At 70.5% G+C, this 57,671-nt stretch carries 49 protein-coding genes (2 of these 49 only partly in view); 22 read left to right on the forward strand and 27 right to left on the reverse strand.

Translation table 11 applies throughout. The annotated features are described in order from the left end of the window. A protein-coding gene (locus IEY87_RS46640) for a zinc ribbon domain-containing protein (protein WP_189138792.1) crosses the window boundary here: on the forward strand, positions 1–1,721 show its 3' portion. 346 nt of this gene lie to the left of the window's left edge; 1,721 of the gene's 2,067 nt are visible here — the last part of the coding sequence; the start codon falls outside the window, past its left edge; it ends in the stop codon at positions 1,719–1,721. A gap of 50 nt (positions 1,722–1,771) precedes the next feature. On the opposite strand, the gene IEY87_RS12950 is transcribed toward IEY87_RS46640, so the two are convergent. Further along, positions 1,772–2,794 carry an SIS domain-containing protein gene (locus IEY87_RS12950; protein ID WP_189138941.1) on the reverse strand — a complete coding sequence of 341 codons (1,023 nt, stop codon included), beginning with the start codon at positions 2,792–2,794 and terminating at the stop codon, positions 1,772–1,774. Positions 2,795–2,926: 132 nt separating this feature from the next. Between IEY87_RS12950 and IEY87_RS12955 the strand changes: the two genes are divergently transcribed. The 4 genes from IEY87_RS12955 to IEY87_RS12970 all read left to right on the forward strand — a co-directional run bounded on the left by IEY87_RS12955 (position 2,927) and on the right by IEY87_RS12970 (position 7,095). Continuing rightward, positions 2,927–3,667 (forward strand): GntR family transcriptional regulator, encoded by a 741-nt coding sequence (locus IEY87_RS12955; RefSeq protein ID WP_189138793.1) that lies wholly within the window; start codon positions 2,927–2,929, stop codon positions 3,665–3,667. A 24-nt stretch (positions 3,668–3,691) separates the two neighbouring features. Then, on the forward strand, positions 3,692–5,014 hold the full coding sequence (locus IEY87_RS12960) for a PTS transporter subunit EIIC (RefSeq protein WP_225276973.1): 1,323 nt from the start codon (positions 3,692–3,694) through the stop codon (positions 5,012–5,014). A gap of 126 nt (positions 5,015–5,140) precedes the next feature. Then, a complete protein-coding gene (locus tag IEY87_RS12965) occupies positions 5,141–6,421 on the forward strand; it encodes a PTS transporter subunit EIIC (RefSeq protein ID WP_189138794.1) in 1,281 nt (426 codons plus the stop codon). A gap of 239 nt (positions 6,422–6,660) precedes the next feature. Further along, entirely contained in the window at positions 6,661–7,095 is a 435-nt protein-coding gene (locus tag IEY87_RS12970; RefSeq protein ID WP_225276974.1) for an Rv3235 family protein, read from the forward strand. A gap of 82 nt (positions 7,096–7,177) precedes the next feature. Here IEY87_RS12970 and secA read toward each other — a convergent pair whose 3' ends face one another. Further along, complete coding sequence (secA, locus tag IEY87_RS12975; protein WP_189138795.1) at positions 7,178–9,967, reverse strand: preprotein translocase subunit SecA; 2,790 nt, start codon at positions 9,965–9,967, stop codon at positions 7,178–7,180. Positions 9,968–10,193: 226 nt separating this feature from the next. Here secA and IEY87_RS12980 point away from each other — a divergent pair, with 226 nt between their 5' ends. Next, positions 10,194–10,454, forward strand: a complete 261-nt coding sequence (locus tag IEY87_RS12980; RefSeq protein WP_189138796.1) for an HGxxPAAW family protein — start codon at positions 10,194–10,196, stop codon at positions 10,452–10,454. 130 nt (positions 10,455–10,584) lie between these two features. After that, positions 10,585–11,832 (forward strand): winged helix-turn-helix domain-containing protein, encoded by a 1,248-nt coding sequence (locus tag IEY87_RS12985; RefSeq protein ID WP_225276975.1) that lies wholly within the window; start codon positions 10,585–10,587, stop codon positions 11,830–11,832. Between the two features lie 378 nt (positions 11,833–12,210). Here the strand turns inward: IEY87_RS12985 and IEY87_RS12990 are convergent, their stop codons facing one another. The 6 genes from IEY87_RS12990 to mtrA all read right to left on the reverse strand — a co-directional run bounded on the left by IEY87_RS12990 (position 12,211) and on the right by mtrA (position 19,345). Next, entirely contained in the window at positions 12,211–12,858 is a 648-nt protein-coding gene (locus tag IEY87_RS12990) for a response regulator (RefSeq protein WP_225276997.1), read from the reverse strand. A 220-nt stretch (positions 12,859–13,078) separates the two neighbouring features. Next, positions 13,079–13,747 (reverse strand): ribosome hibernation-promoting factor, HPF/YfiA family, encoded by a 669-nt coding sequence (gene hpf, locus IEY87_RS12995; RefSeq protein WP_189138799.1) that lies wholly within the window; start codon positions 13,745–13,747, stop codon positions 13,079–13,081. A 612-nt stretch (positions 13,748–14,359) separates the two neighbouring features. Further along, positions 14,360–15,049: a ComF family protein gene (locus tag IEY87_RS13000; protein WP_189138800.1), complete on the reverse strand. Its 690-nt coding sequence runs from the start codon at positions 15,047–15,049 to the stop codon at positions 14,360–14,362. A gap of 117 nt (positions 15,050–15,166) precedes the next feature. Next, positions 15,167–16,927, reverse strand: a complete 1,761-nt coding sequence (locus IEY87_RS13005; RefSeq protein WP_189138801.1) for an LpqB family beta-propeller domain-containing protein — start codon at positions 16,925–16,927, stop codon at positions 15,167–15,169. After that, positions 16,914–18,650, reverse strand: coding sequence for an MtrAB system histidine kinase MtrB (mtrB, locus tag IEY87_RS13010; RefSeq protein ID WP_189138802.1), 1,737 nt, complete (start codon positions 18,648–18,650; stop codon positions 16,914–16,916). Before mtrB ends, IEY87_RS13005 begins: the two co-directional genes overlap by 14 nt. Positions 18,651–18,667: 17 nt before the next feature. Next, positions 18,668–19,345 (reverse strand): MtrAB system response regulator MtrA, encoded by a 678-nt coding sequence (mtrA, locus tag IEY87_RS13015; protein WP_189138803.1) that lies wholly within the window; start codon positions 19,343–19,345, stop codon positions 18,668–18,670. A 257-nt stretch (positions 19,346–19,602) separates the two neighbouring features. Between mtrA and IEY87_RS13020 the strand changes: the two genes are divergently transcribed. The 5 genes from IEY87_RS13020 to IEY87_RS13040 are packed head-to-tail and all read left to right on the forward strand — an operon-like array spanning position 19,603 to position 24,954. Then, complete coding sequence (locus IEY87_RS13020; protein WP_189138804.1) at positions 19,603–20,832, forward strand: DUF7847 domain-containing protein; 1,230 nt, start codon at positions 19,603–19,605, stop codon at positions 20,830–20,832. Next, complete coding sequence (locus IEY87_RS13025; protein WP_225276977.1) at positions 20,808–21,446, forward strand: DUF4129 domain-containing protein; 639 nt, start codon at positions 20,808–20,810, stop codon at positions 21,444–21,446. The genes IEY87_RS13020 and IEY87_RS13025 overlap by 25 nt, the downstream gene beginning before the upstream one ends. Next, a complete protein-coding gene (locus IEY87_RS13030) occupies positions 21,443–22,597 on the forward strand; it encodes a DUF4350 domain-containing protein (RefSeq protein WP_189138805.1) in 1,155 nt (384 codons plus the stop codon). The genes IEY87_RS13025 and IEY87_RS13030 overlap by 4 nt, the downstream gene beginning before the upstream one ends. Beyond that, a complete protein-coding gene (locus IEY87_RS13035; RefSeq protein WP_189138806.1) occupies positions 22,587–23,567 on the forward strand; it encodes an AAA family ATPase in 981 nt (326 codons plus the stop codon). Before IEY87_RS13030 ends, IEY87_RS13035 begins: the two co-directional genes overlap by 11 nt. A gap of 10 nt (positions 23,568–23,577) precedes the next feature. Then, positions 23,578–24,954 carry a DUF58 domain-containing protein gene (locus tag IEY87_RS13040; protein WP_189138807.1) on the forward strand — a complete coding sequence of 459 codons (1,377 nt, stop codon included), beginning with the start codon at positions 23,578–23,580 and terminating at the stop codon, positions 24,952–24,954. A gap of 76 nt (positions 24,955–25,030) precedes the next feature. Here the strand turns inward: IEY87_RS13040 and IEY87_RS13045 are convergent, their stop codons facing one another. Then, entirely contained in the window at positions 25,031–26,023 is a 993-nt protein-coding gene (locus tag IEY87_RS13045; protein ID WP_189138808.1) for a stage II sporulation protein M, read from the reverse strand. Between the two features lie 51 nt (positions 26,024–26,074). Here IEY87_RS13045 and IEY87_RS46645 point away from each other — a divergent pair, with 51 nt between their 5' ends. Next, positions 26,075–27,121, forward strand: a complete 1,047-nt coding sequence (locus IEY87_RS46645) for an RDD family protein (RefSeq protein WP_189138809.1) — start codon at positions 26,075–26,077, stop codon at positions 27,119–27,121. Between the two features lie 33 nt (positions 27,122–27,154). Here the strand turns inward: IEY87_RS46645 and IEY87_RS13055 are convergent, their stop codons facing one another. Beyond that, a complete protein-coding gene (locus IEY87_RS13055; RefSeq protein ID WP_189138810.1) occupies positions 27,155–28,495 on the reverse strand; it encodes an LVIVD repeat-containing protein in 1,341 nt (446 codons plus the stop codon). 70 nt (positions 28,496–28,565) lie between these two features. Further along, complete coding sequence (locus IEY87_RS13060) at positions 28,566–29,951, reverse strand: LVIVD repeat-containing protein (protein ID WP_189138811.1); 1,386 nt, start codon at positions 29,949–29,951, stop codon at positions 28,566–28,568. 210 nt (positions 29,952–30,161) lie between these two features. Between IEY87_RS13060 and IEY87_RS13065 the strand changes: the two genes are divergently transcribed. After that, positions 30,162–30,797, forward strand: coding sequence for a DUF305 domain-containing protein (locus IEY87_RS13065; RefSeq protein ID WP_189138812.1), 636 nt, complete (start codon positions 30,162–30,164; stop codon positions 30,795–30,797). A 73-nt stretch (positions 30,798–30,870) separates the two neighbouring features. Here the strand turns inward: IEY87_RS13065 and IEY87_RS13070 are convergent, their stop codons facing one another. Both IEY87_RS13070 and ahcY read right to left on the reverse strand, forming a co-directional pair. Next, positions 30,871–32,106 (reverse strand): adenosylhomocysteinase, encoded by a 1,236-nt coding sequence (locus IEY87_RS13070; RefSeq protein ID WP_189138813.1) that lies wholly within the window; start codon positions 32,104–32,106, stop codon positions 30,871–30,873. A gap of 219 nt (positions 32,107–32,325) precedes the next feature. After that, on the reverse strand, positions 32,326–33,753 hold the full coding sequence (gene ahcY / locus IEY87_RS13075) for an adenosylhomocysteinase (RefSeq protein ID WP_189138814.1): 1,428 nt from the start codon (positions 33,751–33,753) through the stop codon (positions 32,326–32,328). 101 nt (positions 33,754–33,854) lie between these two features. Here ahcY and IEY87_RS13080 point away from each other — a divergent pair, with 101 nt between their 5' ends. Next, positions 33,855–34,229 (forward strand): MerR family transcriptional regulator, encoded by a 375-nt coding sequence (locus IEY87_RS13080; protein WP_189138815.1) that lies wholly within the window; start codon positions 33,855–33,857, stop codon positions 34,227–34,229. A gap of 122 nt (positions 34,230–34,351) precedes the next feature. Here the strand turns inward: IEY87_RS13080 and IEY87_RS13085 are convergent, their stop codons facing one another. Genes IEY87_RS13085 through IEY87_RS13105 form a run of 5 tightly spaced genes read right to left on the reverse strand, consistent with a single transcriptional unit; the run spans position 34,352 to position 38,351 of the window. Next, a complete protein-coding gene (locus tag IEY87_RS13085; RefSeq protein WP_189138816.1) occupies positions 34,352–35,275 on the reverse strand; it encodes a cation diffusion facilitator family transporter in 924 nt (307 codons plus the stop codon). 49 nt (positions 35,276–35,324) lie between these two features. Continuing rightward, positions 35,325–36,431, reverse strand: coding sequence for an SIS domain-containing protein (locus IEY87_RS13090; RefSeq protein WP_189138817.1), 1,107 nt, complete (start codon positions 36,429–36,431; stop codon positions 35,325–35,327). Next, a complete protein-coding gene (locus IEY87_RS13095) occupies positions 36,428–36,595 on the reverse strand; it encodes a Trm112 family protein (protein WP_189138818.1) in 168 nt (55 codons plus the stop codon). Before IEY87_RS13095 ends, IEY87_RS13090 begins: the two co-directional genes overlap by 4 nt. After that, positions 36,592–37,941, reverse strand: a complete 1,350-nt coding sequence (locus IEY87_RS13100) for a phosphomannomutase/phosphoglucomutase (protein ID WP_189138819.1) — start codon at positions 37,939–37,941, stop codon at positions 36,592–36,594. Before IEY87_RS13100 ends, IEY87_RS13095 begins: the two co-directional genes overlap by 4 nt. A gap of 41 nt (positions 37,942–37,982) precedes the next feature. Further along, complete coding sequence (locus tag IEY87_RS13105) at positions 37,983–38,351, reverse strand: DUF3499 domain-containing protein (protein ID WP_189138820.1); 369 nt, start codon at positions 38,349–38,351, stop codon at positions 37,983–37,985. Between the two features lie 136 nt (positions 38,352–38,487). Between IEY87_RS13105 and IEY87_RS13110 the strand changes: the two genes are divergently transcribed. Beyond that, a complete protein-coding gene (locus IEY87_RS13110; RefSeq protein ID WP_189138821.1) occupies positions 38,488–38,928 on the forward strand; it encodes a metallopeptidase family protein in 441 nt (146 codons plus the stop codon). A 126-nt stretch (positions 38,929–39,054) separates the two neighbouring features. Here IEY87_RS13110 and IEY87_RS13115 read toward each other — a convergent pair whose 3' ends face one another. Continuing rightward, positions 39,055–39,315, reverse strand: a complete 261-nt coding sequence (locus IEY87_RS13115) for a WhiB family transcriptional regulator (RefSeq protein WP_049564653.1) — start codon at positions 39,313–39,315, stop codon at positions 39,055–39,057. A 319-nt stretch (positions 39,316–39,634) separates the two neighbouring features. Continuing rightward, positions 39,635–42,145, reverse strand: coding sequence for a hypothetical protein (locus IEY87_RS13120; RefSeq protein ID WP_189138822.1), 2,511 nt, complete (start codon positions 42,143–42,145; stop codon positions 39,635–39,637). 195 nt (positions 42,146–42,340) lie between these two features. Here IEY87_RS13120 and cofD point away from each other — a divergent pair, with 195 nt between their 5' ends. From cofD to IEY87_RS13135, 3 genes are all read left to right on the forward strand, one after another. Further along, the gene (cofD, locus tag IEY87_RS13125) at positions 42,341–43,279 is read left to right on the forward strand and encodes a 2-phospho-L-lactate transferase (RefSeq protein WP_189138823.1); all 939 of its coding nucleotides are present in this window, start codon (positions 42,341–42,343) and stop codon (positions 43,277–43,279) included. Positions 43,280–43,316: 37 nt separating this feature from the next. Then, positions 43,317–44,591, forward strand: coding sequence for a coenzyme F420-0:L-glutamate ligase (locus IEY87_RS13130; protein ID WP_189138824.1), 1,275 nt, complete (start codon positions 43,317–43,319; stop codon positions 44,589–44,591). A gap of 104 nt (positions 44,592–44,695) precedes the next feature. Then, positions 44,696–45,412: a lytic polysaccharide monooxygenase gene (locus tag IEY87_RS13135; protein ID WP_189138825.1), complete on the forward strand. Its 717-nt coding sequence runs from the start codon at positions 44,696–44,698 to the stop codon at positions 45,410–45,412. A gap of 68 nt (positions 45,413–45,480) precedes the next feature. Here IEY87_RS13135 and IEY87_RS13140 read toward each other — a convergent pair whose 3' ends face one another. The 7 genes from IEY87_RS13140 to IEY87_RS13170 form a co-directional block, all read right to left on the reverse strand. Next, positions 45,481–47,151, reverse strand: coding sequence for a substrate-binding and VWA domain-containing protein (locus IEY87_RS13140; protein WP_189138826.1), 1,671 nt, complete (start codon positions 47,149–47,151; stop codon positions 45,481–45,483). A 177-nt stretch (positions 47,152–47,328) separates the two neighbouring features. Further along, entirely contained in the window at positions 47,329–49,890 is a 2,562-nt protein-coding gene (locus tag IEY87_RS13145) for a bifunctional FO biosynthesis protein CofGH (protein WP_189138827.1), read from the reverse strand. Between the two features lie 49 nt (positions 49,891–49,939). Continuing rightward, positions 49,940–50,836: a DNA-3-methyladenine glycosylase family protein gene (locus IEY87_RS13150; RefSeq protein ID WP_189138828.1), complete on the reverse strand. Its 897-nt coding sequence runs from the start codon at positions 50,834–50,836 to the stop codon at positions 49,940–49,942. A gap of 96 nt (positions 50,837–50,932) precedes the next feature. After that, positions 50,933–52,012, reverse strand: a complete 1,080-nt coding sequence (gene manB / locus IEY87_RS13155) for a mannose-1-phosphate guanylyltransferase (RefSeq protein ID WP_225276978.1) — start codon at positions 52,010–52,012, stop codon at positions 50,933–50,935. A 32-nt stretch (positions 52,013–52,044) separates the two neighbouring features. After that, positions 52,045–53,112, reverse strand: coding sequence for a glycosyltransferase family 4 protein (locus IEY87_RS13160; protein ID WP_225276979.1), 1,068 nt, complete (start codon positions 53,110–53,112; stop codon positions 52,045–52,047). Between the two features lie 144 nt (positions 53,113–53,256). Further along, the gene (locus IEY87_RS13165; protein ID WP_225276980.1) at positions 53,257–54,288 is read right to left on the reverse strand and encodes a lysylphosphatidylglycerol synthase transmembrane domain-containing protein; all 1,032 of its coding nucleotides are present in this window, start codon (positions 54,286–54,288) and stop codon (positions 53,257–53,259) included. After that, the gene (locus IEY87_RS13170) at positions 54,285–55,112 is read right to left on the reverse strand and encodes a class I SAM-dependent methyltransferase (RefSeq protein ID WP_189138831.1); all 828 of its coding nucleotides are present in this window, start codon (positions 55,110–55,112) and stop codon (positions 54,285–54,287) included. The genes IEY87_RS13165 and IEY87_RS13170 overlap by 4 nt, the downstream gene beginning before the upstream one ends. A 459-nt stretch (positions 55,113–55,571) precedes the next feature. Between IEY87_RS13170 and IEY87_RS13175 the strand changes: the two genes are divergently transcribed. The 3 genes from IEY87_RS13175 to IEY87_RS13185 all read left to right on the forward strand — a co-directional run. Beyond that, positions 55,572–56,756, forward strand: a complete 1,185-nt coding sequence (locus IEY87_RS13175) for an RNA-guided endonuclease InsQ/TnpB family protein (RefSeq protein WP_189138832.1) — start codon at positions 55,572–55,574, stop codon at positions 56,754–56,756. After that, entirely contained in the window at positions 56,725–57,435 is a 711-nt protein-coding gene (locus tag IEY87_RS13180; RefSeq protein WP_189138833.1) for a hypothetical protein, read from the forward strand. Before IEY87_RS13175 ends, IEY87_RS13180 begins: the two co-directional genes overlap by 32 nt. A 151-nt stretch (positions 57,436–57,586) precedes the next feature. Then, positions 57,587–57,671: the 5' portion of a lysylphosphatidylglycerol synthase domain-containing protein gene (locus IEY87_RS13185; RefSeq protein WP_189138834.1), read on the forward strand. Its footprint extends 875 nt past the window's final position; the window shows 85 of its 960 coding nt (coding positions 1–85); the start codon lies at positions 57,587–57,589; the stop codon falls past the right edge of the window.

The following is a 57,671-nucleotide window of genomic DNA, read 5'->3' on the forward strand; positions in this document are numbered from 1 at the left end:
GCCGGGCGGTACTGGCGGCGATCACCGCGACTTGGCCCGCCGACCCCGGCCGCCGTACCGACGCCGACTGGAGCGCGGTGCGTGCCGCGCTGAACACGGCGGTGGGGGGTGGGGTGTCGACCGCGCTGATCCGTAACCGGACCCGGCAATTCCGCACCTACCTCGACGAACACGGCCTCTCACCCGCCGGCCAGAACGGTCAGGCCAGTGTGGTGGATGTGGTGGAGGTGGAGGGGCCGCCGGTGATGGCGGCACAGGTACTCCTGGCCGCCGCCGACCGGCAACTCATCACCCTGGAACGCGCCAGCGGCACCGGCGCGCGGCTGCGTGTCCAGCTCCCACTGTGCGCACGACCGGCCACCCGCCGCGACTGGGCGTGGCACATACTGCCAGTCCCCTTGCCCCCGCAGGTGCCGGCCGACGCGAGCCTGCGCAGCCCGACCCTGCGGGTGGTGGACGGCCAGGTACGCGTCGACCTGCCCTTCACAATGGCCGTACCGTACGCCCCGGCGACCGGTCACACCGTCGCGATCGGGTTCGACTGGGGGATCAACACCCTGCTCGTGGGCACGGTCGGGCGGCTGCACGACGGCCGGGTGGAGGGTGACGGCCGGCCGCTGATCTATGACACCACCACCATCAGCGCCAAGCTGCACCGGCTGCGCGGGCATCGTGAGGCGCTGGCCGCCAAACGCGACCACTACGCCACCCTCCAAGCCGGACTCACCCCAAGCGACGCCGCCCGCCACCCCGCCCGTGATGCGGCCCGCTACCGCGAGGTGGCCGCGCTGCATGAGCGGGCCGACCGGGAGCACGCACGGGTGTGCGCGCGGATCCGCCACCTGAACAACGCCCTGTCCTGGAGCGCCGCCCGCTGGGCCGTCGACCAAGCCACCGCGCTGGGGGCGTCGGTCATCTACCTCGAAGACCTCGCCACCCTCGAAGCACGCGGACACCGACGCGGCAACGCCGCCCTGTCCGGCCAAGTCCGGGGACGAGTCGTGCACGCCATCCGCCATCTGGCCGCCAAAACCGGGCTCGCGGTGGTGACGGTGCCCGCACGCGGCACCAGCAAGTACTGCCCTCGCTGCGGGACCGGCACCTCACCTCTCCACCACACGCCAGCCCCCGACCGGCTCACCCAGCGCGGCTGGAAATGGGCGCACTGCCCCCACTGCGGCCTGTCGTGCGACCGCGACCAAGCCGCCGCTGAGCGGATCGTCTCCCGCGGCCTGCTCGCCCAACACCACACCCACACCGACCGCGCCACCGGCACCCGCACCATCCGCACCATCGTCGAGGGCAACCTCGCCCGCGCCCGACGTCCGCGTAAGCCGACCAGGGCCGCCAGACGCGCCCGCCACACCCGCACCGACCTCCACCCACGCCCCCAAACCCGACAGGACCGGACCAAGACCGGCCCCACCCCCAAACGACCCACCCGCCAGCGGCCCACCCCCGAGCGGCCTGCTGAGCTATCCACCACGAAGACTGTCAGCCAGGTGCCCGACCGGCGTCTGGTGCCCGCCCCCACCCTCGCGGTGGGACAGCGTCCGGCGGGCCAAGCACCCCAGGCGAACGGCCCAACGGCCGTCCGCACAGGACTTGTACGCGATTCTCACCAACGGACCGGCTTCCACCACGTGAAAGCCACCCCCGTACTCGCACTAGCCGAGTACGGGAGCGGCAGACACCAGGCTACGCCGGCCCGAAACGCCTGAATCCCTCAGGAAATCACAGAGAATCGCAGACGCTAAACGACGCTGCGTGATCAGTCGGTCTGGGTCACTTTGTTGAGCCCGCGCGGCGCGTCGGGGTCGATGCCGAGCCTCCTGGCCAGCGCCTCGGTGAGCAGCTGCGCGGGCACGATGAGCCCCATCGGCGCCACCCACTCGGGCAGGTCCGGGCCGTTGAGCGCCGCCGTGCCCGCCCGCGCCAGGCCGTCGCCGCCGCCGATGGTGAACGCCTGCGCGCCCGCCGCGACGACCCGCTCGGCGAGCGCGACCGTGCCCTGCAGCGTCGGGCTGTTCTCCGCCGCCACGAGCAGCGCCGGGGTGTCGGCGTCGACCACGGCGATCGGGCCGTGCAGCAGGTCGGCGTACGACAGGCCCATGGCGTGCAGGTAGCAGGCCTCCTTGAGCTTGAGCGCGGTCTCCAGCGCGCTGGAGAAGGCCAGCCCGCGGCCCGACACCACCACGCCGTGCTTGTCGGCCAGGCCCTCCACGACCGCCTCCAGGTCGCCCGGCTCGGCGACCAGCTTCTCCACCGCCTCCGGCACCCGGAGCAGGTCGTCCTGGTCCACCTCGGCGCCGAGCCCCAGCGCCAGGACCGCCAGCGCGGCCAGCTGCGTGGTGTAGGTCTTGGTGGCCGGGACGGCCTTCTCCTCGCCCGCGACCGTGCACAGCGCCAGGTCCGCGACCTGCGCGAGCGGGCTGTCCGCGCCGCCGTTGGTGACGCCCACCGTCCTGGCCCCGCAGTCACGCGCCCAGGCCAGCGTCTCCACGATCTCTTCGGTACGTCCGGACTGGGAAATGGCGACGGCCAGCACGCCGTCCAGGTCGAGCTTGCGCTTGTAGGTGGTCGCGATGGACGGCGCGGCCAGGGCGGACAGCCGCCCGGCGTGCGACTCGACCAGATAACGGCCGTAGACTGCGGCGTTGTCGGACGTGCCGCGTGCGATGAACAGCAGTTGGCGAGTCTGCCGGCCCAGCGCCCGCACCTCGTCGATCCGGGGAAGCAGGGAGTCCAGTGTGGCCCGCAGCGCCTGCGGCTGCTCGGCGATCTCGCTGCGCATCTTGGTCATCTGGTGCTCATCCCTTGCAGTATGCCGATCGGGCTTGACCCTGTTTTGCGATATGTGGTCTAGTCCGGACTAGACCAGTACGAACCATAACCCATCGTCCAATCCAGATCGAGGGGAGGATCCGTGGCGCACATCGATCCGGACAGCCCGGTGCCCAAGTACTTCCAGCTCCGCGAGATCCTGCTCGATCTCATCGACAGCGACGAGCTCAGCATCGGCGCGGCCATCCCGTCCGAGCGTGAGCTCTGCCAGCGCTTCGCCCTGTCCCGGATGACCGTGCGGCAGGCCGTCGACCACCTGGTGTCCGAAGGCCGGCTGCACCGCGTGCCGGGCAAGGGCACCTTCGTCGCCAGACCCAAGATCGAGCTGGCGCTGCAGCTCACCTCCTTCTCCGACGACATGCGGGCCCGCGGCATGGCGCCCGGCTCGCGCGACCTCGACCGGCGGACCATGCGCGCCAGCGCCCACCTGGCCAAGGAGCTCGGCATCCAGCCGGGCGAGGACGTTCACTTCATCGAGCGCCTGCGCACCGCCGACGGCGAGCCACTGTCGATCGAACGCGCGCACATCCCGGTCAAGCTGGCCCCCGACCTGGCCGAGCACAACCTGTCCGGCAGGTCGCTGTACGAGCTGCTGGAGAGCCGCTACGGGCTCGTCATGGACGCGGGCGAGCTGACCATCGACGGCGGCATCGCCGACCCGAGCGACGCCGACCTGCTCAAACTCCCTCGCGGCGGAGCCGTGCTGCTGCTGCAGCGCAGATCCTTCTCCGGTGGCGTCTGCGCCGAGCTCGGCGTGTCCACCTACCGCGCCGACCGCTACCAGTTGCGCACCATTCTGGAAATGCCCGCAAGACGGGGTTGAGGGCCAGACCCGGAGGAACGCCCGGTGAACGAGACCACCGCCGCCCGGCCTTCGCCGTTCTCACGCCTGATGAACGTGCTCCAGCGGCTCGGCCGCTCGCTCATGCTGCCCATCGCCGCCCTCCCCGCGGCCGCGCTGCTGCTGCGCTTCGGCCAGCCCGACATGCTCGGCTCCAACGGCGCCGCACCCGGCGGGCTCGCCGACGTGTCCGGCCTGGCCTGGATGAACCAGGTCGCCGAGGTGCTGGCCGCCGCCGGAGCCGCGCTGTTCGAGAACTTACCCCTGCTCTTCGCCGTGGGCGTGGCCATCGGCTTCGCCCGTAAGTCCGACGGCACCACCGCGCTCGCCGCCGTCGTCGGCTATCTGGTCTTCGACCGGGTGACCAAGGTGATGTTCTTCGGCTCGGCCATCCGGGAGACGGTCGTCATCAAGGAGGCCCAGGCCCAGGGCATCATCGAGATCATCAACTACGGCATGCAGAACCCCACCAAGGTGCTCGGCGGCATCATGATGGGACTCGTCACCGCCTTGCTGTGGCAGCGCTTCTACCGGATCAAGCTGCCCTCCTGGCTGGCGTTCTTCGGCGGGCGCCGGTTCGTCCCCATCGTCACCTCCTTCGCGGCGCTCGTCCTCGGCGTGCTCATCGGCTGGATCTGGCCCACGCTCGGCGAGTGGATCGGGCAGGCGGGCGAGGTCCTCACCACGCTCGGCCCGCTCGGCACCGGCCTGTACGGCCTGATCAACCGGCTGCTCATCCCCCTCGGCCTGCACCACTTCGTCAACTCCATCGTCTGGCATGTGGTGCCGCAGTGCGAGGTCGGCGGCCGGGTGCTGGGCGGCGACTGGAACTGCTACTTCGGCGGCGCCCCGGTGTCCGGCCAGTTCATGGCCGGTTTCTTCCCCATCATGATGTTCGCGCTGCCGGCCGCCGCGCTGGCCATGTGGCGGGCGGCTCCCGCGCATCGGCGCGCCACCGTGGGCGGCATCATGCTGTCGGCGGCGCTGGCCTCGCTCGTCACCGGCATCACCGAGCCGATCGAGTTCGCGTTCATCTTCGTGGCGCCCCTGCTGCTGGTCGTGCACGCTGTGCTCACCGGGCTGGCGATGGCGCTCACCACGCTGATCGGCGGCCAGCTCGGCTTCGGCTTCTCCGCGGGCCTGCTCGACATGCTGCTCAACGCCGGCAAATCGAACACCCAGAACTTACCCGGCATCCTGCTCATCGGCCTGGTCTACGCGGTCGTCTACTACGTGGTGTTCAGCTTCCTGATCCGCAGAATGAACATCATGACCCCCGGCCGCGAGCCCGAAGCCGACGTCGACTCCGGCGAGCCCCGCGACCCCTAGCCCGTCCCCACAGCCCCTGCCCTTGACCCATCGTCGACTTCGGTGAGCCACGGGCCCTTGGGCCGTTTTCCGTCGCCCGGGCCGTGGTAGGAACCCGACCGACCCCCGTGAGCTGCGGGGGGTTTCATGACCGGCAAGGGCGCCTCGGCCTTCGCGGTGTTGCAGCGCGTCGGCCGCTCGCTCATGATGCCCATCGCCGTTCTGCCCGCGGCCGGGCTGCTGTTCCGCTTCGGCCAGCCGGACATGCTCGGCGCGGACGGGCTCGGCGGCGCCTGGCCGTGGCTGCTGCCGGTCGCCCAGGTGCTGGCCGCGGCGGGTGGCGCTCTCTTCGACAACCTGCCGGTCCTGTTCGCCATCGGCGTCGCGATCGGCTTCGCCCGCAAGGCCGACGGCTCCACCGCCCTGGCCGCCCTGACCGGCTACCTCGTCTTCGACCGCGTCTCCAAGACCCTGTTCTTCGAGGCGGGCGGCGGGGCCGTCTACGACCGGGTGGCCGTCGTCACCGTTCGGGACGGCGCCCAGGCCGCCACCCTCGACCTGGGCGCCCAGAACCCCACCGGCGTCCTCGGCGGCATCATCATCGGGATCACGGCCGCCGTGCTTTGGGAGCGCTTCTACCGCATCAAGCTGCCCTCCTGGCTGGCCTTCTTCGGTGGCCGCCGCTTCGTCCCCATCATCACCGCCGTCGCCGCGCTGCTGCTCGGCGTCCTGTTCGGGCTGCTGTGGCGGCCCGTCGCCGACTGGCTCGCCATCGCGGGCGACTGGCTGTCGGTCCACGGCACCGTGGGCGCGGGCATCTACGGGGTGGCCAACCGGCTGCTCATCCCCCTCGGCCTGCACCACGTGCTCAACACCATCGTCTGGTTCACCCTCCCCGAGTGCCGCGCCGGCGTGGACGAGGCCATCAGGAACGCCGCCGGGGACCTGAACTGCTACTTCGCCGGAGAGCAGGGCGCCGGCATCTTCATGACCGGCTTCTTCCCCGTCATGATGTTCGGCCTGCTCGGGGCCGCCGTCGCCATGTGGCGTGCCGCCCCGCCCGGCCGCCGCGCGGCGGTCGGCGGCATCATGCTGTCGGCCGGGCTCACCTCGTTCGTCACCGGCATCACCGAGCCGCTGGAGTTCGCGTTCATCTTCGTCGCCCCGGCGCTGTTCGCCGTGCACGCGGTCCTCACGGGCGTGTCGATGGCCCTCATGGCCGAGCTCGGCGCCCGCCTCGGCTTCACCTTCTCCGGCGGCGCCATCGACCTGCTCATCAACGCGGGCAAGTCCAACACGCACCGTCTGGACCTGATCATCATCACCGGGCTGATCTACGCGGTGCTGTACTACGCCATCTTCTCCTTCCTGATCCGCCGCCTCGACCTGCCCACCCCCGGCCGCGAACGCGACCCCCAGGAGACCTGACCGCTGACCGCGTTTGTGTCAGCCCCAAACAATTTAGGGCGGTGACCTGCGCGAACGTTCTCCGCCCGGAAACGGCGCGCGAGGTGGTCCGGTCCACTCCAGCTCTCAGTGATCTTCTACGCCAGGAGCCGCAAATCAGGGCGGCCACCGGCGGAAGTTGGCGGCCGACGTATCTGGGGCCCGGTCCGGAAACTCCTTGTACTGATCGCTCATTCGTCGTGACATCTGGAGGACCCCCCATGTCATCGTCGCTTTCCCGCCTCGGTCTCAACCGCGCCCCCGCCTCGCCGTACGACAGGGCGGAGAACGACGTCGATGGATCACTGGCGCTGGATTCTCGGCCCCTGATGTGGGGGCCGCCGGGGGCCATGCCCGACGAACGCAAGCTGCGCCACCTCGGGCAGGCGCTGGCCGAGGTGCTGGCCGGCCGGCGGCCGCCGGAGACCGTCGCCGACCGGCTCACCGAGCGGGCCTACCGGGAGCTGGTGAAAGCCGGCCGGATGATCGACAGTCGCCGGCCGCCCTTCGCCGGGGCCCCGCACATCAAGCAACCCCGCGACGGGGCCATCGAGATGTGCCTGCTGGTGCACGGTGACCCCCGCAGCCACGTGCTGGCGATCCGCCTCGAACGACGCGGGGTCCAATGGCTCTGTACGGACTTCGAGACGGCCTGACCGCCCCTCGGCCGTGCCGTGGCTCCCAGCAGCACGCGAACGGCCCCCGCGCCAACCGGAGCGGGGGCCGCGACGCGTGCGATCAGACGGCGTTCTTCGGGTCACCGTGGCAGCGCTTGTACTTCTTGCCCGAGCCACAGGGGCACGGCGCGTTGCGCTCGACGTTGCCGTAGGCGGCACGCTGGGCCGAGTTGGCGACCCTGGTGTGCTCGACGTCGCCCTGCTCACCCGGCGCGGTGTATTCGAGCTCGGCCGGACGCTCGGGGCCGCGCAGACCGCGGGCGATGATGGAGCGGGTCTCCGACATCATCGGATCCTCCGCCTCTTCGACGATCGGATTCTGCTGCACCTCGACCTCGAGGTTGAACAGGTAGCCGACCGAGTCCTCCTTGATGCCCTCGAGCATCGCGGCGAACATCTCGAAGCCCTCACGCTGGTATTCGATCTGCGGGTCCTTCTGCGCGTAGGCCCGCATGCCGATGCCCTCGCGCAGATAGTCCATCTCGTAGAGGTGCTCGCGCCACTTACGGTCGAGGACCGACAGGATGACCCGGCGCTCCAGGTCGCGGGTCGCCTCGGCGCCCCACTCCTCCTCACGCCTGGCGTAGGCCTCCAGCGCGTCCTGCTTGACCCGCTCGGTGATGATGTCGGCGGTGAGCTCCTCGCGACCGCCGACCTCCTCGACGAGGTCCTCGAGCCGGAGCGTGATCGGGTAGAGCCCGGAGAAGGCCTTCCACAGCTTCTCCAGGTCCCACTCCTCGGCGAAGCCCTCGGCGGTGGCGCCCGCGACGTAGCCGACGATGACGTCACCGACGAAGCCGCGCACCTGCTCGTGCAGGTCGGCGCCCTCCAGCACGCGCAGGCGCTCGGCGTAGATCACCTTGCGCTGGCGGTTCATCACCTCGTCGTACTTCAGAACTTCCTTGCGGATCTCGAAGTTCTGGACCTCGACCTGGTGCTGGGCGGAGGCGATGGCCTTGGAGACGATGCCCGACTCGATGGGCTGGTCGTCCGGGATGCTCAGCCGCGTCATGATCATCTCGACCCTGGCCGAGTTGAACAGGCGCATCAGGTCGTCGCCGAGCGAGAGGTAGAAACGCGACTCGCCGGGGTCGCCCTGACGGCCGGAGCGGCCGCGGAGCTGGTTGTCGATGCGGCGCGACTCGTGGCGCTCGGTGCCGAGGACGTACAGGCCGCCGATCTCGGTGACCTCGTCGTGCTCGTTCTTGACCGCGGCCTTGGCCTTCTCCAGCGCCTCGGGCCAGGCCTTCTCGTACTCCTCCGGAGTCTCGAGCGGGTCCAGGCCGCGCTGGCGCAGCTCGTGGTCGGCGCGGAACTCGACGTTGCCGCCCAGCATGATGTCGGTGCCACGACCGGCCATGTTGGTGGCGACGGTGACGGCGCCCTTGCGGCCGGCCTCGGCGACGATCGAGGCCTCACGCGCGTTGTTCTTCGCGTTGAGCACCTCGTGCGGGACGCCCCGGCGCTTGAGCGCCTTGGACAGCCGCTCCGACTTCTCCACCGAGGTGGTGCCGACGAGGACGGGCTGGCCGAGCTCGTGACGCTGCTTGATGTCGTCGACGACCGCGTTGAACTTGGCGTCCTCCGTCTTGTACACGACGTCGGGCTGGTCCTTGCGGACCATCGGCCGGTTGGTCGGGATGGGCACCACACCGAGCTTGTACGTCTGCTGGAACTCGGCGGCCTCGGTGACGGCCGTGCCGGTCATGCCGGACAGCTTCTCGTAGAGGCGGAAGTAGTTCTGCAGGGTGATCGTGGCGAGAGTTTGGTTCTCGTCCTTGATCTTCACGCCCTCTTTGGCCTCGATGGCCTGGTGCATGCCCTCGTTGTAGCGCCGGCCGTGCAGGATGCGGCCGGTGAACTCGTCGACGATGAGGACTTCGCCGTCGGTGACGATGTAGTCCTTGTCCTTCTTGAACAGCTCCTTGGCCTTCAGAGCGTTGTTCAGGAAGCCGACCAGGTGGGTGTGCTCGGGCTTGTAGAGGTTGTCGATGCCGAGCCAGTCCTCGACCTTCTCGACCCCGGTCTCCAGGATGCCGACGATGCGCTTCTTCTCGTCGACGATGTAGTCGCCGGTGCTCTCCTCGCCAGGGTTCTTCGCCTCGACGCCCCTGCGGAGGCGAGGGACGATCTTGGCGAACTCTTGGTACCACTTCCCGGACTGCTCACCCGGGCCGGAGATGATCAGCGGCGTGCGGGCCTCGTCGATGAGGATGGAGTCGACCTCGTCGACGATCGCGAAGTTGTGGCCGCGCTGCACGCACTCGTCGAGCGTCCAGGCCATGTTGTCGCGAAGGTAGTCGAAGCCGAACTCGTTGTTGGTGCCGTAGGTGACGTCCGCTTCGTACTGCTTGCGGCGCTCGTCGGGCTGCTGGCCCGACAGGATCATGCCGACCTCGAGGCCGAGGAAGCGGTAGATGCGGCCCATGTTCTCGGCGCCTACCTTGACCAGGTAGTCGTTGACGGTGATGACGTGCACGCCCTTGCCGGACATCGCGTTGAGATATGCCGGGAGCACACAGGTCAGGGTCTTGCCCTCACCGGTCTTCATCTCCGAGATGTTGCCGAGGTGAAGATTGGCGCCGCCCATGATCTGCACGTCGTAGGGCCGCTGACCGAGCACGCGGCGGGCCGCCTCGCGCACGGTCGCGAACGCCTCGGGAAGCAGATCGTCGAGCGACTCACCATCGGCCACACGCTGCTTGAATTCGTCCGTCATGGCGCGCAACTCCGCGTCGGACAGGCTCGTGAAGTCGTCCTCGATGGAGTTGACCTGGTCTGCGATCCGCTTGAGCTTGCGCAGGATCTTGCCCTCGCCGGCACGTAGGATCTTGTCGAGAATGGCTGCCACTTTATGTAAAGCTCCTCGCAGGTCTACCCCGGCGGCGCCGCCAGGAGGAGAGGCCGAGACAAAACTTCCCCGCATGCCATCGTAGGCGGTTCTGCAGCCAGACACAGCCACCGTGACGACAAGGGCGTGGGACGCGTCTGGGAGAATGACTAAAGGCAGAGGTTATGCCGGTTGACAGCTGGCTCGCACTGATAAGCGGGATGTCCGGCGAAGGAAGGGATTTGACATGGTTGAGGGTCAGAAGACGGAACAAACTGAGCATCTCGGCAGCCACGGCGGCCGCGCGTCTTCGTGGCTCGCGGTGACGGTGATGCTGGTCGGGACCGTCATCGGCGGCTTCGGGCTCACCGCCGCCAACTGGACCATCGTCTGGATCGGCGTCGGTGTCTTCGTGGTGGGAGGGATCCTCGCCCTGGTCTTCGACATCTTCACGGACGTCGTCATCGACGCGCCCCGCGTGGGCATGCGCGCAGAAGACCACCGCTGACCCGACCGACGCCCCAGGTCGGGGCATCCCCCAAAATGCCCCGACCCCCGGTCCAGCACCACCCTTCCCCAGCCCTTGCCCCGACCGGCGAGGACCCGTTCTTGTCGGTGGGCGCCGTTAGCATTCCGGCATGCTTCGCCGTACGGAATCCCAGATGGATCTGACAGCCGACGAGGCGCGCAGGCTCATTCTGCGCGCCCAGGGATTCGTCGGCGCGGACGCGCGCCGGGGCGGCGTGCCCACGATGCTCCGCAGATTGGGCGCGGTGCAGCTCGACACGATCTCGGTGCTCGCCCGCTCGCACGAGCTGGTCGCCTACGCCCGCCTCGGCGCGGTGGGCAGGCCGACCATCGAGCGCGCCTACTGGGACTCCCCCGCCCAGAGCTTCGAATACTGGTGCCACGCGGCCTGCATCCTGCCCATCGAGCACTGGCCCCTCTACGAGTTCAGGCGGCGCGCCTACCGCGAGCGCCGCCAGCGCTGGCACAAGGTGCCCGACAACGTCGACAAGCTGCTGCAGCAGGTCCGCGACTCCGGCCCGCTCACCACCTCGGACGTGGGCGGCGCCAAGAACGGCGGCCCGTGGTGGGACTGGTCGGACTCCAAGATCGGGTTGGAGTGGCTGCTGGACATCGGCGAAGTGGTCTGCTCCCGCCGCGTCGGCTGGCGCCGGACCTACGACCTGGCCGAGCGCGTGGTCCCCGCCGACCTCTTGGCCCAGGACCTCACCGACGAGGAGTGCGTCGCACGGCTGGCGGCCATCGCAGGCCGTTCCCTGGGCGTGACCACGAGATCCGACCTGATCGACTTCCTCCGCCTCCAGGGCCGCTTCACGGCCCTCCTCGACGAGGCCCTCCTCAGCGGCGCCGCCGGCCTGGTCCCCGTCCGAGTCTCAGGCTGGCCCAACCCCCGGCGCACTTCCGCGCCCACCGCCGGCTCGGGGTCCTTCGGCGCGGGCCCCGCCAACGCGTGGGCCGACCCCGCCGCCCTGGAGTCGGAGCCTCGCGGCCGCCACCGCACCACACTCATCTCGCCGTTCGACTCGCTGATCTGGCACCGCGGTCGCACCGAGCGCATCTTCGGCTTCAACTACCAGCTTGAGCTGTACGTCCCCAAGCACAAGCGAGTGCACGGCTACTTCACCATGCCCGTGCTGGCCGGTGGCCGCCTGATCGGCCGCATCGACCCCGCCCGTGAAGGCACCACCCTGGTGGCCAGACAGCTCAGCCTCGAACCAGGATTAACCAGCACCAAATGGGTGGACGCCCTGCGCGACGCGCTGTGGAGCGCCGCCGAGTGGGTGGGCTGCGACTCGGTCCGAGTCGACCGCACCGACCCACCGGAGCTGGCGAAACTCCTGAGCGAGCCGCCCGCTTAACCCCGAGCGGCCCAAGACCCTTGCCACCGAGGCCGCAGGGCAAAGGGCGGCCTCAGTGGAAGGTGACCCCGGCACCTGAGACGCGTGCCGCCGCCGCTCGTTAGAAATCCGTGCCGCCACTCGCGAGCCACCGCTCGCTGGAGGGCGGTGCAGCCGCTCGTAAGAAATCCGTTGCCGCCACTCGCGAGCCGCCGCTCGCTGGAGGGCGGTGCAGCCGCTCGTAAGAAATCCGTTGCCGCCACTCGCGTGCCGCCACTCGCTGGGGGGCGGTGCAGCCGCTCGCCGGAGGCCCGTGCCGCCCCTCGGCGAAGGCCCGTGCCGTCGCGCTTGGGGAGGGCGGCGGCTTTGCTTCGGGTCAGGGGGTTTCAAGCACGCGGGTCAGGTGATTTCCAGCATGCGTTCGCGTACTGCGTAGACGACGGCTTCCATGCGTGAATGCAGTTGCAGTTTGTCCAGGATGTTGCGGACGTGGTTCTTGACGGTGTTCTCGGAGATGAACAACTGTTTGGCGATCTCGCGGTTGTTCATGCCCTTGGCCACCAGGCGCAGGACTTCCATCTCGCGCTCCGTCAGCCTCGGGACCGGGAGCTGGGGGGGACGTTCGCTCTCCTTGCGGCTCATGTTGGCGAACTCGCTGATGAGCTTGGCCGCCATGGCCGGGTTGATTAACGACTGCCCTTCGTGCACGCCGCGAACCGCCGCCGGAACGTCGTTGATCTGCACGTCCTTGAGGAGGTAGCCGGTGGCGCCGGCCTTGATGGCCTCGAAGAGGTCTTCCTCCTCGTCACTCACCGTCAGCATGATGATCCTGGTGCTGGGGACGGACGCCTTGATGCCCTTGGTCGCCTCGATGCCGTCCTGCCTGGGCATCCGTACGTCCATCAAAGCCACGTCGGGCATGAGGCGGTCGGCCAGTTCGACCGCCTCCTGCCCGTCGCTCGCTTCACCGACCACTTCGATATCGGGCTCTGCGGCCAACGCCAGCGCCAGGCTCCGCCTGATCAGCTCATGATCGTCAACGATCATCACGCGGATCGGCTCGCCACCTGCTGGGCGCGCGTCGACGGAATCCGTCACGAAGCCTCCCTGGGCCTCGCGGCCGCCGTGCTATCGCTTCGCTCGCTCACCTTCGCCTGACTGAGCTCGCTCACGTCTCCTCCTCGTCGGGGGCCAGAGCCGTTGAACCGCAATGATGGCACGTGTGCCGCGGTGGTCGGGTGGTCGAGAAGATCTTTTTGGCGGACGATCAGGGCTCTACGAGCCGCAATACGCCATAGTTATAGCCGCGCCGGTTGTACACCACACATGGCTGGCCACTCTCCTTGTCGCGGAACAGATAGAAGTCGTGTCCGACCAGCTCCATCTCGAGGAGGGCCTGGTCGATGGTCATGGGTTCCGCTCGGTGACACTTCTCCCGGACGATGAGCGGGCCCTCGCCCTCCATCTCGATGGGAACGATGTCGTCGTCGTAGGGCTCGGTGTCCGGCAGCTGGTCCTCATCGTCGGACGCTGCCTGCGCGGGGGTGGCGGTCGCCTGCTGCGGGGGCGGGGCCTGGGCCAGGTCGGGCATCGCGGTGATCTCCGCCATGGACGGCTGGCCATGGTTGCCGTGGTGGACCTTGCGCCGGTCGGCGAGTCTGCGCAGGCGCCCTTCCAGCTTGTCGAGGGCCAGGTCCAGGGCGGCGAAGCGGTCGTCGGCGGAGGCCTCGGCGCGAATGGCGGGTCCTCGAGAGTGAATGGTGAGCTCGACGCGCTCACGTTGGTCGGCGAGGCGCGGGTTGCGCTCCTTCGACACCTCCACATCGACTCGGATGAGTTTGTTGTCCAGACGCTCGATCCTGGCCAGCTTGGTCGTCACTTGGTCGCGGAACCGATCACTCACTCCGGTGTGCCGGCCCTTGACGATGATGTCCATGCAACAGCCCCCCTTCGTCTAACGACTGAGAAAGAGCGCCCGACGACGTGCCTGCCGGGCGGGGTCTTCTGTCTGCCTTCCTGTCACCGTTACCCTCTTCCGACGTTTAGTCACCGGGAACTCGGGTGGCACCCGCCCGGCCGACCTGGTCTTCGACCCCACATCCGCCTGCTGAGAGTCTCGCGGCTCTGTTGCCACTACTGCCCTTCTCTCCTGACGAGGGACATCTGGACCCTCGGGGAGGCAGGACTTACCCCTAAGCCGCACCGTGATCGGTCGACAAAGAGTCGCCTTACGTGGACCGTTTTGCCTGCGACTGGCATCGGCTAGCAGAGCCGGGAGCCCCGGCTCTGCGCAACCACGGACCCGAACGGGTGCCATGTTCAGACGCTATCCGGATCGGCGGCGAATGTCAGCCAGAGGATTACCCAAAGGATCACTTTCTGTGATTTTGTCCGGCCGCCGCGGCGATGCGGAATCCCCGGACGGCCGGGGTCGCATCACGTACGCCCGCGCGGCAACGGACCGCTGAACTGCGCCCCTGGCGAGAGCGGCTCATGTCCGTGGGCGGCGCACCGCGGACCGCAGAATTGGATCTTTCTTTACAGACTGTCACCGTAATCGGCACCGCTCTTTTCGGCGTGTCGCGGCGAGGGTTACGGCCAGGGGAACCACCGTCCCCGCCGCCCGCAGCGCTCTGGCGGCCTCGGCCAGGGTGCGGCCGGTGGTGACGACGTCATCCAGAAGCAGCACAGACGCCCCTGGCGGCTCTCCGGCGCCGTCCCGTACCCGGAGAGAGGAGGCGAGGTTCGCGGCCCGCTGCGTCGAACTCAGGCCCGCCTGGTCCGCCACCTCTCGCACCTGCCGCAGCACCGGCCACACCCGCGCTTCCACCCCGCAGACCCTCAGCCGTCGTACGGCCGGCGCCGCCAGCCCGCCCACCGGGTCGTGCCCCCTCCCCCGGACGGACCGCCGCGCGCTCGGCACCGGCACCACGGCGAACGGCCCCCGCACCCGCCCCGCCCGTACGGCGAAGGCCACGGTGAAGGCCAGCACCTCCGCCAGCACCGACCCCAGCGCCGTCTCCCCACGCTCCTTGTAGGCGACCACCGCCTTGCGCAACGCCCCTGTGTACGGCGCGGCGGACCAGCATTCGGGCAACCCCGGCGGACAGGGCGACGGCATCCGGCGCCCCGGGGCGGCGGCGACGCGCCCCAGGCAGCCGTCGCACAGCCGCGCACCGGCGCTGCCGCAGCCCACGCAGGACTGCGGTGCCAGCAGGGTCAACAGAGTGTCCAGCACAGCCCCAGCATGCCGTCCCACCCCGACGACGACCGGCGGGCCGACCGGCCCCGAACCAGGACAAGCCGCCCGATCCGCCCACATCGACATGGTCCGGCACGGCCCCGAGCAGGTGCTTCAGCCCAGAGGGAAGAGAGGGCCGTCGACGGCGGTCGCCGGCTTGGGGATCCAGGTCTGCTTGTCGCGGGCGAACTCCAGGATCTCCTTGCCGTCCTCCGTGGTGGCAAGAATGATCTCGCCCACGGCGGCCAGGCTCGTCAGGAGCTTGCTGGTGGTCGGGAGCTGGGTGGTCTCGCCGTCGCTGACGTTGATCTCCTTGACCACCTGGCCCGCCTTGGTCTGGACGAGCACCAGCAGGTGGTCGCCGTCCCCCCAGGCGATGTCGAGGATCTTGTCGTCCCGCTCGGCCATGGTGAGCAGGTGGAAGTTGCTCAACATGGCGCCGGCGCCGCCGCCGTTCAGGGCGCCGACCTGGACCTGGCCGGTGCCGATCCGGACGGCGACCCGTACGCCGTCTCTGGCCATCCGCAGCGAGGTGACGTCCATGCCCTGCAGGGCGGGGGCGGCGACGTGCTCGGGGCCTCTGCTGACGGCCGGGTGGGAGCGGAGCACCTGCCCGTTGTGCCGGTCGAAGGTCCACAGGGTGCCGTCGCGGTGCCAGGAGGGGTCGGTCAGCTCCGTACCGGGGATCGACTCCTGCCAGCGGGCCTCGGCGGCGTGCCTGGTCACCCAGATGCCGCCGGCGGCGGATCGGGCGGCGACGCGGTCGCGGTCCTTGGCGATGGCGAAGCCGGAGTGGTCACCGCCGGGCTGGCCGGCCGGGCCGACGAGCGGCTCGCCCTCGCCGTCACCGCGCATCATCTGGACGGCGCCATGGCTGGTGTAGAAGACCTGGTTGTCCTCGCTGCCGAGCCATTTCTCGGGCAGGCTGGGCTCGATGACGAGCGGGCCGGTCACGGAGAACGGCTCGCCGTCGATCTGCACCTCAAGGGTGCGCCCGCTGGCCAGCTTGTTGTAGCTCAGACTGGCTCTGAGCTGGGCCTTCAGGCCTTCGAGGAAGGTGTCGGCGGTGAACGGGCCGGCGAGGTTGATGACGACGCGGTCCTCACTGGACCTGATGGACCTGACCCGCGCCTTGACCGGGAACTCGTTGCCGACGGCGCCCTCCAGCGCGCTGGTCGGGCCCTCGATGAGGCGTTCGACGACGGTCTGGGCGAAGCTCTCCGTCGGTTTGACGCGCAGCCGGACCCGGTCGGCCACGAGCCGGTCCGGTTCGCGGTCGCCCGCGGAGGTGCCGTTCAGGTAGTAGAGGTTCGTCGGCCGGTAGGCGCGCCGCACGTCGGCGTCGGTCAGCAGCAGGCCCTGCGGGAGGAGGTTGACGCGGAAGGCGCCGGCGGCGTCCTTCACCAGGGTGATCGCCCTGGTGACCTTGCCGTCCTCGGCGGGGGCGACGGGAACGTACGTGTCGTCCTCGTTGATCTGGGCGATCTTCGTGCCGAGGATCGTGACGATCGTCTCCTTCTTCTCCTTGTTCTCGACGATGTCGTCGAACCGGAAGGCGTTGTCGATCACGGTCACGGCGCCGTCGGGCTTCCAGACCCGGCGGGCCTCCTCGGTCAGATACTTCGGCAGGATGCTGGGGTCGTCGCCGTAGGCGGCCATGGCGGCCTGCAGGCCCTCCACGACCTGCTGCGCGCTCCACTCCTTCTTGGGCTCGACGGCCACCATGCGCTGGAACGGCACGGTCACCGAGTCGCCGCTGCCCGCCTCGTCCACCGGGAACGGTCCGCCCACCGGGATCACCGCGCAGCCCGATCCGCTCAGCACCGCGGCGAGCGCGCAGGCGAGGGCGGCGGCGAGCCGTCTAGTCGACGTCATGGCCACCCCCGTCGCCGACGGCGGGCAGCAGCACCGGCGTCATCTGGTGGCCCCGCCAGGTGCGGCGCATCTCGATCTCGGGCGGCACCAGCGACAGCGGCGAGCCCTTCAGGTCGACCCCGGCACGCCTGGGCAGCGTCAGCCGGAACTGCGAGCCCTCCCCCGGCTGGCCCCACGCCTGCAGCCAGCCGCCGTGCAGCGAGGCGTCCTCGCGGGAGATGGCCAGGCCGAGCCCGGTGCCGCCGATGGTCCGGGCCCGCGACGGGTCGGCGCGCCAGAACCGGTCGAACACCAGGTTCTCCTCGCCGCCCTTCAGGCCGATGCCATGGTCGCGCACGGCCACGGCGACGGCGTCCCTGTCGGCGCCGACGGTCACCACGATGTCGCGGCCCTCGCCGTGCTCGATGGCGTTGAACAGCAGGTTGCGCAGGATGCGCTCCACCCGGCGATTGTCGATCTCGGCCAGGCACGGCTCGTTCGGCAGCCGGAGCTCGAAGCGGGTGCTGTGCCGCTCGGCCAGCGCCTCGGAGTCGGCGATGGCGCGCAGCACCACGTCGCGGACGTCGACGGAGTCGAGGTCGAGGTCGGCGGCGCCGGCGTCGTAGCGGCTGATCTCCAGCAGGTCGGCGAGCATCGACTCGAAGCGTTCGAGCTGGGCCTGCATGAGCTCCGCGGAGCGCGAGGCCATCGGATCGAAGTCCTCGCGGGCGTCGTACAGCAGGTCGGCGGCCATCCGGACGGTGGTCAGCGGGGTGCGCAGCTCGTGAGAGACGTCGGAGACGAACTGCCGCTGGACCTGGGAGAGCTCTTCGAGCTGGTGGATCTTGAGCGCCAGGTTGACGGCCATCTCGTTGAACGAGGTCGCCAGGCGGGCCAGGTCGTCCTCGCCGCGCACCTTGAGCCGCTCGTCGAGCTTGCCGGCGGCCAGCCGCTCGGCGGCCTGCCTGGCCAGCCGCACCGGGCTGACGACCTGGCGGGTGACCAGGTAGGCGATGGCGGCGAGCAGGAGGACGAGGCCGAAGCCGACCACCACGATGGCCAGCCGGACGTTCGAGAGCATCTGCTCTTCGTCGCTGATCGGGAAGAAGTGGTAGACCTCGTAGCCGTCGGAGAGGTTGACCATGGCGCCGATCACCAGCGTCTGCGTCGGCTGGGCCTCGCCGGCGAAGCGGATCGGCTGGGTGGAGCGCTGCGGGCGGTCGATGAACTTCTCGGCCTGCCGCCTGAGCATCTGCTGCAGCGCGGGGGGTACGTCGCGGGGCGTGACCTTGCCCGAGGCGCGGGACTGGCCGGGCTCGGCCCGGTTGAGGATCAGCACCTCGTAGCGCGTCTTGGAGCCGTCGCCGCCGGTGCCGATGATGGCGTCCATCACCTCGTCGAGCGGGTTGGCCGGCACGTTCTTGGCGTCGGCGGGCTTGGCCTGGTCGTCCTGCTCACGGGTGAGCGCGTCGGCGATCCGCAGCCGGTCGGCGGAGGCGTCGCTGGCGGCCGACTGCTGGCGGCCTTCGATGACCGAGTTGTTGATCTGGTCCGACAGGAAGGCGCCCAGCACGACCACGACGATCACCGAGATCACCAGGGTGCTGGTGACGACCTGGAGCTGGAGCGAGCGCCGCCAGACGCGCCGCACCCTGCCCACGAGACGCCGGGCTCGCCGTCGGACTCCGCCGAGTATCTGGCGGAGTGTCCGGCGGCGCGGGCGCCTCGTCGTGGTCGGGGGCATGGCAGGGAGGGGGCAGGCTACGCGGGGCCGGCTTTGTAGCCGACGCCGCGGACCGTCACCACGATCTCGGGGTGCTCGGGGTCCTTCTCGATCTTGGCCCTGAGCCGCTGCACGTGCACGTTGACCAGGCGGGTGTCGGCCGCGTGGCGGTAGCCCCAGACCTGCTCCAGCAGGACCTCGCGGGTGAACACCTGGCGCGGCTTGCGGGCCAGCGCGACGAGCAGGTCGAACTCCAGCGGCGTGAGGTTGATCGTCTCCTCATCCCGCTTGACCGAGTGGCCCGCCACGTCGATGGTGATGTCACCGATCTGCAGGATCTCCGGGGTGGGCTCGTCGGTACGGCGCAGCCGCGCGCGCACCCTGGCGACCAGCTCCTTCGGCTTGAACGGCTTGACGATGTAGTCATCGGCGCCGGACTCCAGCCCCAGCACGATGTCGATCGTGTCGCTCTTGGCGGTGAGCATGACGATGGGCACGCCCGACTCGGCCCTGATCCGGCGGGCGACATCGATGCCGTCGGCCCCCGGCAGCATCAGGTCGAGCAGGACGAGATCCGGGCGCGTGTCCCGGAAAGCGTCCAGCGCTTTGTCGCCATCGCTGACAAAGGATGGTTCGAAACCTTCGCCGCGGAGCACGATGCCCAACATCTCAGCAAGAGCGGCATCGTCGTCGACGACCAGCACTCGACCTTTCATGGCCCCTCATTCGTTCTACGCATTCTGGGACATACCAGCACGATCGCTGAAGGTTACCCTCGCTCGGCACCTATGTGGGAACCAAGCGGAATTTCGGGCTCCCCACGACGATCGCAATATCAGTCTGCGGTAACGAAGCGACTTTCGGCCATCCCTGCGCAAGATCCGTCGCGTCAATCACCGGGGAATGCCGCCGGAAGGACCGGCGAATCGCCCTGACGACACCACTGACCCTCCCAGCGTGCCAGGATTGGGATATGTCAGACGGTCACGGCCCTTCACCCGAGCCGCCATCAGGCTGGGCCTCGGAGCAGCCTCCGCCTTACGGCGCGCCTCAGGCCTCTCCGTGGACCGCCCCGGCCGGCGGGCAGCAGCCCCCGTCCGGGCAGCAGCCGTACGAACCCGGTCCCCCGCCGCAGCCCTACGGGCAGATGCCGTACCCGGGCCATGGCTACGCGCCGCAACCACAGCCGCTGCGGCCGGGGATCATCCCGCTGCGCCCGCTGCGGCTCGGCGACATCTTCGACGGCACGATCAAGCTGGTCCGCTCCAACCCCAAGGCCGTGCTGGGCCTGTCGGCGATCGCCGCCCTGCTCGCCGCCATCCCGCTCGCCGTCGGGCAGGCGTTCGTGTTCGGCAGCATGGGCAGCGTCCTCGCCGATCCCACCCTGGCGCAGGGCGGCGACCCGGCCGTCCTCGACAGCTTCATCGGCCAGTACGGCGGCACCTTCGCCTCCTACGCCATCAGTTTCGTCGTGGTGACGCTGCTGACCGGCGTGCTGACCCGCATTCTCGGCCGCGCCGTCTTCGGCGGCAAGATGACCGCCGGGGAGGCCTGGCAGGCGTCCAAGGGCCGCATGCCCGCGCTGTTCGGCGTGGTGGGGCTGATGGCCCTGGTCATGCTGGCACCGGTGGCCGTGATCGCCGCCGTCGTCGCGGTGCTCGTCTCCACCGGCCTGACCGGGTCCTCCGACAGCGTGGGCGGGCTGGTGGCGCTCTTCCTGGCGGTGATGATCCTCTATATCGCCTACGTGCTGTTCTTCAGGACGCGTTTCGCGTTCGCGCCCGCGGCCGTGGTGCTGGAGGGCAGAGGGCCGATCGACGCCCTGCGCCGCTCGTGGCGCCTGGTGACGGGTGACTTCTGGCGGGTCCTCGGCATCCTGATGCTCACCGCGCTGGTGGTCGGGATGGTGGCGGCCGTGCTCCAGGTCCCCTTCGTCTTCGGCGGCACCATCATCGGGCTGATCGGCGGCGGGAGCACCGCGACGGTCGTGGTGGGCGCGATCCTGGTCGCCATCGGCGGCACGCTCGGCGCGATGATCACCTACCCCTTCGAGGCCGGGGTAGCCGGGCTGCTCTACGCCGACCGCCGGATGCGCGCGGAGGCGTTCGACCTCGTGCTGCAGACGGCCGCCATCGAGCAGCAGCGTCAGGGCTGGGTGCACGCCTCGGCTGACGAGCTGTGGCACCCTTCCGACAGGCCGTGACCCCGATCGGCAGGGGGGACGGCGCCGACCGGGCGGCGCGCGAGCTCCTCGATCCTCAGTACGCCCACGAGGCCCTCCTCGACCGGCTCTACCGCTACTTCAACCAGTTCCTCGGCGACCTGATGGACGGGGTGGCGGGCGGCGGCACGGCCGGCGGGATCATCGCCGCGGTGATCATCGTGCTGATCCTCGTCGCCGTCGCGACGCTGGTCGGCTGGCAGTTGCGCAAGACCGGCCGCCGCAACGCGATGACCGCGGGCGCCCTGTTCGGCGCGCGGGCGACGACCGCCGCCGAGCACCGGCAGCGGGCCGAACAGCTGGCGGACGAGGGCCACTGGTCGGAGGCCGTCCAGGAGCGGCTGCGCGCCATCGCCCGGGACCTGGAGGAGCGCGCGCTGGTGGACGGTATGCCCGGCCGCACCGCCGACGAGCTGGCCGCCGAGGCGGGGGCGGCGCTGCCCGGCTTCGCGGCGGAGCTCACGGCCGCGGCCCGGTCCTTCGACGACGTGACCTACGGCGGCGTCGCGGGCACCCGCGACGCCTACGAGACCATGACCGCCCTCGACGAGCGACTGCGCCTGGCCAGGCCGGCGCCCATGGGAGGCCCGGCATGACCCCGCCGGAGAGCGCTTCCTCCACGGCGCCCACCGTGCGCGCCAGGTGGCGGGGCGTGCGGTGGATCGTGCTGCTGGGCCTCGTCGTCGTGCTGGTCGCCGTCGGGACCGTGCTGTTCGGGCCGGACCAGGGCGAGGCCCGCCCGCTCGACCCCGCCGACACCTCGCTCAAAGGCTCGAAGGCGCTCGCCGAGCTGCTCAGGGGCCAGGGCGTCCAGGTGGACCGGGTCGACTCGGTCGAGGAGGCGGCCGCCAAAGGCCCCGGCCGGCTGCTGCTGATCACCAGCACCCTCTACTTCAACGACCACGACCTGGCCGAGATCCAGGGCGACCGGGTCCTCGTCCACAGCTTCGGCAGCCTCGACGCGCTCGCGCCCGGTGTCGAGACCGAGCCGGACCCCGCGCGCCAGCGCTCACGCGAGCCGGAGTGCGCGCTCCCCGCGGCCACGGCGGCGGGCAGCGCCTTCCTCGGCGGCGCGGCGTTCACCGGGCCCAGCGGCTCGGTCGGCTGTTACCCGGCGGGCGACGGCTGGACGCTGCTCAGCTACCCGAACGCGGGCGGCACCACCACGGTCCTCGGCAGCGCCGACTTCATGTCCAACCAGCGCCTGTCCGAGGACGGCAACGCCGCGCTCGCCCTGAACCTGCTGTCCACCGGCAAGCCCGTCACCTGGCTGGTACGACCGGACGAGCCGCCGGTGGGCCGGTTGCCCGGTGAGGCGGGCCGGTCGGTGTACGACCTGATGCCGGCCGGCATTCCGTGGGCGGTGCTCATGGCCGGCCTGAGCGTGGTGCTGGTGGCGTTCTGGCGGGGCAGGCGGCTCGGGCCGGTCGTGGTCGAGAAGCTGCCGGTCGTGGTGCGGGCGGCGGAGACGGTGGAGGGCCGGGGGCAGCTCTACCGGGCCAGACGGGCCAGGGCCAGGGCCGCCGACTCGCTCAGGGCGGGCACGATCGACCGGCTGACGCCACGGCTCGGGCTCTACTCCGGCGCCGACCGGCACCAGATCGTGGCGGCGCTGGCCGTACGGACCGGCGAGGATCAGCAGCGGGTCGGCGGCGCGCTCTACGGGCCGCCGCCCATCGACGACAACGGGCTGGTCGCCCTGGCCGGATACTTGGACTTCATTGAAAGGAAGGTCAGTGAACTCTGACGAGACCACCCTGCCGGCGAGCGGCGCGGACGCGGCCAGGGAGGCGCTCGGCGCGCTGCGCACCGAGGTGTCCAAGGCCGTGGTCGGGCAGGACGCGGTGGTGACCGGGCTGGTCATCGCGCTGCTGTGCCGGGGGCACGTGCTGCTCGAAGGCGTGCCGGGCGTGGCCAAGACGCTCATGGTGCGCACGCTGTCGGCGGCGCTGGCGCTGGACTTCAAGCGGGTGCAGTTCACGCCCGACCTGATGCCGGGTGACGTGACGGGGTCGCTGATCTACGACACGAAGACGGCGGAGTTCGAGTTCAGGGAGGGGCCGGTCTTCACGAACCTGCTGCTCGCCGACGAGATCAACCGGACCCCGCCGAAGACGCAGGCGGCGCTGCTGGAGGCGATGGAGGAGCGGCAGGTGAGCGTGGAGGGCTCGGCCCGCCCGCTGCCGGACCCGTTCACGGTCTGCGCGACACAGAACCCGGTCGAGTACGAAGGCACCTACCAGCTTCCCGAGGCGCAGCTCGACCGGTTCCTGCTCAAGCTGACGGTGCCGCTGCCGCCGCGCGACCAGGAGATCTCGGTGCTGGAGCGGCACGCGAACGGCTTCGACCCGCGTGACCTGTCGGAGGTCAAGGCCGTGGCGACGGCCGAGGACCTGGCGGCGGGCCGCGCGGCGGTGGCCACCGTGCACGTGGCGCCCGAGGTGCTCGGCTACATCGTGGACGTGGCGCGGGCCACCAGACACTCGCCGTCCCTGCAGCTCGGCGTCTCGCCGCGCGGCGCGACCGCGCTGCTGGCCGCCTCCCGCGCGTGGGCGTGGCTGTCCGGGCGGGCCTACGTGACCCCTGACGACGTGAAGGCGCTGGCCAGGCCCGCGCTGCGGCACCGGATCCAGCTCCGGCCCGAGGCGGAGCTGGAGGGCGCGACGGCCGACGGCCTGCTCGACGGCATTCTGGCCTCGGTCCCGGTTCCGCGATGACGGCCCGCCGATGACACTGACGGGACGCGCCGGGCTGGTCGCGGCGCTCGGGGTCGTGGTGGTGCTGATCGCGCCCTCGCCGGTGCCCGCGGTGGCGGGCGTCTGCCTGCTGCTGGCCGCCGCGATCCTCGTGGATCTGGTGTTCGCGGGGGCGGTGCGGCCGCTGCGCTTCCACCGTTCCGGCGAGCGGCTGGTGCGCCTCGGCCAGCAGGCCACGGTCGAGCTGGTGGTGGAGAACCCGGGCCGCAGGCGGGTGCGCGGCGTGCTGCGGGACGCCTGGCCGCCCTCCGCCGGCGCCTCGCCCCGCGAGCTGAAGCTGGACGTGCCGCCGGGCGAGCGGCGCAAGCTGGTGATCACGCTGACCCCGACCCGGCGCGGCGACCGCGAGTCCGTCTCGGTGACGGTCCGCTCGCGCGGCCCCCTGGGCCTGGCCGCCAGGCAGGGCGGCCACCGCGCGCCGTGGGCGGTGCGGGTGCTGCCGCCGTTCCTGTCCCGCAAGCATCTGCCGTCCCGGCTGGCCCGGCTCCGCGAGCTCGACGGCCAGCACCCGGCGCTGGTCCGCGGGCAGGGCACCGAGTTCGACTCACTGCGCGAGTACGTGGTCGGCGACGACGTACGCTCGATCGACTGGCGGGCCACCGCGCGCCGCCACGACGTGGTCGTGCGGACCTGGCGGCCCGAGCGCGACCGGCGGGTGCTGATCGTGCTCGACACCGGCCGTACCTCGGCCGGGCGGGTGGGCGACGCGCCGATCCCGCTGGCCGGCGCCCCCGCGAACGGCTCGAGCGGGCTGCTGGTCAGGCCGGACACCCGGCCCGTGCCCGGCTGGCCACGGCTGGACTGGTCGATGGACGCGGCCCTGCTGCTGGCCGCCCTCGCCGCCAGGGCCGGCGACCAGGTGGACTTCCTCGCCTACGACCGGGCGGTGCGCGCCTGGGTGGCCGGGGCCTCACGCACCGAGCTGCTGTCCTCGCTGGTCAACGTGATGGCGCCGATCGAGGCGGAGCTCATCGAGGCCGACGCGCAGGGCATGGTGGCCGCGATCCTGTCGCGGGCCAAGCGCCGCTGCCTGGTCGTGCTGCTCACCGACCTCAACTCGGCCTCCCTGGAGGAGGGCCTGATGCCGGTGCTCTCCCAGCTCTCCTCACGGCACCTGGTGCTGGTCGCGAGCGTCTCCGATCCGCTGGTCGCGGCCATGGCCGGGCAGCGGGCGACGGCGGAACAGGTGTACGACGCGGCCGCCGCCGAGCACGCCCGGCTCGAACGCCGCCGCATCACCGCCCGGCTGCGCCGCCACGGCGTCGAGGTGGTGGACGCGCTCCCCGAGGACCTCGCCCCGGCCCTGGCCGACACCTACCTGGCCCTCAAGGCCGCAGGCCGTCTCTAGACGTCGAGGCGCAGGCGCTCGTGTCTCGGTCGCTCGAAGGGCGCGGGTGTGTCAGGCGCTCGCGTGTGTCCGGCGCTCAGGCGCTCGGGGCCACGTCGGGGGCGCGTTCCAGGTCGCCGGTCTCCTTCTGGTGCACCGCCCGGCGACCGTAGATGATCACGTACGCCAGGAAGACGGCCTCGGCGAGCACCCCGATGCCGATGCGGACGGCGGTGGGCAGCCCTGATGGGGTGACGAAAGCCTCGATCAGCCCGGAGATGAACAGCACCGCGATCAGCCCGAGCGCCACGGCCATCACCGCCCGGCCCTGCTCGGCCAGCACCTCGGCCCGTCTGCGGTGCCCCGGGTCGATGACGGTCCAGCCCAGGCGCATGCCGACGGCGGCGGCGAGCAGGACGGCGGTCAGCTCCAGGAGCCCGTGCGGGGTGATCAGCCCGAAGAAGATGTCGAGCTTGTCCCTGGAGGCCATGAGCCCGCCGGACACCCCGACGTTGGCGGCGTTCTGCCAGAGCACCCAGGGGATCGGCAGACCGAGGAAGATCGCGTACACGATGACCTGGAGTGAGACCCAGGCGTTGTTGATCCACACCTGGCCGGCGAAGGAGGCGGCCGGGTGCTCGGAGTAGTAGTCGGCGAAGTCCTCCTCGACGAGCTGGGTGATCTGCTCGGGGGTGGCGATCGCCGCCTGCACGTCCGGGTTGGCCGCCACCCAGGCGCCGAAGATCCAGGAGACCGCGAAGAAGGCCACCGAGGTGACCAGCCACCACCACCTGGCCCGGTAGGCGACCACCGGGAAGGTGACGGTGAGGAACCTGACCAGCTCGCGCCAGGCCGGGGTGTGCGCCCCCGTCACGGCCGAGCGCGCCCGCGCGACCAGGGCGGACAGGCGTCCGGCCAGCATGGCATCGGTGGAAGAGGAGCGCACGATGGACAGATGGGTGGACACTCGCTGGTAGAGGTCGACCAGCTCGTCGACCTCCTCTCCGGTCAGCGAGGAGCGATGCTTGACCAGATATTCCAGCCTGTCCCACACCGGGCGGTGCGCGGTGACGAACGCGTCGATGTCCACCCGACCATTGTGGCCGGTCAATCACTCAGCCATTGCCGTTAGGCTCCACATATGTCAGAGGTTGTGACCGGTGACGCCGTCGTTCTCGAAGTGCGGGTGGCCCAGATGCCCTCGCGGTTTCTGGCGCTGCTCATCGACATCGCGGTCCAGCTCACCATCCTGATCGTCGCCTTCCTGGTCCTGGAGGCATTCTCCTTGATCACGGACCCGGCCATGTACGCCGCCGTGTCGATCACCTTCGTGGTGCTCGTCCTGGTGGGTTACCCGGTGATCTGGGAGACGAGCACCAGGGGGCGCAGCCTCGGCAAGCTGGCGCTCGGGCTCCGGGTGGTCAGCGACGACGGCGGGCCCGAGCGGTTCCGGCAGGCGCTGTTCCGGGGGCTGGCGGGGGTGCCGGAGTTCTGGATGTTCTCCGGCGCGCCGGCGCTGATCTCCTCGCTGATCTCGCCGCAGGGCAAGCGGCTGGGCGACCTGTTCGCGGGCACGATCGTCATCTCCGAGCGGGCGCCGCGCGAGAGCGGGCAGGCCATCATGATGCCGCCGCCGCTGGCGGCCTGGGCCGCGACGCTGGAGTTGTCGCAGCTTCCCGACGAGGTGACGGCCGCAGCCCGGCAGTATCTGATGCGCTGGCACGACCTGTCGCCGCAGATCCAGCACGAGATGGGGGTTCGGATCGCCACCCAGGTGGCGGCGTGCGTCTCGCCCGCCGCGCCCGCCGGGGTGCCGCCGCACGCCTACCTGAGCGCCGTCCTGGCCGAGCGCCGCAGGCGGGAACAGCTCCGCCTGGCCCGCCAGTCCGGCGCCAACGGCCCGCAGGTCGGGCCGTACCAGCCCGCACCCCCGCAGGGCGGGCCGTACACGCAGGGGTACGCACAACCGGCACCGCCGCAGGGCGCGCCTTACCCCCTACCAGCACCTCCGCAGGGGCCACCTTACGCACGACCAGCGCCCCCACAGGGTGGGCCTCACCCGCAGCCGGCACCTCCGCAGGGCTCCCCGTATGCGCCACCGGCACCCTCAGGGTCGCCGTATGCGCCACCGGTGCCCGCGCCGGAGTCGCCGGGGGCGACTCCGGGCGGGTTCGCGCCTCCTCAGTAGGCGTACCGGGCTGTCTCAGTAGGCGTACCGGGCTCAGTAGGCGTACTGGGTCTGCGCGTTGAGGGACTTCTGGCGGATCTTGGCGGCCGGGGCGGTGCGCTTGTCGGTGATTCGCAGCACGTCCAGGCCGCGCTGGATGTCGCTGCTGTAGATGTGGCCGTTGTAGTAGTACGCCGACCACGATCCGGCGACGTCGACCGGCTTGAACGCGCCACGGTCGAAGTAGCCGATCTCCTTGGGCTTGTCCGAGTCGGTGAAGTCGAAGATCGAGACGCCGCCCTGGTACCAGGCCTGGACCATGATGTCCTTGCCCTTGACCGGGATCAGCGAGCCGTTGTGCGCGACGCAGTTCTCGTTCTTGCTCTGCCGACGCGGGATCTTGAAGTACGCCTTCTTGACCAGTTCGCCGGCCTCGATGTCGTAGATCGCGTCCGCGCCCAGCTGGGGCTTGAACGACTTGTCGCAGGTGGCCATCATGCCGCCGCCGAGCTCGTCGGTGAAGACGACCTTGGTGCCGGTGTTGTTGAAGGTGGCCGAGTGCCAGAACGCGAAGTTGTCGTCGGTGACCGTGTGCGTGACCTTCGGGGCTTCGCGGTCGGAGATGTCCATCAGTACGCCGTCGCCCATGCAGGCGCCCGCCGCGAGGTCCTTCTGCGGGAAGACGGTGATGTCGTGGCAGCCGCTGGTGGGCGCGAGCAGTGCGGCGCTCTCGTTCCCGCCGTCGGGGAACAGCACGGGGGTGGCGACGACCTTGGCGGCCTTCGGCTTCTTCAGCGGCACCTTGACGATGGTGATCTTGTCATGGGGCGGCTTGCAGCCGGGGAACGACGATTCCGGCCCGTAGGAGGAGACGTACAGGTAGACCGAGCTCTTCGACTTGGCGGGCACCAGCGTGTGGGTGTGGGAGCCGCAGGCGGTCCGGACCGACTTGACGTACTTGGGGTGGGACTTGTCGCTGATGTCGAAGATCCGGATGCCCTCCCACGACGACTTCTTGTCCGGGGAGGCGCTGCGGGCCTTGCAGGAGTCGCCGGACAGCGTCTCGTCCACCGACAGGAAGAGCAGGTCGCCCTGGACCGAGATGTCGTTCTGCGCGCCGAGGCAGGAGACCCGGCTGACGACCTCGGGCTTGGCCGGATTCTTGATGTTGTAGACGGTGAAGCCCTGGTAGTTGCCCTGGTAGGCGTAGTTCCCCTGGAAGGCCAGGTCGCTGTTGTACGCCTCGGCGCCCTTGAACGGCGCCTGCTTGGGGACGTTGGCCACGTGCTTGACGTTGGCGCTGGCCTTGACATCGTCCACGGCATGGGCCGGGGACCCGATCAGGGCCAGCGCCACTCCCGCCACCACCAGGGCGCGGCCGAACTTGGACGCCAAAGAGGACCTCCTGCATAGTGGGTGATCTAGAGCCACCCACTATGACAGGAAAGGCCGCGATTTATCCCGACTAGTGGTGGTGGCCTCCGTCGCGGTAGGACTGCTGGGTCTGCACGTTGAGCTGGTCACTGCGTACGCCGGTCGCGCCGTTGGTACGGCGGTCGTTGATCTTGAGGATGTCGAGGCCGTTGTCGAAGTCGGCCGCGTACACGTACCCGTTGTAGTAGTAGGCGGACCAGACGCCGCCGCCACTGCCGTCGGCCTTCGGGCCGCGCTCGAAGTAGCCGAACTCCTCGGGCCTGGCCGGGTTGCTGAAGTCCAGGAACGAGACGCCGCCCATGTACCACGCCTGCACCATGATGTTCTTGCCCTTGACCGGGATCAGCGAGCCGTTGTGGGCCACGCAGTTCTCGGTGTCGGCCTGGTGACGCGGGATCTTGTAGTAGCTCTGGAAGACGAGCTTGCCCCGGTGGATGCGGTAGATGGCGTCCGCGCCGCGGTTCGGCCCGGTGGCCTCGTTGCAGGTGGCCGCGCCGCCGCCGCCGAGCTCGTCGGTGAACAGCACGGTCTTGGCGTCGTTGGTGAACGTCGCCGAGTGCCAGAAGGCGAAGTTCGGGTCCGTGGTCCTGGCCGTGACCCTGGGGTCGAGCCGGTTGGAGATGTCGAAGAGCACGCCGTCCCCCATGCAGGCGCCCGCCGCGATGTCCTTCTCCGCGTAGACGGTGATGTCGTGGCAGCCGCTGGTCGGCACCAGCAGACCGGGCTGGGTCTCGTTGCCTCCGTCGGGGAAGACGACCGGGGTGGCCGCGACCGCCGCCGTCTCGGGATGACGCAGCGGCACCTTGATGATGGAGATCTTGTCATGCGGCGGCAGACAGTCCGGGAGGGTCGCGCCGGGGCTGTAGGAGGAGACGTACAGGTAGACGTTCTTGCGCTCGTCGTGGCCCTTGCCGGGGACCAGCGTCAGCGTGTGCGAGCCGCAGTTGGTCTCGACCGACTTGATGTACCTGGGGTTGGCCTTGTCGCTGATGTCGAAGATCCTGACGCCCTCCCAGGATTCCTTGATCGTCGCGCTCTGGCCGGTGCTGCTGCACGAGTCGTTGTTGCGGGAGCTGTCGACGGCGCTGAAGAGCAGGTTGCCGTAGACGGACAGATCCATCTGGGCGCCGGGGCACACCACGGAGCTGACGACCTTGGCCTTCTTCGGGTTCTTGATGTCGACGATGGAGAACCCGCCGTAGTTGCCGACGTAGGCGTAGTCGCCCTGGAAGGCCAGGTCGGTGTTGATCGTGCCGGCCAGGGCCGCGGGCTTGGGGACGTTGAGGACATGGGTCACGTTCGGGCTGGTGACCACGGTGTCAGCTGGGGGGATGTCGCTGGACATGGCGGGTAACGCGGTCGCCACCAGGGCGACGGCGATCCCGGCCACGACCAGCAGGGGCCGTTTGCTGAACATGGATGGTCCTCCCTGATCACATGATGGCCAGACAGGGAGATCTCACGATTGCTCCCCATAAAGGCGGCATAAACTCTGAAATCTTCGCCCCGAATACCCTGGTCCGACCAGCATGCAAGATGTCAAAACTTATACCTGTTTGTCCTCTTTCTCAGCGCATTTTTACGTCGTATACTGCGCAGTTCCGACCTAATCAGTCAGGGAGGCTGGGTGCGCGCCGCGCTCATCGTCGTCGTCACGGGCACGGTCATCGCCCTGTCGGGCTGCACCGCCGACCCCCCGTCGGCGCCACAGGCCGACTCCACGGCTCCGGTCCTCGCACCGGGCCGGCCCGGTGAGCAGGCGAGGACGCTCGCGCCCGGTGAGGCCGTGACCGCCGTGCCCAAGCCCGTCATGAACGCCGCGGACGTGAAGTATCTCCAGGACATGGTCGTCCATCACCAGCAGGCGCTCGACATGTCCATCCTGGTGCCCAACAGGGCCACCTCCGCCAGGATCAAGGCGCTGGCCTCACGGATCAAGGACACCCAGGGCCCGGAGATCCAGTTCATGCGCGGCTTGCTGCAGGAGCAGGGCCAGCGGATCCCCGACCATCACACCGCCCACGAGGGCATGCCGGGCATGGCCACCCCGGAGCAGCTCGACCGGCTCAAGGCCGCCTCGGGCCAGGCCTTCGACGAGCAGTTCCTGCAGCTCATGAGCGCCCACCACGAGGGCGCGATCAAGATGTCGGAGCAGGTGCTGACCGGCGGCTCGCACATCAGGATCGAGGAGCTGGCCAACGACATCGCGGTGACCCAGCTGGCCGAGATCCGCCGGATGCGGCAGATCCAGGCCGGCGGCTAAGAGCCTGCGCCGCCGACCGGCTAGGAGCCCGCGCCGCCGACCGGTGGCTAGGAGTCGGCGCGCCAGTCGGTGGCTAGGAGCCCGCGCGCCAGGAGTGCAGGTAGGCCTGCTGCTCGCCGGTGAGCACGTCGATGCCGATCCCGGTCGCCGCCAGCTTGAGCCTGGCCACCTCGTGGTCGATGTCCTCGGGCACGTCGTACACGCCGGGGGCCAGTTGCGCCCGCTCGCGGGCCAGCCACTCGACGGCCAGCGCGTGCGCCGAGAACGACATGTCCATCACCGCCGCCGGATGCCCCTCGGCGGCGGTCAGGTTGACCAGCCGCCCCTCGGCCAGCAGCAGCAGCTTGCGCCCGCCGGGCAGCACGTACTCGTCGGTGTTGGGCCGCACCCCGCGGCGCACCTCGTGGGCCAGCTCGTCCAGCGCCCGGACGTCGATCTCCACGTCGAAGTGCCCGGCGTTGGCGAGGATCGCCCCGTCCTTCATCGCGGCCAGGTGCTCGGCCCTGATCACGTCGCGGTTGCCCGTCACGGTGATGAACAGGTCGCCGACCGTCGCCGCCCGCTCCATCGGGCACACCTCGTAGCCCTGCAGGGTGGCGTCCAGCGCCTTCACCGCGTCGATCTCGGTCACGATCACCCGCGCGCCCAGCCCCTTGGCCCGCTCCGCCACCCCGCGCCCGCAGAACCCGAACCCGGCGACCACCACGGTCCGCCCGGCCAGCATGATGTTGGTGGCCCGCATGATCCCGTCGAGCGTCGACTGGCCGGTGCCGTAGCGGTTGTCGAACATCCGCTTGGTCCGGGTGTCGTTCACGGCCACGACGGGGAAGGTCAGCGCCTTCTCGGCGGCCATCTGCCGCAGCCTGATGATCCCGGTCGTGGTCTCCTCACATCCGCCGGAGACCCCGGCCAGCAGGTCGGTCCGCTCGGTGTGCAGGATGTTGACCAGGTCGCACCCGTCGTCCAGCACCAGGTCGGGCCCCAGGTCGAGGGCCTGGTGGATGTGCCGGTAATAGGTGGCCAGGTCGACCCCCGCCCTGGCGTGCACGGCGATCCCGTAGGCACGCAGCGCCTCGGCGACGTCGTCCTGGGTGGACAGCGGGTTGGAGGCCGCGAGCGCGATCTCGGCGCCGGCCGCCTTCAGCGTCCCCATGAGCACGGCCGTCTCGGCGGTGACATGCAGGCAGGCGGCGATCCGCAGCCCTTCCAGCGGCCGCTCGACGGCGAACCGCTCGCCGATCGCCGTCAACACCGGCATCGAACGGGCCGCCCACGAGATCTGCCGCTCACCGCTGTCGCTGAGATCCATGCTCTAGCCCTAACCGAAGAGGACGGCCGAGTGCGCGCTCGTCGCGGCGCGCGGCCCGTGAGCCTTCACGACCGGCCAGGACGGACGGCAGTGGCGTCGGCGCGTGCGGGTAACTCGGCCTGCCGTAAAAGATGGTGGTGTACGCGCTCCGCAGGAGCGCGCTGATAAGGGAAAGCTCCGGAAGGACGGAAACCCTTCCGGAGCGTCTCACCGGCAGATCTAGTAGCGGTAGTGGTCCGACTTGTACGGGCCCTCGACGTGGACGCCGATGTAGGCCGCCTGCTCCTTGGTCAGCTCGGTGAGCTTGACGCCCAGCGCGTCCAGGTGCAGACGGGCGACCTTCTCGTCCAGGTGCTTGGGCAGGGTGTAGACGCCGATCGGGTATTCGTCCAGCTTGGTGAACAGCTCGATCTGCGCGATCACCTGGTTGGTGAACGAGTTGGACATGACGAACGACGGGTGGCCGGTGGCGCAGCCCAGGTTCATCAGGCGGCCCTCGGCCAGCAGGATGATCGAGTGGCCGTCGGCGAAGACCCACTCGTCGACCTGCGGCTTGATGTTGCGCCGCTCGATGCCCGGAACCTTGGCCAGCCCGGCGATGTCGATCTCGTTGTCGAAGTGGCCGATGTTGGAGACGATCGCCTGGTGCTTCATCTTCGCCATGTGGTCGGCGGTGATGATCATGAAGTTGCCGGTCGTGGTGACGAAGATGTCAGCGATGCCGACGATCTCGTCGATCGTGGTGACCTGGAAACCGTCCATGGCCGCCTGGAGGGCGCAGATGGGGTCGATCTCGGTCACGATGACCCGGGCGCCCTGGCCGCGCAGCGCGTCGGCGCAGCCCTTGCCCACGTCGCCGTAGCCGCAGACCACGGCCACCTTGCCGCCGATCAGCACGTCGGTGGCGCGGTTGAGGCCGTCGATCACGGAGTGGCGGCAGCCGTACTTGTTGTCGAACTTCGACTTGGTGACCGAGTCGTTGACGTTGATCGCCGGGAACAGCAGCTGGCCGTTCTTGTGCATCTCGTAGAGACGGTGCACGCCGGTGGTGGTCTCCTCGGTCACGCCCTTGATGCTCTCGGCGACCTTGGTCCACCGCTTCTCGTCGGTGACCGTGCGCTTGAGCACCTCGATGACGACGTGCCACTCCTCCGGGTCGTCCTCGGTGGCGGGCGGGACGGCGCCGGCCTTCTCGTACTCGGCGCCCTTGTGGACGAGCATGGTGGCGTCGCCGCCGTCGTCCAGGATCATGTTGGGGGTCTCACCGCCGGGCCAGGCGAGGGCCTGCTCGGTGCACCACCAGTATTCCTCCAGCGTCTCGCCCTTCCAGGCGAAGACCGGGACGCCCTGCGGGTCGTCGACGGTGCCGTTGGGGCCGACCACGGCCGCGGCGGCCGCGTGGTCCTGGGTGGAGAAGATGTTGCAGCTCACCCAGCGGACGTCGGCGCCGAGCGCGACCAGCGTCTCGATGAGGACGGCGGTCTGGATGGTCATGTGCAGCGAGCCCATGATCCGCGCACCGCGGAGGGGCTGGGCGGCCGCGTATTCCTTACGGATTGCCATGAGGCCGGGCATCTCGTGCTCGGCGAGCCGGATTTCCTTGCGGCCGAAGTCGGCAAGTGAAAGGTCGGCGACCTTGAAGTCCATCGGGTGTTCCCCTCGCATCACTGTGGTGTCGCGATGAGTTTAGGCGGCCGAACCGCCCGATCGCATCACTAAAGCGCTGAACTTAACGTAAGAATGTAAGGATGCGGATCACGGAAGCGGCCAAGCGGCTCGGCATGTCCCCCCGGATGCTGCGATACCGGGAGGCGCTCGGGCTGCTACCGCCGATCCGGGAGCAGGGCGCGCACCGCCGGTTCGGCGCCGAGGAGCTGTCCGCCGTGGCTCAGGCGGTGGAGCTGGAGAAGCGGTTCGACGTCTCCCCCGCCGAGCTGGCTTTCGCGCTGCGCGCCCTCAGCGAGCCCGCGGTGGCCGCGGCCGTGCGCGACCTCGGCGTGCGGATCGGCCGGATCCAGGTGCCGCGCAGAGCCCTCGACTTCGAGCAGGAGAAGGCCCTGCGCCTGCTGCGGAACTCCGCTCCCGGCCGCACACCCGACAGAACCCGAGGCAGCGGCCGCTGACGGCCCGACTCATCGGTGCCGCGGGCGGCGAACGGTCGGTGTCACACCGCCGGCGGCGAACGGTCGGTGCCGCACCGCCGGCGGCGACTGGTCGGTGCCGCGCCGTTGAGGCGCGGCTCCGATCAGGCGTTGCTCGGTGTACGGTCCAGGTCCGGCTCCAAGTAGATCACCCGGGCGATCGGCACGGCCTCGCGGATGCGCCGCTCCGCCTCGTCGATCCCCTGGGCCACCTCGGCGGCCGTGTCGTTGCGGGTCACCGCGATCTTCGCGGCCACCAGCAGCTCCTCCGGACCCAGGTGCAGCGTGCGCATGTGGATGACGCGGTCGACCTCAGGCGTGGCCTCGAGCGCGACGCGGATCCGGCTCTCCATCTCCTCCGAGGCGCCCTCACCCAGGAGCAGCGACTTGGTCTCGACGGCCAGGATGACCGAGATGACGGCCAGCAGCACACCGATCATCAGGGTGCCGATGGCGTCCCATCTGCCGTCGCCGGTGACGACCGCCATCGTCACGCCGAACAGCGCGAAGATCAGGCCGAACAGCGCGCCCAGGTCCTCCAGCAGGATGACCGGCAGCTCGGGTGACTTGGACCTGCGGATGAAGGCCATCCACGACTGCTTGCCACGCACCGCGTTGGCTTCCTGGATCGCGGTGCGGAACGAGAACGCCTCGGCGATGATCGCGAAGATCAGCACGCCGAACGCCCAGCCCGGCGACTCCACCGGGTGCGGATCGGAGAGCTTGTGGAAGCCCTCGTAGAGCGAGAAGAGCGCGCCGATGGCGAACAGCACGACCGCGACCACGAAGGCGTAGAAATAACGCTCGCGACCATAGCCGAACGGGTGCTCCCGGGTGCTGGCCCGCTGTGCCCGCTTACCTCCGACCAGCAGCAACCCCTGGTTGCCCGCGTCGGCTACGGAGTGGATGCCCTCCGCCAGCATCGAGGAGGATCCAGTGAAGGCCGCGGCCACGAACTTCGCCACGGCGATGGCGGTGTTCGCAGCCAATGCCGCAATGATTGCTTTGGTTCCGCCACTCGCGCTCACCGGTGGTCTCCCAGTCTTACGATCACGTACAAAGGCCTGAGACGAGATCCTATTGCGAAATTCTGGCCTTGAGCTCCGTGATCGCCGCCACCGGGGTCGGATCGAGACCGTACCCCAGCGCCAGGTAGGTGCTCGCGTAGTCGCCGAGCCCCACCAGGGAGGCCAGCCGCTCCAGCGGATGGGCGCCGTCGGCGGCCAGCTCGGTGACCGGCACACCGCGGTCGTGCGCGAGCCGCACCGCGACCTCGCGCGCCCTGGCCACCTGCGGATGCTCCTCCAGGTCGCGCAGCATGACGAGCCTGAGCGAGCGGCCCGGGGTCTCGGCGAAGATGTCGCGCTCGGCCAGCGGCCCGTCGAGCGCGGCCAGCTGGTTGTGGCCGGCCTCGGGCAGCTCGCCGGAGATCGCCGGATATTTGGCGTTGGCATTGAGCTGACCGGCCATGCGGTAGGCCGCGACGGCCGCCAGCTGGGACGAGCCCCAGATCATCGGCACGCTCTCGGCCAGCTCCATGGCCAGGGTCTTGCCCGGGTTGACGAACGACTCACTGGACGGCCGGCACCGGTGCGCGGTGTCCTCCAGCGACTTGGCCACCTGCTCGAACAGCGCCTCGTCGGCCCGTAGCAGGCCCAGCGAGGCGGCGGCGACGATCAGCGGGATCGTCACCAGCCAGAGGTTGGCCCTGGGCTGTCCCTGCGTCGGCAGCGGGACGTGCACGGCCGACGCCTGGGTGGCCACCGCCTCCAGCGCGGAGCCCGCGGGCCCGAGCGCCAGCAGCGTGCAGCCGCGCCGCACCGCCTCGGTGGCGACGGCGAGCGTCTCCTCGGTCTCGCCCGTCCAGGAGATCGCGACCACCAGGTCGGTGGCGCCCACCCAGCCGGGCAGCCGGTAGGAGCGCAGGGTCACGATCGGCAGCGGGGCGGTGCTGCCGCAGACCGCGGCCAGGATGTCGCCCGCGATGGCGGAGCCGCCCATGCCCGCTACGACGACCGCCCTCGGACGCCCCTCCGCCGACAGCCGCTCGACGCCGGCCTCGATCGCGCACCGGTGGCCGGTGCGCACCTGGGCGGCTGAGGCGGCCACGGCGAGCAGCATCCCGCCCGGGTCGGCCGCACCCAGGTGGCGCTGGTCGTCGAGCCGCTCCGGCGCCCAGGTCACGGCTTCCTGGCCTCGTCGACGAGCAGCACCGGGATGTCGTCCCGGACCGGATAGATCAGGCCGCACCCCGTGCAGGCCAGCTCCTCCGTCTCGCCCTCCACGCGCAGCGGTGACTTGCACGCCGGGCAGGCCAGGATCTCCAGCAGCCAGTCGTCGATCTTCACTGTGTCACCTCTCTGAGCAGGCCGAGAACCTCGTCCCGGACCGCCGTCATCGTGGTCTCGTCAGCCGCCTCGGCGTTGAGCCTGAGCAGCGGCTCGGTGTTGGAAGCCCGCAGGTTGAACCACCAGTCAGGGGCGCTCACGGTCAGCCCGTCGAGGTCGTTGACCTCGCCCCGCCCGGCGAAGGCCGCCCGCACCCGGCGCAGCGCCTCGTCCTGGTCGGCGACGGTGCTGTTGATCTCGCCGGTCGCGTGGTAGCGGGAGTAGGCCGCCACGACCTGCGACAACGGCCGCTCCTGCTCGCCGAGCGCGGCCAGCACGTGCATCGCCGCCAGCATGCCGGAGTCGGCGAACCAGAAGTCGCGGAAGTAGTAGTGAGCCGAGTGCTCGCCACCGAAGACGGCCCCCGTGCGGGCCATCTCGGCCTTGATGAAGGAGTGGCCGACGCGGGTCCGCACCGGATCGCCGCCGTGCTCGCGGACGAGCTCGGGGACGCCACGCGAGGTGATCAGGTTGTGGATGATCGTCGCGCCGGGGTGCTTGGCCAGCTCACGCGCCGCCACCAGAGCGGTGATCGCCGACGGGGAGACGGACTCGCCCCGCTCGTCGACGACCCAGCACCGGTCGGCGTCGCCGTCGAAGGCGAGCCCCACGTCGGCGCCGGCCTCGATCACGGCCTTCTGCAGGTCGATCAGGTTGGCGGGCTCCAGCGGGTTGGCCTCGTGGTTGGGGAAGGAGCCGTCGAGCTCGAAAAAGAGTGGCGTCAGCTCGATAGGCAACCCGCCGAACACGGCCGGAACCGTGTGGCCGCCCATGCCGTTGCCCGCGTCGACGACCACCTTGAGCGGCCGGTTGGCGGACAGGTCGACCAGCGTGCGCAGGTGCTCGGCATAGCCCTGGAGCAGGTTTTTCTCGATCAGGGAGCCGGTGGGCGCCATCGGGGTGCCGATCAGCTCGGCCGCCCGGTCGCGGATCTCGGTCAGGCCGGTGTCGCCGCCGATCGGCACCGCGCCAGCGCGGCACATCTTCATGCCGTTGTAGCGGGCCGGGTTGTGGCTGGCGGTGAACATCACGCCGGGCAGGCCGAGGCTGCCGCTGGCGTAGTAGAGCAGGTCGGTGGAGCCGAGCCCGGCGTGCACCACGTCGGCACCGCGAGAACGCGCGCCACGGACGAAGGCGTCGGCCAGCGGCCCGGACGACTCGCGCATGTCATGCGCCACCACGACCGACTCGGCGCCGGTCTCTTCGACGAAGGCCGCGCCCACGGCCTCGGCGATGGGCTCGTCGAGCTCGTCCGGCACCACGCCACGAACGTCGTAAGCCTTGAAGATCTTGGCGAGGTCGCCCACTCCAGCTCCGCCCCTAGGTCGTCTGTACGGCCAGGACGAGCCTACCGGTCACGGTGCTGCTGGGCCGACCTGAGAACACGTAGATGCCCACGTCGGCCGACCTCGACGCCTTGGCCGACCGGTTCGCCGGCGCCGGAGGGATTGGGCCTGGCGGCCTCTCTGACCGCGTTGGCCAGCGCTTCGAGGTCGTCGGAGCTCGGCGAGCCGCCGTCCGTCGGCAGGCGGACCACTTCCCAACCGCGGGGGGCGGTCAGCCGCTCGGCGTGTTCGGCGCACAGGTCATAACAGTGTGGCTCGGCGTACGTCGCCAAGGGGCCCAGAACTGCGGTCGAGTCGGCGTAAACGTACGTGAGCGTGAAGACGGCAGGCTGACTGCAAGCGGTGCGGGAACAGCGGCGGACGGGGCTCACGGAGGGACCGTATCTGGTAAGAGTGCGGGACGCCACTATCTGAGCGCTCTTAACGAGCGTGTCGCCACAATTCGGACACCTGTCGCAGGCTTTCCACCTACATGCCCCGAAGGCACCTCACCCTTAGACTTGGCGTGTGACTTCCAAGCGCGGTCCCCGGCGGCGTGACCGGCACGGTCGCGGCCTGCGCGGGCCGCTCGCCCCCTCCTACGTGCCCATGGCCAGAGCCCGTAGCGAGCGTTTCGACGACCTGGTGCTCGACGCGGTCGAACGGCTCCGGCCCAAGTGGGACAAGCAGTTGTCGGCGGTGGAGTTCGCGGTGGAGGAGGTGCCGCCGCTGAGCGAGCTGGGCGACGGCCCAGGCGTCTCCTCGGGCCCCATCCCGTTCGGCCGCGCCGACACGGCGAAGGGGCAGAGCCCTGCCTCGGTCGTGGTCTACCGGCGTCCGCTGGAGGCGCGCGCCCGCGACCGTGACACGCTGGGCGCGCTCGTGCACGACACCGTGGTGGAGCAGGTGGCCACGCTGCTGGGCCTGTCGCCCGACACGGTCGACCCCGGTTACGACGAGCGCCGCTGAGACCCCGGGAAGCCGAGACCCGGGAGCTGAGACCCGGGAGCTGAGACCCGGAAGCTTAGACACGGGAGCTGAGACACGGAAAAGGGCCGCACGGACGATCCGTGCGACCCCTCACCGCATTTATCCCTATACGGCCTGGCGTTTGATCCGTCGGCGTTCCCGCTCGGACAGCCCACCCCAGATGCCGAAGCGCTCGTCGTGCTCGAGTGCGTATTCCAAGCACTCAGCACGCACTTCGCACGATCGGCACACCTTCTTGGCCTCTCGGGTGGAGCCGCCTTTTTCCGGGAAGAACGCCTCTGGATCCGTCTGCGCGCACAGTGCGCGCTCCTGCCAGCCGAGTTCTTCAGCGTCAAGCTGATCCTGTGCGATGACCAAATCGGTCACTGCACACCTCCCTGCCGCCCGCCCGCAATGGAGCCCCCCATGGAACGCCTTCCTTGTACCCACCCACGGGAAGGCGTAACAACATGGTTGTAATTACACGCGTGTGCCGTACGTGGCGTCAAGCGGCATGCTGGTATCCGGGGAAAGACCAGCTCTCGCCCCGGTCGTGCCTGGCATGTGATGTTCGCACCCGGTTCGGGACAGAGTCCTGACCCATGGACGGGTGTGTTCAACGCTGTCAGCGGTCGGAACCGTAGCAGGGCGGGATAGAGCTCCGCCCTGCGTGCCACCTCTTCTCTAGCCTTGCTTTGCCGGTCCGTTACCTGCGTGGCTCGTTGGGGGTGTATATCGCCGTTGGGTCTATTGGGTCATCGCCTGGGCGGTTCTGCCCGTCCAGCGCGTCGCCGCGCATCGTCGACGGGTCGAGCCGGATGGTCGACTCCGCCGCCGGGACCTCCGCGCCCCAGGCCGGCGCCTGGTGGTGCTGCGGCCGGTAGCCCTGGGCGTCGTACTGGCCCTGCTGGGGCTCGTACGCCTGCTGGGGCTGCGGGGGGTAGGGCTGCTGCGGGTCGTACGGCGACTGGGAGTGCTGGGGCTGGCCGGGGTACGCCTGCTGGGACTGCTGCGGCGGGGCCTGCGGCTGGCCGTACTGGGGCTGGCCGTGAGGCTGGCCCTGGGGTTGGCCCTGGGCTTGGCCGTGCTGGGGTTGGCCGTGCTGGGGTTGGCTCTGCTGCGGGGTGCCGAACAGGTCGTCGTGCGGCCTGGCCGGTGCTCCGTAGTCGGGGACCCGCAGGTCAGGCTGGGTGCCCGCGCCCGACTGGTAGGTCTCCGCCTGCTGGTAGGCGTCGAGGAGCTGCTGGGAGCGCGGGTCCACGGGCGGGTCGGGCTCCTGGAAGGCGGACTCGTGGGCCGGGGTGGCGAACTCGCTGCCGGAGTATCCGGTGAACGGCTGGCCGCCCTGCGTCCCCGCCGACTGACCTGCCGACTGCCCCGCCGACTGTCCTGCCTGCTGGCCGCTCGGCTGGTCGCCCTGCTGGCCGAACGCGGGCGGGCGATCGTAATAGGGCTGCTGGCCGCCGTACTGCTGGGGCTGCTCGCTCTGCGGGTACGGCACGCTCGGCGCGGTCTCGCTCGTGGGGTAGGCGGAGCCGAACGCGGCCGGCGGTTCCACCGGTGCCGCGTAGAGGTTCGGCCGGCTGTCGTTGTGCGCGCCGATCTGGCTGTCGGGCTGCGGGGCGTACGGATTCGGCCGGCTCTCGGCCGGAGGCGCGAACTGGTCCGTCGAGCCGTACACGTTGGACTGGCTGTCGGCCGGGCTGTACGGGTTCGGGGGGCTGTACTGGCCTGGCTGGCTGTCCGCCGGGACGTAGGGGGCGGGCTGGTACTCCGGCTGCGACGGGTACGCCGCGTTCGGCGCGGTCTCGGACGGCGCGTACGCGCCGTGCGAGGGCTGGGCCTGCGAACCGAAGGGGTCCTGCGGGTTGTAGGCGTCCGGGGCCGGCGTGCTGTACGCGTCCGAGGCGGGAGTGCTGTAGGCGTCGGGAGCGGGAGTGCTGTACGCGTCCGGGGCCGGCGTGCTGTAGGCGTCCGGAGCCGGCGTGCTGTAGGCGTCCGAGGCAGGGGTGCTGTAAGCGTCCGGCGGGCTGTACCCGTCCTGAGCCGGCGGGCTGTAGGCGTCCTGGGCGGCGGGCGGGCTGTACGGGTCCTGCGCCGCGCCGGCCTGCCCGTAAGTGGCGTCGAACCCGCCGGCCGGCTGCTCCGCCTGGCTCGGGCCACGGTCGGCCGGGGCCGCCGGAAGCGCCGCGAGTGCCCTCGGCTGCTGGTAGCCGTCCTGGCCGGGCGGCGCGGGCTGGTCCTGCGGGGCGAACGGCTGGGCCTTCGGGTTGTAGGGCTGCTGCTGGTACGGGGGCTGCTCGGGCTGGCCGCCGTAGCTCGGCGGCTGCTGCGTGTACCCGGGCTGCTGGCCGTACGGCGGCTGCTGACCCTGAGGTCCGTGGGCGGGCGGGAACCCCGGCTCACCCTGGGCGGGTGGCTGCTGACCGTACTCCTGAGAGGACGGCTGCTGACCGTACTCCTGAGAGGACGGCTGCTGACCGTACTCCTGGGAAGGCGGCCGCTGGCCGTACTCCTGGGCCGGTGGGAAGCCTGGCTGGCCCTGCGAGGGCGGCTGCTGGCCGTAGCCCGGCTGACCCTGCGGCGGCTGCTGCTGGCCGTAGCCCGGCTGGCCCTGCGGCGGCTGCTGCTGGCCGTAGGGCGGCGGGCCCTGTGACGGGGGCTGCTGGCCGTACCCCTGCTGAGGTTGCTGGCCGTACGGCGCGGGGCCCTGTGAGGGCGGCTGCTGGCCGTACCCCTGGGGGCCGTAGTTCTGCGGGTAGCCGACGGCGGGTCGCTCGGGCAGGACCTGCGGCAGCAGGTAGACCAGCGCGATGGCGGTCAGCGCGAGGATCGGCGCGCCGGTGAGCACGAACTCCACGGTGGCCCGCGCGCCCTCGCCGGCGAACAGGCCGAGCACCAGCGACAGCGCGCCGAACACGGTGGCTACCGCCAGGGCGCCGGCCGCGACGTAGGCGATGGGCTTGGCCTTGGGCGAGGGCTGGCCGACCTTGGTGACCAGCAGCACCGCCCCCAGGACGAGCGCCACGTTGATCGGGCTGGTCAGGCTGAAGAAGTGGCCGTAGGCCCGTTCGGTGAACGACAGGCCGCTGCCCCCGAGCGGCCCGGCCGAGCCGATCAGAATGCGGCCCAGCGTCAGCAGGATGTCCAGCCCACCGGCGGCCAACATGATCCAGGCGGCCGGCTCCTTCAACCGCGTGACGTCTAACTTGCTCACAACTACCCCCAACGGGCCCTTTGACCCGATGGGAGTTTGCCACATCATGGACTGGCCCCGTGGGAGTCCCATGCAGCTCGTAGATCACAATAGACGTTACTTTCCCCATAAATCACGCCCTGGCTTGGTATGCGGTGAGCGCGAAATCGACTCCTGTGGGAAGTGTCACCAAGGCCCGATGGAAGACTGGGCCGCATGCACATCGTGTCCCTCGCCGGCGGCATCGGCGGCGCCCGCTTCCTGCGTGGCCTGCGCGCGACCGCGCCTGACGACCAGATCACCGTGATCGGCAACACGGGTGACGACATCACCCTGTTCGGCCTGCGGGTCTGCCCCGACCTCGACACCGTCATGTACACCCTGGGCGGCGGCATCGACGAGGCGCAGGGCTGGGGCCGCGCCGAGGAGACGCACGTCGTCAAGGAGGAGCTGGCCGCCTACGGGGTCGAGCCGCAGTGGTTCGGCCTGGGCGACCGCGACTTCGCCACCCACATCGTCCGCTCCCAGATGCTGGAGGCGGGCTATCCGCTCTCCCAGATCACCCAGGCGCTGTGCGCGCGCTGGCAGCCGGGGGTGCGCCTGCTGCCGATGAGCGACGACCGGTGCGAGACGCACGTGATCATCACCGACGAGCACGGCAAGCGGGCCGTCCACTTCCAGGAGTGGTGGGTACGGCTGCGCGCCTCGGTCGCCGCCGAGTCCTTCGCGCTCGTGGGCGTCGACCAGGCCAAGCCCGCCCCGGGGGTGCTGGACGCGATCGCGGACGCGGACGTGGTCATCCTGCCGCCGTCCAACCCGGTGGTCAGCATCGGCACCATCCTCCAGGTGCCCGGCATCCGCGACGCGCTCACGGCCAAGACCGTGGTGGGCGTCTCCCCCATCATCGGCGGCGCCCCGGTCAGAGGCATGGCCGACGCCTGCCTGACGGCGATCGGGGTGGAGACCAGCGCCCAGGCGGTGCTGGAGCTGTACGGATCCGACCTGATCGGCGGCTGGCTGGTGGCGCCCGAGGACGCGTCGGTCGCCCTGGACGGCGTCCGGGTCGAGGCCCGGCCCCTGCTCATGCACGACCTCGACGCGACGGCCGCCATCGCCCGCGCCGCCCTCGACCTGGCACAGGAGCTCACCCGATGACCGCCATCGCCTTCGACCTGGCACAGGAGCTCAGCCGATGACCGACCGCCTGCAGATAGAGATCTTCGGAGTGCACGGCATCGGCGAGGTGCGGCCCGGCGCCGACATCGCGGCCCTGCTCCAGTACGCCGACATACGCAACGGCGACATCGTCGTCGTCACTTCCAAGATCGTGAGCAAGGCGGAGGGCCGGATCCGCGAGGCTCCCGACCGGGTCAAGGCGATCGAGGACGAGACCGACCGGGTGGTGGCCAGGCGCGGCGACACGGTGATCTCGCAGACCCGGCAGGGCTTCGTGATGGCCGCCGCCGGGGTGGACGCCTCCAACACCGACCCCGGCACCGTGCTCCTGCTGCCGGAGGACTCCGACGCCTCGGCCCGCCGGATCAGGTCGGGGCTGGCGTCCAGGGTGGGAGTGATCGTGTCCGACACCTTCGGCCGCCCGTGGCGGCACGGGCTGACCGACGTGGCCATCGGCGCGGCGGGCGTGACGCCGCTGGCCGACTTCCGGGGCCGCACCGACACCCACGGCAATCCGCTCAACGCCACCGTGACGGCGCTCGTGGACGAGATCGCGGCCGCCGCCGAGCTGGTCAAGGGCAAGCTCGACGGGGTTCCCGTGGCCGTCGTCCGCGGGCTGGCGCACCTGGTGACCGACGAGGACGGTCCGGGGGTCAGGCCGCTGGTGCGTCCGGCCGACGAGGACCTGTTCCGGTTCGGGTCACGGGACGTCGTGTTCGCACGCCGTACCATCAGGGAGTTCTCGGACCTGCCCGTCGATCCCGCCGCGGTGCGGCGGGCGGTCGCGGCGGGCATCGCCGCGCCGGCGCCGCACCACACGACCCCGTGGCGGTTCGTGCTCGTCGAGTCGGCCTCGGTCAGGACGCGGCTGCTCGACGCCATGCGGGAGGCGTGGATCGCGGACCTGCGCGGCGATGGGTTCACCGAGGAGTCGATCGCGAAGCGGGTCAAGCGGGGCGACGTGCTGCGCGCCGCGCCCTGTCTGGTGGTGCCCTGCCTGGTGATGGCGGGCTCGCACACCTACCGGGACGATCGGCGCAACGCCGCCGAGCGGGAGATGTTCGTGGTGGCGACCGGCGCGGGCGTCGAGAACTTCCTGATCCAGCTCGCCGTCGAGGGGCTGGGCTCGGCGTGGGTGTCGTCCACGATGTTCTGCCGGCCGGTGGTGCGCGAGGTGCTCGACCTGCCGGCGGAGTGGGATCCGATGGGTTGTGTCGCGGTCGGCCACGCGGCCGCTCCGCCGCGCGACCGGGCGCCCCGCGACCCTCAGGACTTTTTCGTGACGCGCTGACCTGCGCAGATCGCCAACTATGAGCAAATGTCACGAATTGGTGTACCTGTTAGGAAAGTTTCCTTTACATTGGGGCGCGCCCCCTCGGTAAAGGAGTTCACCGCATGAGAAGGTCGCTCACCTTGCTGTCCGCGACAGCGATCGCCGCCGCTTCCACGGTCTTCGCCACCTCCCCGGCGCTGGCCCACGGCTACGTCAACTCGCCGCCGAGCCGCCAGGCCCACTGCTCCCAGGGCAAGGTCGCCAACTGCGGCGAGATCATCTACGAGCCGCAGAGCGTCGAAGGCCAGAAGGGACAGCGCAACTGCCACGGCGGCGTGCCGCGCTTCGCCCAGCTCAGCGACGAGAGCAAGGCGTGGCCCGTCACCTCGGTCGGGACCACGGTCGACTTCAAGTGGACGCTGACCGCCCAGCACTCCACCGGCACCTGGGAGTACTACATCGGCGGCACCCGCGTCGCGAGCTTCAACGACCAGGGCCGCCGGCCGCCGGCGCAGGTCTCGCACCGGGTGAACCTCTCCGGCTTCAGCGGCAAGCAGCGGGTCCTCGCCATCTGGAACATCGCCGACACGCCGATGGCCTTCTACTCGTGCATCGACCTGCGGATCGGCGGCGGCGCCGGCAACCCCAGCCCCACGCCGACCCCGACCCCGACCCCGACGCCGAGCACGCCCGTGGGCGGCACCTGGAAGGCCGGCACCGCCTACAAGGTCGGCTCGACCGTCACCTACGGCGGCGCCACCTACCGCTGCATCCAGGCGCACACCGCCCTCACCGGCTGGGAGCCGCCGAACGTCCCCGCCCTGTGGGGCAAGGTCTGATCAGCTGACCGGCAGAAGGGGCGCCCGACATAGGCGCCCCCTCCTCCGCCTTCAAAGAGGGTGACCCCTCACCCGCAGGTGGGGTGGCACAGGCGGCGGGCCAGGGCCTCCAGGAACACGTCGATGATCTCGCCCGGTTCCTGGGCCACGTGCAGGGAGCCGTTCGTGGCGGCCGTGATGCCCGCCAGGCCGGCCCGGTCGACGCCCTTGCCGAAGGCGATGATGATGATCTGGATGGGCTTGTCCGGCTTCCACTCGGCACGCAGCCGCTCGGTGAGCTCCGCCGGCTTGAGCCCGCGGCCGTCGTCCCGGCCCGAGGTGATCACCAGGAGCGTGTTGTTCATCTCCTCGCGATACTTGTCACCGACCTCGCGAAAACCGCTCAGGATCGCGTCGTAGAGCGAGCTGTCCCGGCCGGGATGCGCGGTGAGCGTGGTGGTGAGCTCGTTCAGCCGGCCGCGCCTGACCAGCTCGCCCGTCTCCGGGCGGTTGATCGGGCCGAGCCCCACCCGCTCCGCGTACCCCTTGCCGCCGCCGAGCCGATGGGCGAACTCCCAGAACCCCATGTGCGTGGAGTCGGGGAAGAGCTGCAGCCCGATCCTGGCGGCGGACAGCGCCACCCCCACCCGGGTGCCGCCGTTGAGCGGCTCGGCCATGTGCTCGGAGGTGTCGGTCAGCACCAGGATGTTGGTCGGCGGGGCCAGCCTGCTCCAGGCGCGCAACGCCTCGTCGATGTCCTCGTCCGACACCGAGGACCGGATCTTCGGGTTCGTGACCGGGACGTTCGGCGCCGGCGAGATGGGGGCCTGCGTCCCGTCCCCCGACCGGAACCCCGCCTCCCGGACCAGCCGCTGTGCCTCGGGCCCGCGCAGCCACGCGGCGAAGGCCGCCGACGCCTCGGCCACCGTCGGATCGGCGGCGGTCACGACGTACGGGTAGTCGAGGGTGATCGTGCCCTCGCGCGGGTGCAGGGCGACGACCGGGTCCGCGGACGCGCTCAGACTGTGGTTCCACACCGATTGTTCCGGCACGATGACCACCGGGCGCTGCCAGAACGCGCGGTCGTCCACCGCCTCCAGCATGCTGCGGTAGTCGGGCGCCGAGCCCGCCTGCGCCCACCGGACGAACGCGGTCAGCGCCTTGTCGGCCGCCGGCCCGGTGCCGACCACGTCCCTGGCCGCGGCGACCGTGGCGATCCCGGCCCCGGCCAGCGACGGGTCCGGCACGCGGACCACGTCGGGCTCGTTCTCGTTGGGCGCCACCCGGCCGCGCACCGTGGGCGGGAACACCATCCGCCAGTTCATCTCCGTCTCGCCGATGGAGAACCGCTCGGCGAGCGAGGAGCGGGTCGCGAACACCAGCGGCGAGGTCGCCACCACGGCCTCGCCCGCCTGGAGCGCGCTCGCGCCCTGCTCCCGCGCCAGGCGGATCCAGGCCGAGGAGTCGGCGATCCAGCCGTCCGGCCGCTCGCTCAGCACGCCGGCCCGCTCCCCGATCAGCGTGCGCAGCACGGTGGCGGGCGGCCGCTCGGTCACCTGGACGAGCACGCACCGCCCGCCCGCGGTGCTCTTCGTCTCGTTGAACCGCCCGGCCGCCCGCATCACGGCCGGCGCCACGTCCAGGGCGGCCGCCACGTCGACCAGAACAGGCTCTCGTGTCGAGCACAGGGCCCGTGCGCCGCCGAACACCACCACCAGCATGCCCGCGACCAGGGCCACGGCCGTGAGAACCGAGAGCACCCCGTTGCGGAGCGCTCTCTTCCTTCGCTGCTCGGGAGATAACGCGGCGCGGTGTTGGCCAAACCGCACGGTGAACCTCTCTCGCTGGGGAGTGACGATTCTTCCAGCGGATCCCACGGCGGGCGCAAGGGCCCCTGGAACTTGTTATGGCCAGGCCAATGGCTGCTAGGCAAATGGCTAGGCCATCGGCAGCACCCGCCGCACGCTCTGGCACACGCCGTCGCTCGCCGCCGACGCGGCCAGCCGCTCCGCGCTCGGCCGGCCGTACTCGGTGGTGCGCTGCCGCACCGGCCTGCCGGTCAGCTCGACCATCTCGCGCAGCTCGCTGATGGTCTTGTACGACCCGTTCTCCGACCCGGCCATCCGGCTGATCGTCTCCTCCATGAGCGTGCCACCGAGATCGTTCACGCCACCCTGGAGCACCTGGTGACACAGGTCGTCGCGGAGCTTGACCCAGGAGCACTGGATGTTGGAGATCGCGCCGTGCAGCAGGATCCTGGCCAGCGCGTGCACCGCCCGGTTCTCCCTGGCCGTGGGCCCCGGTCTGGCGATGCCCGCCAGGTAGATGGGCGCACTGGTGTGCACGAACGGCAGCAGCACGAACTCGGAGAACCCGCCCGTCTCCTCCTGCAGCCGCCTGATCAGCTTGATGTGCCTGACCCAGTGCAGGTGGGTGTCGACGTGGCCGTACATCATCGTGGAGGTCGTCGGCAGGCCCACCCGGTGCGCGGTCGTGATCACGTCCACCCACTCCTGGGCGGGCAGCTTGCCCTTGGTCAGCACCCAGCGCACGTCGTCGTCGAGGATCTCCGCCGCCGTGCCCGGCAGCGAGTCCACCCCGGCCTCCTTGGCGGCGTGCAGCCAGTCCTCGACCGACAGGTTGGTGCGGCTGGCGCCGTTGATGACCTCCATCGGCGAGAAGGCGTGCACGTGCATGTCCGGCGTCCTGGCCTTGACCGCCCTGGCGATGTCGAAGTAGGCCGTCCCTGGCAGGTCGGGGTGGATGCCGCCCTGCATGCACACCTCGGTCGCGCCCGCCCGCCACGCCTCCTCGGCCCGGTCCGCCACCTGGTCCAGACTCAGGGTGTACGCGTCGGCGTCCGTCCTGCGCTGGGCGAAGGCGCAGAACCGGCAGCCGGTGTAACAGACGTTGGTGAAGTTGATGTTCCTGTTGACGACATAGGTGACCTCGTCCCCCACCGCCTGCCGCCGCAACTCGTCCGCGATCCCGGTGAGCTCCTCCAGCGCCTCCCCGTCGGCCGACAGCAACGCGACCGCCTCGGCGTCGCTGAGCCCCGCAGGATCACTCTCCGCCCGCCGCAACGCCTCCCGCACCTCGGACGACACAGCGGGTGCGGCTCGTACGGCGGGGTCCAGCCGGTCGCGCAGCGCGTCCCAGTCCCCGTAGACGTGGTCGAAGTCATCGCGCCGATCATTCGTCCGCCCGGAGGTGTCCACCTCCACGTGCAGATCCACCCGCCCGGAGGGCGCGAACCCCCCGTCCGGCTCCTGCCAGGGCAGCCCCGCGGGCATCGCCCCTTCCCGGGCCAGCCCCGTCTCCGGGTCGGCCAGCGCCGTCACGTGCCCGAACAGCCGGGGATCCAGCCACGGCTCCCCCGCCCGCACGTACTCGGGGTAGATGGTCAACCGCTCCCGCAGGAGGAACCCGTGCTCGGCCGTACGCGCGGCCAGTTCGTCGATCTGCGGCCACGGCCGTTCCGGGTTCACGTGGTCGGGGGTCAGCGGCGACACCCCGCCCCAGTCGTCGATCCCCGCCCGGATCATCAGCTCGTACTCGGAGTCCACCAGGTTGGGCGGCGCCTGCACGCGCGCCCGCGGCCCCAGCACCAGCCGGGTCACGGCGATGGTAGCGGCCAGCTCCTTCAAGTCCGCGTCGGGCAGCCCGCGCATCGCGGTGTCCGGCTTGGCGCGGAAGTTCTGGACGATGACCTCCTGGATCGCGCCGTACTCGCGAGCCACCCGCCGGATCGCGAAAATCGACTCGGCCCGGTCCTCGACAGTCTCCCCGATGCCGATCAGGATCCCCGTCGTGAACGGCACGTTGGTCCGCCCGGCGTCCTCCAGCACCCGCAGCCGTACCGCCGGGTCCTTGTCGGGGGAGCCGTAGTGCGGCTGCCCCTTCTCCTCGAACAGCCGCCGCGAGGTGGTCTCCAGCATCATGCCCATCGACGGCGCCACGGGCTTGAGCCGCTGCAGGTCACGCCAGCTCAGCACGCCGGGGTTGAGGTGCGGCAGCAGCCCGGTCTCCTCCAGCACCGCGATGGCCATCGCCCGCACATAGGAGAGCGTGTCGTCGTAGCCGTGCGCGTCCAGCCACTCGCGCGCCTGGTGCCAGCGGTCCTCCGGCCGGTCCCCCAGGGTGAACAGCGCTTCCTTGCATCCCATGGCCGCGCCCTGCCTGGCGATCTCCAGCACCTCGTCCGGGCTGAGGAAGGGCGCGTCGAGCTTGTGCGGCGCGGTGGCGAACGTGCAGTAGCCGCAGCGATCCCGGCACAGCCGGGTCAGCGGGATGAACACCTTCCTGCTGTAGGTGATGACCCCCGCGCGGCCGACGGCCGCGAGGCCGGCGTCCCGCACCCGGGAGGCGTGGTCCAGCAAGGTGTCGAGGTGCTCGCCGCGCGCGTGCAGCAGCACGGTGGCCTCGGCCACGTCCAGGGTCTTGCCATCACGGGCACGAGCGAGAGCGCGACGGAACGCGGAATCACTGACGAGACTCATACCGGCACACTACGGGCAGCTAAGTTCGTGGCGCGCACCCAGGGCCGGGTCAGAACGACCGGTAGTCGCGCGCGGCCAGCCTCGGCCCGCGCGCCGGCGGGCGCAGACCCGTCAGCATGACGAGCAGGGTGGCCCGGTGCCGATGCCCCTGGTAGGGCTCCAGCAGCCGCATCATGCCGGGATCGTCCGTCTTCTCCCCCGTCAGCGCGTATCCGACCAGCTTGGCCAGGTGGAAGTCGCCGACGCTGACCGCGTCCGGGTCGCCGAAGACGCGCTGGCGCACCTCGGCGGACGTCCACACGCCGATCCCCGGCAGGGCGCGCAGCAGCCGGTCGAGCTCCTCGCTGGTGGTGGCGGCCTCCAGCTTGTCCGCGTGCCAGGCGGCGGTGGCGATGGTCCTGGCGCGCACGGCCTCGGCCCCGGCCCGGTGCCAGTGCCAGCTCGGGATCTCCCGCCACACGGACGGCTCGGGCACCACCCACATCCCCTCGGGCGCGGGCCCCGGCGCCGGCTCGCCGTACTGACGCAGCAGCCACCGCCACGCCCGCCACGCCTCACGGCCGACGACCTTCTGCTCGAGTACGGCCGGAACCAGCGCCTCCATGACCCGGGCCGTGCTGCCGATGCGCAGCCCCGGATGCTTCCTGGCCACGTCGTCCAGCACCGCGTGCCGTACCTCGAAGCCCGAGACGTCGTCGTCGGCGCCGAGCAGCGCGGGCAGCCGGTCCAGCATCCAGGCGGCCCCCGGCCCCCAGGCGCGCCCGTGCACCTCCCGGTGGCCGAGCGTCACCTTGAGCGTGACGGGCCCGTCCGGCGTACGCGTGGTGCGCCAGACGGCCCCGTCCAGCGTCTGACGCCAGGCCGGGTCGCCGGAGCCGCGCTTGTGAGGGGCCAGCGCCATCCCCACGTCCAACGGCCCCTCAGGCGCCCAGACCCGCTCCTTCATCGGCCGCCCTCGCGGGCGGCCACGGCGTACCTCGTCATCCGCTCAGCATGCCCGCCACCGGTCGGCCGTCACCCGAAGCATCACGCGCACCACCGGTCAGACGTCACTCGAATAGCGGACCGCGCGCTCCGGCAGCTCCACGCCGGGCCAGATGCGTACTCCGGCCTGCAGCTCGTTGCCCGGCCCCACGACCGCGCCGTCGCCGATGACCGCGTCGCGCACCACCGTGTCCGCGCAGACCCGCGCCCCCCGGCCGAGCACCGAGTCGGTCACGTGGGCGCCGGACTCGATCACGCAGTCGTCGCTCAGCACGGAGCCGATGACCGTGGCGCCCGCCTCGACGACGGTACGGGCGCCCACCGTCGTGCCGCCCTGGACCTTGGCCTCCGGCGAGACGACCGAGCCGGGCAGGGCAAGGTATTCGCCCGTGGGCCCCGGCAGGGCGGGCGAGGCCAGGCGGCCGAGCACCAGGTCGCGCGAGCCCTCGACGAACGCGGCGGGGGTGCCGACGTCGAGCCAGTAGGTCCGGTCGGCGTAGCCGAGCACGAGCCGGCCCGACTCGATCAGGCCGGGGAAGGTCTCCCGCTCCACCGACACGACCTCGTCACGCGGGATCTGGTCGATGACCGACCGGGTGAACACGTAACAGCCGGCGTTGATCCGGTTGGTGACCGGGTTGGGGGTCTTCTCCAGGAAGGCCGTCACCCGGCCGTCCTCGTCGGTGGGGACGCAGCCGAACCGGGTCGGATCCTCCACCTCCGTCAAATGGAGCGTTACAGCGGCGTCCCGATCGAGGTGGACGCGCACCTGCTCGCCGATGTCATGGCCGGACAGGATGTCGCCGTTGAGCACCAGCACCGGATCGCCCGGCCCCGCCGACAGCGCCTCGGCCGCATTGCGGATGGCGCCGCCGGTGCCCAGCGGGGTCTCCTCCGTCATGTACTCGATCGAGAGCCCGAACGCGGACCCGTCACCGAACTCCGGCTCGAACATCGCCGCCTTGTACGAGGTGGCGAAGACGATCCGGCGTACGCCGAACGAGCGGGCCCGTGCCAGTTGGTGGGCCAGGAAAGGCACTCCGGCGGTCGGCAGCAGCGGCTTCGGCGTGCCCAGCGTCAACGGACGCAGGCGCGTGCCCTGCCCCCCGACCAGGAGGATGGCCTCTAGGTCTGGCAAAGAGCTCTCCATATCTTTGGGAGGGTAGCGAATTATTCGATGGCGCGTTGATAAGAACTGAGGTGCGCTTCGGCCGAGGCTTCCCAGGTGAATTCGCGTGCTCTCGCCAGCCCGGCCTCCCGCAATTGCCGTCTCCTGTCCGGTGCGGCCAGAAGCTGGGCCAGCGCGGTGGCGATGCTGTCGGCGTCCGGCTCACTGTAGGCGACCGCGTCACCGCCCACCTCGGGCAGCGACGTGCGGTGGGTGGTCAGCACGGGCGCGCCGCAGGCCATCGCCTCCAGCACGGGCAGGCCGAACCCCTCACCCCTGGACGGGAAGGCCACCACGAGCGCCCCGCCGAGGAAGCCGGGCAGGTCGGGCGCGTGCAGGTAGCCGGGCCGCACGACCTTGACGGTGGCCTCGACCTCGCGGCAGGCGGCGTCCACGTCGTCCTCGTGCACGCCGCCGCCGAGCACCAGCGCGGGCGGTTCGGCCAGCCCCTTGACGGCGGCGGCGAAGCCGCGGATCAGGTTTGGAACGTTCTTGCGCGGATCCAGCGCGCCCAGGAAGGCGACATAGGGCTGGCCGTGCAGGCCGCACCTGCTGACCGCCCGCTGGATCTCGGTCTTGCTCGGCGCGTGGAACTGCTCCTGGTCGACGCCGTGGTAGGCGACGTCGATGCGGGTGGGGTCGGCGTGCAGCACCCGCACGAGTTCGTCCCTGGTCGCCTTGGACGGCACGATCACCCGGTTGGCGTGCCGGACGGCGGTGCGGGTGGCCGAGCGGAAGAACGAGGCCCTGGCGGGGCTGTGCTGCTCGGGCTCGGTGAACCAGGTGACGTCGTGCACCGTCGCCACGGTCCGCACGCCCGGGCGGAGCGGGATGGAGTAGTAGGGGGCATGGATCACGTCAGCGCCGACCTGGCGGGCGAGCAGCGGCAGGCCGGTCTGCTCCCAGGTGAGCCGGGCCGACCGGTTGGTCAGCGAGACGGGTCCGGGCATGATCCGGGCCGATGGCGCGATCGCGGTGTATCGCTCGGCGTCCGCCCGCTGGCAGGCCACCGCTAGATCGGCGCCCGCCCGGTCGAGCGCGCGCACCAAACCGTCCACATACCTGATCAAGGCACCACGGTCCGCGGGAACCGCGGCCGCGTCGACGAGCACTCGAGGCATTACGGTGATCTTCTCCCCTCAAGATCAACGTGGGATCTGGTGTCCCCCTCTATTTCCAGCTTATGACCAGCCTCCCCTAAATCGTGTGTCAAATCACACTGAGTCGCGACGTGCCGAAATTCCCGCCAATCCGGCACAGAGCAAATCACCAAGAATGATGACAATCCTGGAACAAAGCGCCACGGCGATGGCCTGGCCGGCGTCCATGACGGGCGCGAGGACCGCCACCATGGCGAGCTCCCGCACCCCCGCTCCGGCCGGCACGACGAACGTCAGGATCCCGAGGCACCACGACAGCGCGAAGGCTCCCACGGCGAACAGCAGACCGGTCTCGGGGGCGACGAAGAACAGGTGCACGCCGTAGCAGCCCCAGCCGAGCACCGCCCAGCCGAGCGCGGTCAGCATCCCGCGCCGGGTGAGCGGCCGCTCCAGCGGCTCCCGCTTCAGCTTGCGCAGCCCGAAGCCGATCAGGCCGTTGATCACCTTGGGCTCCAGCAGCACCAGGAGCACCGGGACGAAGAGCAGCAGCCAGCCGAACCGGTCCCAGCCGAGCGTGCCGAGCGCGACCAGCAGGCCGCTGGCGAGCTGGATCGGCATCATCAGGAAGAACGCCGCCGCGCTGCGCGGCCGCGGCACGCCGAGGTCGCGCCCCATCTCCATCTGGGCGAGCATCGGCCAGACGGCGCCGGGGATGTACTTGCCGAGCTGGCCGACGAAGAAGACCTTGGCCGCCGACCGCAGCGGCAGTGGTGAGCCCAGGTCGGCCAGCAGGGTGCGCCAGGTGAGCATGGCGCCGAGCAGGGCCGCGACGACGGCGACGAGCGAGCCGGCGAGCATCGGCCAGCTCAGCGCGGCGAACCCGGCGACCACCGCGTCCCACTGCGAGGCCACGGCGTACGCGCCGAACCCCAGCGCCACGACGAGGAACCCGATCCGCACCGCCCTGCGCACCACCGCCCCCTTGCGCCCGGACCTCCCCCCACCGACGCCGACGACCCCCTCGGCCTCGACATCACGACCGACCTCGGGGCCCCCTGCTTCCGGGGTGCCCGGCTCGGGGTCGCTCGCTGTACGGGAGTGGCCTCGCCCCTTCTCGGGGCGACCTGCCGTACCGGAGTCGCTCACAGCGGGCGGACCCGCTCGGGCGGCTGGGGGAGTGCGGCGCCCGCCGGGCGGCGCGGCGTCTTGGTCGCCACCCACAGGTAGGTCGGCACGAGCGGCAGGAGCAGTCGCAGCACGGCGCGGGGCGTGCGGGCCAGCACCGTCCGCGCCACCCGCCCCAGCGCCCCGGGGAAGAGCTCGGACCCGGCGAACCGGGTCGGCGTCGCCAGCACCGGCAGGGTGTAGTCCCACACGTGGAAGGCGCGCAGCATCCTGCGCAGCCCGCGCCGGGTGCGGAAACGTTCGTAGTAGTGGTCGGCGCGGCCGGAGGCGCGCACGTAGCGGTCGGCCAGCGCGGGCGGCAGGTAGGACAGGAACGGCAGCTTGTAGTGCGGCTCCATGACGCCCAGCCGGTTGCCGAGGCCGAGGTAGAGGGCGCCGTCGTCGGAGAGCACCCGGTGCATCTCGGCCACCACCGCGTCGGGGTCGACCACGTGCTCGTAGATGTGGTTGAAGACCAGCACGTCGATCGAGCCGTCGGGGAAGGGCAGCGCGGTGCCGTCGCCGCAGACGAACGCCACCCGCTCGCCGAACCGGTCGGCCGCCTTGCGCAACCCCGGCACGTCGATGTCGATGCCGAGGGTGTGCTTGGCCCCGGCCCCGGCGAGCTCGTCGGCGATGAACCCGGCCGAACAGCCCACGTCGCCCACGGTCAGCCCGCCGAGCGGCCCGCGAAAGTGCTCCAGCACCGCGATGATCTTCGCGGCCTTGCGCCGGCGCTTCTCCTCGTCGAGCATCGCCGACTGGAACTCGGAGTAGGCCAGCTGCGCGACCCGTTGCTTTCCCACGCCGCCCAACAGTACCCGCGCTCGCCGCTGTCAGCCGCCCCTCCCGCTTTGGTACCCCCGGCTGCGGAGCCCGTACGGAGAGCGACGCCCTGTCCACGAACTGCCAGTTCTGCGCCACCGCCCTGGTCGCCGACACCTCCAAGGACGCCCAGATCGCGCTGAAGGCGGTCCTGCCGTTCGCGCTCGACCGGCGCGCCGCCCGCGACGCGATGCGCGGCTGGACCCGTAGCCGCTGGTTCGCCTGAACCGCCTCAAGAAGGTCAGCGAGGCGGAGTCCATCAGCTCCTCCCGGGAGGACCGTCGCCTTGAGGCGATGGGTGAATCGGGAGTGGGAGGGCCGTCAAGGCCCGAGCGTGCCCTGACCTGTCAGGTCCGCGCATCACGGACGTCCTTCCTGGCTTTGTCGGCGCCAGCCGATATCGTGGTGGTGTCGTTACCGAAAGTGATGGGAGGTGGGGTATGCGCAGGTCGTTCAAGTTCCTGCTGCGTCCCACCGCCCGGCAGGTTGCGGCGCTGGCGGCGTGTCTGGAGGATCATCGGCAGCTTTACAACGCCGCTCTGGAGCACCGCCGTACCGCTTATGCCAAAGCGGGCGTGAGCGTCCGGTACGGCGAGCAGTCCGCCGAGTTGAAACACATCCGGGGCGATGACCCCGACGGGCAGGGCCGGTGGTCGTTCTCCTCCCAGCAGGCCACGCTGCGCCGACTCGACAAAGCGTTCCGCGCCTTCTTCGAGCGCGTGAAGACCGGACGCACCCCCGGCTACCCGCGGTTCAAAGGACGCGGCCGGTTCGACAGCGTTGAGTGGCCCAAGGACGGCGACGGCTGCCGCTGGGACTCCCAGCCCGACCACCCAACCGCAACCTACGTGCGGCTCCAGGGCATCGGGCACGTGCGGGTCCACCAGCACCGCCCGGTCCAGGGCCAGGTCAAGACGATCAGCGTCAATCGGGAAGGCTCCCGCTGGTACGTGACGCTGTCGTGTGACGAGGTGCCCGCCGCACCGCTGCCCGCCACGGCTGCGGTCGCCGGGATCGACCTGGGCGTCGCCTCGCTCGTCACCACCTCCGACGGCGCCCAGGTGGCCAATCCGCGTCACCTCGCGGCCACCGCCGACCGCCTCGGCGACGCCCAGCGCGACCTGGCCCGCAAGAAGCGGGGCTCCCAGCGCCGCCGCAAGCAGGTGGCACGGGTCGCCGCGCTGCACGCCAAGGTCCGCAGGCAGCGCCTCGACGGCGCGCACAAGGCCGCGCTCGCCCTGGTCCGCGCCTACGACGTGATCGCGCACGAAGACCTGCGGATCACCAACATGACCCGCAGCGCCTCCGGCACGGTCGAGCAGCCCGGCCGCAACGTCGCGCAGAAGTCCGGGCTCAACCGTTCGATCCTGGACGCGGGCTGGGGGGTGTTCCTGACGATCCTGTCGCACAAGGCTGAAAGCGCCGGTCGCAAGCTGATCGCGGTGAACCCCGCCCACACCTCCCGCACATGCGCCCGCTGCGGGCACTGCGCGAAGGACAACCGCCTCACCCAGGCCGAGTTCGCCTGCACGGCGTGCGGGCATGCCGCGCACGCCGACGTGAACGCGGCGATCAACATCTTGAGGGCAGGGCTTGCCCTTCGCCAGGCCGCGCAAGCGGCTTAGCGAAAAGCCGCTCCCTTCAGGGACCGGAGGAGTCACGAAGAGCACCTATCTGCTGCCGCACTGGACGTTCGACGCGGGCACCGTCTCGGACTACAGCGGCCAGCGCGGCGAGCACTACTACGTCACCGAGACCTACACCTCGAACGGCCAGACCAAGACCCGCCAGGTGCGCAGGACCCGCTGGTACTCGGCCTCGGGCCGGGTGTCGCGCCACTTCGACGACGTGCTGGTGGCGGCCACCGGCAAGCTGCCGAGGGAGCGGCTGGACGCGCTCGAACCGTGGGCGCTGGAGCGGGTGGTGCCGTTCGAGCCCGGCTACCTGTCCGGGCACCACAGCCTGCGCTACGACACCGAGCCGGACAGCGGGCTTGAGCAGGCCAAGGCCAAGATGGCGAAGGTCATCGAGGACGACTGCAAGCGGCACATCGGCGGTGACACGCAGCGCCTGCACGAGGTGCGCACCGGCTATTCGGGGGTCACGTTCAAGCTGGTGCTGCTGCCGGTGTGGATCGGCTCCTACCTGTACGGCGGCCGGCCGTACCAGATCATGATCAACGGGGTGGGCGGCGAGGTGCAGGGCGACCGGCCGTACAGCACCGTCAAGATCACCCTCGCGGTGCTCGCGGCGGTGGCCGTCGTCGCGGCCCTCGTCCTGCTCTACCTGGGACAGCGCGGCTAGCGACCGCAGGCGGCACGCGCGCCGCACCTGGGCCGCGCGCCTGGCGGGTCAGGCGACACGCGTACCTCGCCCGGGCCGCGCGCCTGGCGACGGTCGGGCGACACGCGTACCTCGCCTGGCGACGGTCGGGCGGCGCGCGTACTCTTGCCGGATGATCCGCCGCCTGCTGCGCGTCGTCCTCGCCCTGGTCGCGCTGGGTTTCCTGGGCTACGCCCTGGCCCGCAACTGGGACGACA

The organism is Nonomuraea glycinis (genome assembly GCF_014646515.1).
Lineage (GTDB): Bacteria > Actinomycetota > Actinomycetes > Streptosporangiales > Streptosporangiaceae > Nonomuraea > Nonomuraea glycinis.

Bases quoted from the DNA above. Each gene is read 5' to 3' on its own strand.
- IEY87_RS12965 (WP_189138794.1), top strand. From the start codon at position 5,141: ATGACCGGCAAGGGCGCCTCGGCCTTCGCGGTGTTGCAGCGCGTCGGC.
- IEY87_RS12990 (WP_225276997.1), bottom strand. From the start codon at position 12,858: ATGATCGTTGACGATCATGAGCTGATCAGGCGGAGCCTGGCGCTGGCG.
- IEY87_RS13005 (WP_189138801.1), bottom strand. From the start codon at position 16,927: ATGACGTCGACTAGACGGCTCGCCGCCGCCCTCGCCTGCGCGCTCGCC.
- cofD (WP_189138823.1), top strand. From the start codon at position 42,341: ATGCACATCGTGTCCCTCGCCGGCGGCATCGGCGGCGCCCGCTTCCTG.
- ahcY (WP_189138814.1), bottom strand. From the start codon at position 33,753: ATGGACTTCAAGGTCGCCGACCTTTCACTTGCCGACTTCGGCCGCAAG.
- IEY87_RS12950 (WP_189138941.1), bottom strand. From the start codon at position 2,794: ATGCGCAGCGAGATCGCCGAGCAGCCGCAGGCGCTGCGGGCCACACTG.
- IEY87_RS13080 (WP_189138815.1), top strand. From the start codon at position 33,855: ATGCGGATCACGGAAGCGGCCAAGCGGCTCGGCATGTCCCCCCGGATG.
- IEY87_RS13145 (WP_189138827.1), bottom strand. From the start codon at position 49,890: ATGAGTCTCGTCAGTGATTCCGCGTTCCGTCGCGCTCTCGCTCGTGCC.
- IEY87_RS13150 (WP_189138828.1), bottom strand. From the start codon at position 50,836: ATGAAGGAGCGGGTCTGGGCGCCTGAGGGGCCGTTGGACGTGGGGATG.
- IEY87_RS46645 (WP_189138809.1), top strand. From the start codon at position 26,075: ATGTCAGAGGTTGTGACCGGTGACGCCGTCGTTCTCGAAGTGCGGGTG.
- IEY87_RS12970 (WP_225276974.1), top strand. From the start codon at position 6,661: ATGTCATCGTCGCTTTCCCGCCTCGGTCTCAACCGCGCCCCCGCCTCG.
- IEY87_RS13030 (WP_189138805.1), top strand. From the start codon at position 21,443: ATGACCCCGCCGGAGAGCGCTTCCTCCACGGCGCCCACCGTGCGCGCC.
- IEY87_RS13130 (WP_189138824.1), top strand. From the start codon at position 43,317: ATGACCGACCGCCTGCAGATAGAGATCTTCGGAGTGCACGGCATCGGC.
- IEY87_RS13135 (WP_189138825.1), top strand. From the start codon at position 44,696: ATGAGAAGGTCGCTCACCTTGCTGTCCGCGACAGCGATCGCCGCCGCT.
- hpf (WP_189138799.1), bottom strand. From the start codon at position 13,747: ATGGACATCATCGTCAAGGGCCGGCACACCGGAGTGAGTGATCGGTTC.
- IEY87_RS12980 (WP_189138796.1), top strand. From the start codon at position 10,194: ATGGTTGAGGGTCAGAAGACGGAACAAACTGAGCATCTCGGCAGCCAC.
- IEY87_RS13020 (WP_189138804.1), top strand. From the start codon at position 19,603: ATGTCAGACGGTCACGGCCCTTCACCCGAGCCGCCATCAGGCTGGGCC.
- mtrA (WP_189138803.1), bottom strand. From the start codon at position 19,345: ATGAAAGGTCGAGTGCTGGTCGTCGACGACGATGCCGCTCTTGCTGAG.
- IEY87_RS13070 (WP_189138813.1), bottom strand. From the start codon at position 32,106: ATGGATCTCAGCGACAGCGGTGAGCGGCAGATCTCGTGGGCGGCCCGT.
- IEY87_RS12985 (WP_225276975.1), top strand. From the start codon at position 10,585: ATGCTTCGCCGTACGGAATCCCAGATGGATCTGACAGCCGACGAGGCG.
- IEY87_RS13060 (WP_189138811.1), bottom strand. From the start codon at position 29,951: ATGTTCAGCAAACGGCCCCTGCTGGTCGTGGCCGGGATCGCCGTCGCC.
- mtrB (WP_189138802.1), bottom strand. From the start codon at position 18,650: ATGCCCCCGACCACGACGAGGCGCCCGCGCCGCCGGACACTCCGCCAG.
- IEY87_RS13040 (WP_189138807.1), top strand. From the start codon at position 23,578: ATGACACTGACGGGACGCGCCGGGCTGGTCGCGGCGCTCGGGGTCGTG.
- IEY87_RS13175 (WP_189138832.1), top strand. From the start codon at position 55,572: ATGCGCAGGTCGTTCAAGTTCCTGCTGCGTCCCACCGCCCGGCAGGTT.